We start from the raw sequence: 57,671 nt of genomic DNA on the forward strand, positions 1-57,671 counted from the left end.
ACCCTCATTGCCATACCAGGCTACTTTACGTTTGGTGATGATATGCCTGCCGAAGATAACCGCCTCATCGTTTTTCCATTGAATGGTGTTGAGCAATATATCCAGGTATCTATCGGCTTCTTCGGCAGTCATTACTTTGCCGTAGTAGTTTACCTCGCCATCGGCGGGGAGTAGGTTGATAATGTTTTTTGTGTTAGACAGTTCCATTTTGTTGTTTCCATATTTTGTATTCGGCAGGCATGCAATGGCCGCAGGGGCGATAGCCGGCTGTGATGGCTTCCTGTTCATCGGCAAAGAAAACGCGGTTCTCGGTTTTCATCCGTTTGCCCGACGCGCAGTTTAGCGTGCCGTATATTTTGCCTTTAGCATAGCCCGCCAGTGTGATTTCGCCTTTGGCGATAAGTGCCTGTAATGCCCTAAACCTGGTGAAAGGTTTGTTGCCGAGATTGATGTGTTTGATCATGTGACAGATTAATATCGAACACCTGAATGTCGACCATCGAATTTGCTGATCCTTCGATATTCGACATTCAGTATTCGGTGTTCGATATTCAAACGGCAGTGCGCGCCGCTTCCCAGCCCAGCATGGCGCTTTTACGGGTGCTGCCCCAGTGGTATTGGCCGGTTTCGCCGGTTGAGCGGATCACCCGGTGGCAGGGGATTAAAAAGGCTACCGGGTTATCGCCTACGGCGCTGCCAACGGCGCGGCTGGCATTGGGGTTTTGCAGGTTGCCCGCCAGGCTACCGTAGGTAATCATGCCTCCCATAGGTACTTTTAACAGCGTTTCCCAAACTTTAAGCTGGAAGGGGGTGCCTTTAAGGTGTAGTTTGATATCGCTTAGTTTGCTCCAGTCCTGTGTGAAAATAAAGAGGGCATTTTGCTGTACGGCATCAACCATGTTGGTATAAGTAGCATTGGGGAAGCGTTCATGCAGCAGTGCGAAGGCCTCAACAGGTTCCTCATCGGCGAACGCCATATAGCAAATACCTTTTGCGGTTGAAGCTACCAGCAGGGTGCCAAACGGTGTTTCGGCGAAGCTGTAGTTAATGTGCAGCAATTCGCCGCCATTTTTGTATTCGCCGGGTGTCATGCCTTCAACCTTAATAAAAAGGTCATGCAGGCGGCCGGTGCCTGACAGGCCGGTTTGGTAGGCCGTATCAAACAAGGATGCTTGTTTATCCTTTAATATGTCCTTGGCATGTTCAACGCTCAGGTATTGTAAAAACTGTTTGGGGCTTACGCCGGCCCAATCAGTAAACATGCGCTGAAAATGAAAAGGGCTTAGGTTTACGTGTTCGGCAGCTTCGTCCAGTGTGGGCTGCTGTTTGTGGTTTTGTTTCAGAAAATCAATTGCCCGGGCTATGCGGTTATAATCAATTTGTTGTTGCGTTTCCATTGTTATTTGTATTTGATGATACAAATGTACTTCGGCCTGAAAGGCTATGAAACCCGTTTCTTGCGGAGTTATAAGCGGGGCGATGCGATCGCCGCCCCATGTTAAGCGCTCGTTGCAAACGAGCGCGAGTTTACAAGGTTTCTACCCCTGCACCACATCATCAATAGGTATAGTAAACCAAAAGTTACTACCCGACCCCAGCTCACTATCAACCCCAATTTTACCATTGTGCCTGCTAATGATCTCGGATGTAATATACAATCCCAGGCCCAGGCCCGAAAACTGGTGACCAAAAGCATCAACCCGATAATACCTGTCAAATAAATGGGGCAACTTTTCGGGGTTTATGCCTATGCCAAAATCGCGTACAGATACGGTGGCCGTGCCATCGCCCTGGTAGGCGCTCAGTTCAATGCGTTTGGCCTGCGGCGAATATTTGATGGCATTGCCTATCAGGTTTACCATTACCTGGTAAATACGGCGATAATCGGCAAATACCATCAGTTGTTCATCGCCCATAAAAACAAACTCGTGGCTGCCCTCCATATAGTCGGCGCAGTCTTTTATTAGTTCTATCAGGTCAAACTTGGTAATGTTTAGCGCCAGTTGACCCTGTTGTATCTTGGTGACGTTAAGCAAATCGTCCAATAAATGGATAAGTTTATTGAGGTTATTGTTGGCCTTGGTGACAAAGGATGCTACCTTTTCGGGCACCGGCTCGGTTTTCACCAGTTTCTGCAATATCTGCATCGAACCGCTTAACGAGGTGATAGGCGTTTTGAGCTCATGGCTGGCTACGCTGATAAACTCGTCCTTACGTAACTGTAATTGGTATGATTCGGTCACATCCTGCAAAATGCCGCTAAAGCGTACGGCATTGCCCTCCTCATTAAAAATAGCTTTACCGGTGGCTTCAACTACTTTTTTGTTTCCGTCTTTGTTTTGTATGGTGTAAATGATGTTGTAATTACCATCAGATCCTTTGGTTATGGCTTTTTTTATAGCCTCGATAACTTTGTCGCGGTCCTCGGGTATAATAGAACCAATGGCATCTTCAAGGGCTATTTCCTCCTCGGCCGGTAAACCAAACCATAATTTCAGGCGTTCGTTGCCAATAAATTTGTTGGTGGTAGGGTTTAAATCAAAAGTCCCCAGTTCGGCGGCTTCAATAGCAAATTCCAATTCTTTTTTTGCACCCTTAACGTCATTATAAGCAGTTATCTGGGCGGTGGTTTCGTTGCATATAACTAATACTCCGCCGGGCTTGCCGGTTTCATCGTTAACCTTGCTGTAGCTAAACGTCCAGTAAACATCTTCCAGTTTGCCGTTTCTATATATAGGTATCAGCTGGTCCTCGCTCCAAACAGATTCGCCGCCGGCCATTACCTGGTCTATCAAAGGTTTAATAACCGGCCATATTTCGGGCCAGCAATCAACGCCACGTTGGCCAAGTGCGGTAGGGTGTTTGCCGTTTTGGCCCAGGCTTGGGCGGTAGGCATCATTATAAAATTGTATCAGCTCGGGCCCCCACCATAAAAACATGGGGAAGCGCGAGTTAAGCATAATACTAATAGTAGTTAACAGGCTTTGCGACCATCCATCGGGCGTGCCCAATGTAGTTTTACTCCAATCAAACTCTCGTGTTAGCCGCCCCAACTCGCCGCCACCATCAAAATAGTGTTTATAGGACGAATGAGCGGAAGTATCTGTAATCATTAATCAGGCCGTGTAAATAAGTAGAGAGATAAATATAGTTTTATTAAACTGTTTTGGAGTAAAAAAGTTTGGAAACCCTTCTATGCAATTGATGACCTTTAGTTTTTATGCATTGATTTTCTTAGCTTGCTTCTACAAATCTTATCATCATGAAACAGTTTGTCCTATTAATACTTGCCTTGTTGTGCATAACCAATGCCCACGCACAAAATGATGAGCGCTCCCTTAAATTTATTAGCGAGGTTATTACAGGCCCGGATATTGTTTACAGGGATAGTTTGAATGAAAACTTTGGGGGCCAACTAAACGAGGCTCTTGCATTCCGTAGAGGGCGGCCTTTTTACAAAACCGATCCTGATAGTTTGATATTGATAGATAATACAGGTAACAGAAAGACCGTTGCGACAACCAGCGTTACGAAAGATTTCAGAAGCAAGTTTGATGGTAAGGTAATTCAGAAAATTGCCGATTCGGTTGTGTTATCGGCAACGGAGCTGGCTTACGTTAAAGCCGAGGTGGCCAAAATGAAACGCGAAAAGTGGCAGGCCGGCTTATTGAAAAATTCGACGCCTATAGCTAAAGATTCTTTGGTGGCGATTTTTAAAGACTATAATAAAGGCTGGCCTTACATGCGAGCGAAGGGCTGGGGCAAGGTTTATTCGTTTAGCCGGCCAATATTTTTACGTGGCGGTAGTTACTGCATTTTTTATTATGATTATAGCTGCGGTAGCCTTTGTGGCTTTGGCGAATTGGCTATTTATAAAAACGTTAATGGTAATTGGGCGCACTGGATAAAAATGATTCAGTGGGTAAGTTAATTTTATAAGGTAGATGATGAAGTATTGGTTATTATTGGTTGGCCTTTTAACTGTTGTTGATGTTTCCGCGCAGAACGACAAGCGTTCGGCAGGTTTTATTAGCGAGATTGTTGAAACGCATATTATTTACCAGGACAGCGTGAGCCGTGCTGAAATAAATAAGGAGTACGGCGGTAAGTATCCATATAGAAGAGAGCTGATTGTTTTTAGGGATAGCGCAAGCAAAAATCTTGACCATTTAATGGATAATGCTTTTAAATATAATAAGGCCAGGGTGTTTTATCATCAACGAGAAGATAGTGTACTTTACATTGATAAGAACGAAAAAAAGACACGTATGCAGGCATCTGAAGCATCGCAGTTGCAAAAACAGAATTTTATGAGCAGGGTGAGGCAACTGGCTGCTGATTCGGTAATCTTGTCGGCTGCTGAGCTTGCCTACATCAAGAACGAGATAAAGAAACTAAGCAACCGTAAGTGGAGCACCGGCTTGCTTACTAATGCCAAACTTATTGAAGCGGATACGATAAATAATGTGTTTAAAAATTTGCGTAATGACGGTTGGCGGACTATGTATAAGAAGGGTATAAGTAAGTTTTACACTTTTAGCGTACCAGTATTTTTAAGAAACGAAAGCCTTTGTATTTTTTATTACGATGAGAGCTGCGGCTATACCTGTGGCTATGGTGAGTTGGCTATTTATAAAAAGGTAAACGGCAGGTGGGTAAATTGGGCTAAAATGAGTTCGTGGATAAGTTAGCAGAACTATAATTAAAAAACCTATTTGTAAATCAAAACTTTGTGTGTACCTTTGCCCTCCCACGAAAGGAGGTATTTAGAGATTATGATCATTATCAACGTTAAAGAAGGCGAATCATTAGATAAAGCATTAAAACGCTTCAAGAAGAAATTTGAGAAAACCGGTGTATTGCGCGAACTACGCAGTCGTCAGGCATTCGAGAAAAAATCTGTAGCTCGTCGTCACGAGATCAAACATGCTATTTACAAACAAGGCTTGAACCTGGATACTACTGCTTAATTCTGTAAAAAGAATTTTCAGTATTTCTTGTAAACATATATAAAACTATTTGTACATTCAGTTTGCCGAATGTGCAAGTAGTTTTTATGTTTTTAGAGCGGTTTATACATTATATACAATATGAAAAGCGGTACTCGCCGCATACCGTCTCTGCTTACCGCTCTGATCTGGATCAGTTTTTTAACTACCTCAACAATCCGGATAAACTAACGCCTGCGCCGCAGCCGGAATTTACACATCCCAGCCAAATAACGCATCACCACATACGCAACTGGATGGTTGATATGATGGGAAATGAAATTATTGCCCGTTCGGTAAACCGTAAGGTGGCCACGCTGCGCAAATACTTTAAGTTTATGGTGCAGGAGGGGGTGCTGGAGGTTAACCCATCATCAAAAATAAACACACCTAAAATACCCAAGCACCTGCCCGTAGTAGTTGAAGACGTTAAGCTAACTGATATGCTTGACGGTAAGCTTGACGACAAGGACAAGGGGGAGAAAATATTTACCGATGATTTTAAAGGCACCCGCGATAAATTGGTGATAGAAATGCTTTTTGGCACCGGCATACGCCTGGCCGAACTGATAGGCATTAAAGAAGGCGACCTAAATACGTACGAGGGAACGGTTAAAGTGTTGGGCAAACGTAATAAAGAACGCATACTGCCATTAAATACCGAACTGCGCCTGCTTTTGGCCAGGTATTTGGAGTTAAAGAAAAGTGAAAATTTTAGTAACAATTCATTAACATTGATCGTTACAGATAAAGGGGCAATTGCATATCCGAAACTTATTTATAATATAGTGCAACAATATTTAACCAACATATCAACCCAAAACAAAAAAAGCCCCCATGTACTGCGGCACACATTTGCCACAAGCTTGTTAAACAAGGGGGCGGATCTGAACGCCATTAAGGAACTGCTGGGCCATGCGAATCTGAGCGCTACCCAAATTTATACTCACAACTCAGTTGAACGTCTAAAATCTATTTACAAACTTGCCCATCCAAAGGCATAAAAAGGAGGAACCATGAAAATTACAGTGCAATCAATTCATTTTACTGCAGACAAAGGATTGTTGGAATTTATTCAGAAAAAAGCAGACAAGCTGGACACGTTTCATGACAGTATAATAAGCGGGGAGGTTTATTTAAAATTGGAGAACGTAGAAGACGAAGCCAATAAAATATCCGAAATTAAACTACAGCTACCGGGGACCGTGCTTTTTGCAAAAGAAAAATGCAAAACTTTTGAAGAAGCAACCGACCTTGCCGTTGAAAGCCTGCGTAAACAAATTGGCAAGGCCAAAAAAGTGAAAGAGATTGCAGCACAGAAGGTTAAAAAAGCCGTGTTGGCATCAGAAGAAGAGGAATATTAAAATTGATATAATTAAAAAAAAAGAGGGAAAGATCGACAGGTGAGGAGCCTGTCGATCTTTTTTTGTGAAGATGAGTTCCTGAAAATTGAAATCAAATCGTAGAAGACGTTTTGGAAAACTTTAAAATTCGATTTTTTTTAAATCGTTATTCTTCTTTTCTCGCTGTAAATCAGCCATAAAAAATCTTTAAAAATCGGGCTCGAAAACTCTACTGTTTTTTTTTGAGAAAAAATTTTGCGGGGCACATTTTATTTGTAAATTTGCAATCCCTTTCGGAGAGGTCCTTAACTGGGTTTTTCAATAAGAAAGGGAATGGTTCTTTAAAAAGAAAAATTATTTTTTGTGTTGTAACTGTCGATTTTTTTCGCAGCTTTGCGCCACTAAAAAAAATAAGCCTCCTTAGCTCAGCTGGTAGAGCAACTGACTTGTAATCAGTAGGTCATTGGTTCGATCCCGATAGGAGGCTCTGTTAATTTCGGAAGCGTAATATTTAGCTTCAACTTTGGATATTATTAATCCGAAATCGACAATTGGGGGGATACCAGAGCGGTCAAATGGGACGGACTGTAAATCCGTTGCTTCGGCTACGAAGGTTCGAATCCTTCTCCCCCCACACATTAATGAGTGGATGTGAAATTGAGTGAATGATTGAATGTATTGAAACTTAAAAGTCAAAACATTCCTTAATTCACTCAATCACTCATTAAACAAAAAGCGGAAGTAGCTCAGTTGGTAGAGCGATAGCCTTCCAAGCTATAGGTCGCGAGTTCGAACCTCGTCTTCCGCTCGGTGAGGTTGTTACGATAACCAAACTAAAAAAACATAAGCCGACGTAGCTCAGGGGTAGAGCACTTCCTTGGTAAGGAAGAGGTCATGGGTTCAAATCCCATTGTTGGCTCACTTATTTATTAAGTAATACAGTTTTAAATATAAATTAACCAAACATCATACAATCATGGCAAAAGAAAAATTTGACCGCAGTAAACCGCACTTAAACATCGGTACTATCGGTCACGTTGACCACGGCAAAACAACTTTAACCGCAGCTATCACTAAAGTATTAGCTGACGCTGGTTTATCAGAAGCTCGTTCATTTGATTCAATTGACTCGGCTCCTGAAGAAAAAGAGCGTGGTATTACAATTAACACTGCACACGTTGAGTATTCAACTGCTAACCGTCACTACGCACACGTTGACTGTCCAGGTCACGCGGATTACGTGAAAAACATGGTTACAGGTGCTGCACAAATGGACGGTGCTATCATCGTTGTTGCTGCAACTGACGGCCCAATGCCTCAAACCCGCGAGCACATCTTGTTAGCTCGTCAGGTAGGTGTACCTTCATTGGTTGTGTTCATGAACAAAGTTGACATGGTTGATGATCCGGAATTATTAGAGCTAGTAGAAATGGAGATCCGTGAGCTACTTTCATTCTATGATTTCCCTGGTGATGATATCCCGGTTATCCAAGGTTCTGCTTTGGGTGGCTTAAACGCTGATCCGAAATGGGTTGGTAAAATTATGGAATTGATGGAAGCTGTTGATAGCTACATCCCAATTCCTCCACGTTTGACAGATCTTCCATTCTTGATGCCTGTTGAGGACGTATTCTCGATCACTGGTCGTGGTACTGTAGCAACCGGTCGTATCGAGCGTGGTGTGATCAACTCAGGCGAGCCTGTTGACATCCTGGGTATGGGTGCTGAGAACTTGAAATCAACCGTAACCGGTGTTGAGATGTTCCGCAAGATCCTTGACCGTGGTGAAGCTGGTGACAACGTAGGTTTATTGCTACGTGGTATTGAAAAAACTGATATCCGTCGTGGTATGGTTATTTGCAAACCAGGTTCAGTTAACCCACACACAGACTTCAAAGCAGAAGTTTACGTATTATCAAAAGCAGAAGGTGGCCGTCACACTCCATTCTTCAACAAATATCGTCCGCAATTCTATTTCCGTACAACAGACGTTACAGGTGAAATTACCTTAGCTGAAGGTGTAGAGATGGTTATGCCAGGTGATAACGTTACCATCACTGTAAAATTGATCAACGCTATCGCTATGGAAAAAGGCTTACGTTTCGCTATCCGTGAAGGTGGCAGAACTGTAGGTGCTGGCCAGGTAACTGAAATTTTAGCTTAATTTCAGTTCCTTTAAAGGAAATAAAAACGGTTAATTTTTTTGAAAAGTACCCTGGCCTAAACGCCGGGGTACTTTATCAATATTAGAATGTACCTTCAGCGTAAAAGCTGAAAACAAATACACGGGAATAGTTCAACGGTAGAATAGAGGTCTCCAAAACCTTTGATCAGGGTTCGAATCCTTGTTCCCGTGCATTAATAGCAAACAACTGATAGATGGCTAACGTATCTGAATATATAAAAGAGTCGTACATAGAGTTGACCCAGAAAGTAACCTGGCCAACCTGGAGAGAATTGCAAAGCAGTGCAGTTTTGGTATTAGTAGCAGCGGTTATTATTGCTATGCTGATATTTGGTATGGACCAGATCATCGGTTATGTGCTTAAAAAGTTTTATGATTCACTAGCTTAATTTGTATAGGATGAGTGATCAATTAAAATGGTACGTAGTACGAGCTATCAGCGGTAAAGAAAAAAAGGTAAAGCAATATATCGACGCAGAGATAAGCCGTTTAGGCATTACTCATTTGGTGCCGCAGGTATTAATACCTGTTGAAAAATACTACCAAATGCGCGACGGAAAGAAGATAGCTAAGGAGCGTAACTACTTTCCGGGTTATGTATTGATGGAAGCCCAGCTTGATGGTGAGTTAGAACACATCATTAAAAACGTGAACAGCGTTATTGGTTTTTTGGGTGATAAAGCAGGTAATGCTATCCCGCTTCGCCAGGCCGAAGTTAACCGTATTTTAGGTAAGGTTGACGAGATGAGTGCGCAAGGCGAAACCATGAATGTGCCTTACTATGTTGGCGAAAACGTGAAGGTGATGGACGGACCTTTCAATGGCTTTAGCGGCGTAATTGAAGAGGTTAACGAAGAGAAAAAGAAATTGAAAGTAATGGTAAAGATATTCGGGCGCCGTACGCCGCTTGAGTTGAATTACATGCAAGTAGAAAAAGAGTAGTTAATATGCCGGGTGTTGTTTCACAACGTCCGGATTTTATATAAAAGCATTGGGTGTCACAACCTGATAAAAATGTTACATAGCTTCCACTTTATAACATTGACAATTAAATAACAAAGCAAAATGGCAAAAGAAGTCGGTGCAATGGTTAAGCTGCAAGTGAAGGGCGGTGCTGCAAATCCATCTCCACCTATTGGCCCTGCATTGGGTGCAAAAGGTGTGAACATTATGGAGTTTTGCAAACAGTTCAACGCACGTACCCAGGACAGACCTGGTAAAGTGCTACCTGTGGTTATAACTGTTTACGTTGACAAATCTTTCGATTTTATCATTAAAACGCCTCCTGTTGCAATCCAATTATTGGAAGTATCAGGTTTAAAAAGCGGTTCGGCCGAGCCTAACCGTAAAAAGGTAGCTAACGTATCTTGGGAACAAGTAGAAACGATAGCAAAAGATAAAATGACCGATTTAAACGCGTTTACAGTTGAATCAGCCATGAAAATGGTTGCAGGTACTGCTCGCAGCATGGGGATCACCGTATCAGGTACGGCTCCCTGGAATTAATTAAATTATTACAAATCAGTTTAAGACAGTGGCTAGATTAACAAAAAATCAAAAAGTGGCGCTCTCCAAAATTGAGGCGAATAAATCGTATACTTTAGAAGCTGCGGCATCTTTAGTGAAGGAATTAACCTTAACTAAATTTGACTCATCAGTTGATATTGACGTACGTTTAGGTGTTGATCCGCGTAAAGCCAATCAAATGGTACGTGGTATTGCAACATTGCCTCATGGAACCGGTAAAACTGTACGTGTATTAGTTTTATGTACTCCTGACAAGGAACAAGAAGCTAAAGACGCAGGTGCAGATTTTGTTGGTTTGGACGACTATATTGCCAAGATTGAAGGCGGATGGACTGATGTTGACATTATCATCACAATGCCAAGTGTTATGGCTAAAGTTGGTAGATTAGGCCGTGTGCTTGGTCCGCGTAACTTAATGCCTAACCCTAAATCAGGAACAGTAACTACCGAAGTTGGTAAAGCTGTAACTGATGTAAAAGGCGGTAAGATAGATTTCAAGGTTGACAAAACCGGTATCATCCATACCTCAATAGGAAAAGCATCTTTCACTGCTGATAAAATTTACGAGAACGCACTAGAAGTATTGCAGGTTATCTCTAAATTGAAACCATCATCAGCAAAAGGAACATATTTCAAGAGCATTCATATCTCTTCAACTATGTCTCCGGGGATCACAGTAGAAACAAAATCAGTAGCGGGGATCTAAAATCATGACTAAAGAAGAAAAATACGACCTGGTTGTAGCCCTAACTGAGCAAATTAAAGAGTACGGTAATTTTTATATTACTGATACTTCAGACCTTACGGTTGCAAAAGTAAATGACATTCGTCGTCAATGTTTCGACGCTGATATCAAAATGCAGGTAGCAAAAAACAGCTTGATCAAAAAAGCTATGGAAGCTGCCGGCGGTGATTACGCTCAAATGTTTGACGTTTTAAAAGGTACGTCATCAATTCTTTTCTCAAAATCAGCAACTGCTCCGGCAAAGTTGATCAAAGCGTTAAGAAAAAAAGGTGATAAACCGGTTTTAAAAGCGGCTTACATTGATTCGGCTATCTTCATCGGTGATAACCAGATCGATACATTAACCAAACTGAAATCGAAAGAGCAGTTAATTGGCGAGATCATCGGCTTATTGCAATCACCAGCGAAAAACGTGGTATCTGCTCTACAATCAGGCGGAAGCACAATTGCAGGTTTAGTAAAAACATTACAAGAAAGAGGTTAATTCAAACACCTTAAAGTTTGAACATTAAAAAACAAAGTATTTAAAGTAAAAAATATAATAAAATGGCGGATTTAAAAGCATTTGCTGAACAGTTAGTAAACTTGACAGTAAAAGAAGTAAACGAATTAGCTCAGATCTTAAAAGACGAGTATGGTATTGAGCCTGCTGCTGCAGCTGTTGCAGTTGCTGCTGCTCCTGCTGGTGGCGATGACGCTCCTGCAGCTGCTGCTGAGCAAACTTCATTTGACGTTATCCTGAAAGAAGCAGGTGGCCAGAAGTTAGCTGTTGTTAAATTAGTAAAAGACTTAACTGGCTTAGGCTTGAAAGAAGCTAAAGACCTAGTTGACGGCGCTCCTAAAGAATTAAAAGCTGGTGTTTCTAAAGAAGAAGCTCAGTCTTTGAAAGCTCAATTAGAAGAAGCAGGCGCAGTAGTTGAGGTTAAGTAATTAACCATACCACGCAAAGCATTGGACTCCGACCTATTTTGGTCGGGGTCTATTGCTGTTTATATAGTACCCCCATTTTTGTTTGAAGTTCAGGAAAAACTTTAATCAAACAAGTATACAGTTTATCGATAAACTAAAATTATAAAGCCTTGGCAAACAAAAATAAACAAAGAGTAAACTTCGCAACCAGCAGAAAGGTATTAGATTACCCGGATTTTCTGGATGTGCAGTTACAATCTTTCCAGGAATTTTTCCAACTAGAGACCACTTCAGACAACCGTCATAAAGAAGGCTTGTTCAAAGTGTTCGCCGAGAACTTTCCTATCTCAGATTCAAGAAACATCTTCGTTCTAGAGTTCCTTGATTACTTTATTGATCCGCCACGTTATGATATACGCGAGTGTATTGAGCGCGGGTTAACTTACAGCGTACCGTTAAAGGCAAAACTTCGCTTATCATGTAATGATGCCGAGCACGAAGATTTTGAAACGATTGTACAGGACGTGTACCTGGGTACCATCCCATACATGACACCTAAAGGTACTTTCGTGATCAACGGTGCCGAGCGTGTAATTGTATCGCAGTTACACCGTTCGCCAGGTGTGTTCTTTGGCCAAAGCCGCCACACTAACGGTACAAAATTGTACTCGGCCCGTGTTATACCTTTCAAAGGTTCATGGATTGAGTTTGCTACAGACGTTAACAACGTAATGTATGCTTACATTGACCGTAAAAAGAAATTCCCGGTAACCACCTTACTACGTGCAATCGGTTATGATTCTGATAAGGATATATTAGAGTTGTTCGAGCTTGCTGACGAAGTAAAAGTTAGCAAATCAGGTCTGAAAAAATTCATCGGCCGTAAACTGGCTGCAAGAGTTTTGAAGAAATGGGTTGAAGACTTTGTAGATGAGGATACCGGTGAAGTAGTTTCTATTGACCGTAACGAAATTATCCTGGAGCGTGAAACCGTGCTGGAAGATGATCACATTGACATGATCATTGATGCCGGTGTTAAAACCATCATCCTGAACAAGGAGGATGCTGCTACCAGCGGTGATTACACTATTATATACAATACTTTACAGAAGGATACTTCAAACTCTGAGAAAGAAGCGGTTGAGCACATCTACCGTCAATTACGTAACGCTGAACCACCTGATGAGGAAACTGCTCGTGGTATCATCGATCGTTTGTTCTTCTCAGACAAAAGATATGACCTGGGTGATGTAGGTCGTTACCGCATCAACCGTAAGTTAAAACTGGATACTTCTGAAGAAACCAAAGTTTTAACTAAACAGGATATCATCGCGATAGTAAAATACCTGATCAAATTGATCAACTCAAAAGCTGAGGTGGATGATATTGATCACTTGTCAAACCGTCGTGTGCGTACCGTAGGTGAGCAGTTATATGCTCAGTTTGGTGTTGGTTTAGCACGTATGGCCCGTACCATCCGTGAGCGTATGAACATTCGTGACAACGAGGTGTTCACACCAACCGACCTGATCAACGCGCGTACTTTGTCGTCAGTTATCAACTCGTTCTTCGGTACCAACCAGCTATCACAGTTCATGGACCAAACCAATCCTCTGGCAGAGATCACGCACAAGCGTCGTCTGTCAGCCTTAGGCCCGGGTGGTCTGTCGCGTGAGCGTGCAGGTTTCGAGGTTCGTGACGTTCACTACACCCACTACGGTAGGTTGTGTACCATCGAAACTCCTGAGGGACCGAACATCGGTTTGATCTCATCACTATGCGTACACGCTAAGATCAACAACTTAGGCTTTATCGAAACCCCGTACAAACGTGTAGTTGAAGGTAAAGTACAGGTGCAGGAGCCGGTTATCTACTTATCTGCCGAGGATGAGGATGGTAAAACTATTGGCCAGGCAAACGCTATTTATGATGATAAAGGTGAGTTCGCTACACCAAAAGTAAAAGCTCGTTTCGAGGGTGACTTCCCTATCATTGAGCCTGAAAGACTTGACCTGATGGACATCGCGCCAAACCAGATCACCTCAATCGCGGCTTCATTGATCCCGTTCCTGGAGCATGATGACGCTAACCGTGCCTTGATGGGTTCGAACATGCAACGCCAGGCCGTTCCGCTATTACGTCCTGAGTCGCCAATTGTTGGTACCGGTTTGGAAGGCCGTGTGGCAAAAGACTCACGTACCTTGATCAACGCCGAAGGCGATGGTGTAGTAGAGTACGTTGATGCTAACCAGATAGTAATTAAATACGATCGTGACGAGATGGACCGTTTGGTTTCTTTCGAGGGCGATTCAAAAAGCTATATCTTAACTAAGTTTAAGAAAACCAACCAAAGCACAACCATCAACCTGAAGCCGATTGTTAAAAAAGGCGAACGCGTTGAAAAAGGACAGGTGCTTTGCGAGGGCTACGCAACCCAGGATGGTGAGCTTGCCTTAGGCCGTAACCTTAAAGTGGCATTCATGCCTTGGCAAGGTTATAACTTTGAGGATGCGATCGTAATTTCTGAGCGCGTGGTGTCTCAGGATATATTCACTTCAATACACGTTGAAGAGTTCGAGCTTGAAGTTCGTGATACTAAACGTGGCGAGGAGGAATTGACACCTGATATCCCTAACGTATCTGAAGAAGCTACTAAAGACCTTGACGAAGACGGTATTATCCGTGTAGGTGCCGAGGTTAAAGAAGGCGATATCCTGATCGGTAAGATCACCCCTAAAGGTGAATCAGACCCTTCACCTGAGGAGAAATTATTACGTGCCATATTTGGTGATAAAGCGGGCGACGTTAAAGACGCTTCGTTAAAAACTCCACCATCTATTGCAGGTGTGGTAATTGATACCAAATTATTCTCTCGCGCTAAGAAAACAACCAAAGCCGAAGAAAAAGCACAGATAGACAAGCTTGACGTTAAACATGACAAAGCGACTAAAGATCTGAAGAATACTTTGATCGAGAAGTTGTTTGAGATTGTTAACGGTAAAACATCGCAAGGTGTAAGCAACGTTTACAAAGAGTTGTTGGTACCAAAAGGCGTTAAATTCACTCAGAAAATTTTAGCTGAGCTGAACTACGAAAACATCAACCCAACTAAATGGACCACTGATGATGACAAAAACGACCAGATCAAAATGACGTTGCATAACTACAACATCAAATTGAACGAGGAGTTAGGTGCATACCGTCGTGATAAGTTCGCTATCAGCGTGGGTGATGAGTTGCCATCAGGTATTGTACAAATGGCTAAAGTATACATCGCTAAAAAGCGTAAGCTTAAAGTGGGTGATAAAATGGCGGGCCGCCACGGTAACAAAGGTATTGTTGCACGTATTGTACGTGACGAAGACATGCCTTTCCTTGAGGATGGTACCCCGGTTGATATTGTGTTGAACCCACTGGGTGTACCTTCACGTATGAACCTTGGCCAGATCTACGAAACTGTATTAGGCTGGGCCGGTAAAGAGCTGGGCGTTAAATTTGCTACTCCAATCTTTGATGGTGCAAGCCATGACGAGGTAGAAGAGTGGGTGAAAAAAGCCGGCATTCCTGAATCGGGCCGTACCTACTTATACAATGGCTTAACCGGTGATCGCTTTGATCAGCAAACTACTGTAGGTATCATCTACATGCTGAAACTGGGCCACATGGTTGACGATAAGATGCACGCACGTTCTATCGGACCATACTCATTAATTACACAACAACCATTGGGTGGTAAAGCTCAATTCGGTGGTCAGCGTTTTGGTGAGATGGAGGTGTGGGCACTGGAAGCATTCGGTGCATCAAACATCCTGCAAGAGATATTAACCGTTAAGTCGGATGATGTTGTGGGCCGTGCTAAAACTTACGAGGCTATTGTTAAAGGTGAAAACCTGCCTACACCATCAGTTCCTGAATCATTCAACGTATTGGTTCACGAGTTAAGAGGTTTAGGTTTGGATATCACTTTAGAATAAGTTGTAAAGTTGAAAGGTTGAAATGTTGTAAGGTTAGCCTTAACATTTCAACCTTAAAACCTTCCAACATTTCAACAATTAAAAAACAAAGGAGACTATGTCTTACAAAAAAGATAATAAGATCAAAAGTAACTTTACCACCATTACGGTGAGTTTGGCTTCGCCAGAGGCTATCCTTGAGCGTTCAAGCGGTGAAGTTTTAAAACCAGAAACCATCAACTACAGGACCTACAAGCCTGAGCGTGATGGTTTATTTTGCGAGCGTATTTTCGGTCCGGTAAAGGATTACGAGTGCCATTGCGGTAAATACAAACGTATACGTTACAAAGGTATCGTGTGCGACCGTTGCGGTGTTGAGGTTACCGAGAAAAAAGTACGTCGTGAGCGTATGGGCCACATTAACCTGGTAGTTCCGGTTGCGCATATCTGGTATTTCCGTTCGTTACCAAACAAAATTGGTTACTTACTGGGTTTACCAACCAAGCGTTTAGACCTGATCATTTACTACGAGCGTTACGTGGTTATACAACCGGGTATCAAAGAATCTGACGGTATTAACAAAATGGACTTCCTTACTGAGGAAGAATACCTGGATGTATTAGATACTTTACCAAAAGAGAACCAGTATCTTGATGATAAAGATCCACAAAAATTTGTGGCTAAAATGGGTGCCGAGGCGCTTGAAGAGTTATTGAAACGTATTGATCTTGATCAATTATCATATGACCTTCGTCACCAGGCAGCTACCGAAACTTCACAACAACGTAAAAACGAGGCGTTAAAACGCCTACAGGTTGTTGAGGCTTTCCGTGGTGCTAAAACCCGTATCGAGAATAACCCGGAGTGGATGATCGTTAAGATCGTTCCGGTTATCCCGCCAGAGTTGCGCCCATTGGTACCACTGGAAGGTGGCCGTTTCGCAACTTCGGATTTGAATGACCTTTACCGCCGTGTAATTATCCGTAACAACCGTTTAAAACGTTTGATCGAGATCAAAGCACCTGAGGTAATTTTACGTAACGAGAAACGTATGTTGCAGGAAGCTGTGGATTCGTTATTCGATAACTCACGTAAAGTTAACGCGGTAAAAACTGAAGGTAACCGTGCCTTGAAATCACTTTCAGACATCCTGAAAGGTAAACAAGGTCGTTTCCGTCAAAACTTATTAGGTAAACGTGTGGATTATTCGGCACGTTCGGTAATTGTTGTAGGTCCAAACCTGAAACTGCACGAGTGCGGTTTACCAAAAGACATGGCTGCCGAGCTATTCAAACCATTTATCATTCGTAAAATGATTGAGCGTGGTGTGGTTAAAACGGTAAAATCAGCCAAGAAAATTGTTGACCGTAAAGACCCGCTGGTTTGGGATATTTTAGAGAACGTGTTGAAAGGTCACCCGGTATTATTAAACCGTGCACCTACGCTACACCGTTTGGGTATCCAGGCTTTCCAACCAAAATTGGTAGAGGGTAAAGCTATCCAGTTACACCCGTTAACCTGTACCGCATTTAACGCGGATTTTGACGGTGACCAGATGGCAGTACACGTACCACTTGGTAACGCCGCAATTTTAGAAGCACAAGTGTTGATGCTTGCATCACACAACATATTAAACCCTGCTAACGGTACACCTATTACTGTACCTTCTCAGGACATGGTTTTGGGTCTTTACTATATTACTAAAGGCCGTAAAACTGATGCTACCCGCGTTGTAAAAGGCGAAGGCTTATCTTTCTACTCGGCAGAAGAGGTTATCATTGCTTACAATGAGAAAAAACTAGATCTGCACGCGTTCATTAAAGTTAAGGCTAACGCTAAAGACCGTGATGGCAGCATTGTAAATAAATTGATCGACACTACTGTAGGCCGCGTATTGTTTAACCAACACGTACCTGAAGAAGTAGGTTACATCAACGAACTATTAACCAAAAAATCACTACGTGATATTATAGGTGACGTAGTGAAAAATACCGGTATGGCACGCGCTGCCCAGTTCCTTGACGATATCAAAGAACTAGGATTTAAAATGGCGTTCCAGGGTGGTTTGTCGTTCAACCTGAAAGACATCAACATCCCGGCCGAGAAAGTTACGTTGATCGATACCGCTTCAAAACAAGTAGACGAGGTAATGAACAACTATAACATGGGTTTCATTACCAACAACGAGCGTTACAACCAGATCATCGATATCTGGACCCGTATCAACAATCGCTTAACCGCGAACGTGATGGACATTTTGAGCAACGACAACCAGGGCTTCAACTCAGTTTACATGATGTTGGATTCGGGTGCTCGTGGTTCAAAAGAGCAGATCCGTCAGCTTGCAGGTATGCGTGGTTTGATGGCGAAACCTCAAAAATCAGGCTCAGGTGGTGAGATCATCGAGAACCCGATCCTTTCAAACTTTAAAGAAGGTTTGTCGGTATTGGAGTACTTCATCTCAACCCACGGTGCCCGTAAAGGTTTGGCGGATACGGCCTTGAAAACGGCGGATGCGGGTTACTTAACCCGTCGTTTACATGACGTTGCGCAGGATATGATCGTAGGTGCTGTTGATTGCGGTACTTTAAGAGGTATTTACACCACCGCGTTGAAAGACAACGAGGATATTGTAGAGCCATTATACGATCGTATTTTAGGCCGTACTTCTTTACATGATGTGTTTGACCCTATTACTAACGACCTGTTAGTATCAGCCGGACAAGACATTACTGAAGAAGTTGCTAAGACTATAGAGAATTCACCATTAGAAGGTATTGAGATACGTTCGGTATTAACTTGCGAAAGCAAGCGTGGTGTTTGTGCCCTTTGCTACGGCCGTAACCTGGCCAGCGGTAAACGTGTTCAAAAAGGTGAGGCTGTTGGTGTAATTGCCGCGCAGTCAATCGGTGAGCCGGGTACACAGTTAACACTTCGTACATTCCACGTGGGTGGTACCGCTTCGAACATCGCGGCTGAATCTCAGATCAACGCTAAGTTTGATGGTATTATTGAGTTTGAAAACGTACGTACCGTACAATACAATACCGCCGAGGACGGCACAGTTGACGTAGTATTAGGTCGTTCGGGCGAGTTCCGTATTGTGGAAGAAGGCAGCAATAAAGTTATTGTTACCAACAACATCCCTTACGGTTCATACCTATACGTTAAAGACGGTAGCAAAATTGCTAAAGGCGATCGTATCTGTTCATGGGATCCGTACAATGCGGTTATCATATCAGAGTTTGCAGGTATTGCCCAGTTTGAGGCAGTATTAGAAGGCATCACCTTCCGCGAGGAAAGTGACGAGCAAACCGGTCACCGTGAAAAAGTAATTATCGATACCAGGGATAAAACTAAAAACCCTTCAATTCAGATATCTGACAATAAAGGCAACATCATTAAAGGATACAACATCCCGGTAGGTGCCCACATTGCGGTTGACGAAGGCGAGAAATTACAAACCGGACAGATCATTGCTAAGATCCCTCGTTCTACAGGTAAAACCCGAGATATTACCGGTGGTTTACCACGTGTAACCGAGTTATTCGAGGCACGTAACCCATCAAACCCTGCGGTAGTAACCGAGATTGATGGTGTGGTAACTTTAGGTGGTGTGAAACGTGGTAACCGCGAGATCACTATCGAATCGAAAGACGGACAGGTTAAAAAATACCTAGTACCACTTTCAAAACACATCCTTGTACAGGATAATGACTTTGTGAAAGCCGGTATGCCATTGTCTGACGGTTCAATATCTCCTGCCGATATCCTGGCTATTAAAGGCCCTGCTGCCGTGCAAGAGTACCTGGTTAATGGTATACAAGAGGTTTACCGTTTACAAGGTGTGAAAATTAACGATAAACACTTTGAGGTGATCGTTCACCAGATGATGCAGAAAGTAGCTATCGAAGATGCGGGCGATACCCGTTTCTTAGAGAAAGAAGCTGTTGATAGCTGGGACTTCATGTTAGAGAACGATGATATTTTCGACAAGAAAGTTGTTACCGATCCGGGCGATTCAAATACGTTGAAACCAGGTCAGATCATTTCATTACGTAAATTACGCGACGAAAATTCGGTATTGAAACGTAAAGATTTGAAATTGGTTGAAGTACGTGATGCTATCGCCGCTACTTCAAGCCCGATGTTGCAAGGTATTACCCGTGCATCATTAGGTACCAAATCGTTCATCTCGGCGGCATCGTTCCAGGAAACTACAAAAGTACTGAACGAAGCAGCTATCGCCGGTAAACGCGATAACATGCTAGGCTTGAAAGAGAACGTTATCGTTGGTCACTTAATTCCTTCGGGTACCGGTATGCGCGAGTATGAGAATATCCGCGTAGGTTCACAGGAAGAGTTTGATCGCCTGATGGCTTCAAAAGCTGAAGATGTAGAAGCATAACATTGCTTAAACAAAATAATAGTAACAAAGCCTTCCACAAAACGGAAGGCTTTGTTATTTTTACGCTATGGAAGAACAAAATGCAAACCAACTGAATATAGAACTTTCTGAAGACGTTGCAGAAGGCGTATATTCAAACCTTGCCATTATTACCCATTCAACATCCGAGTTTGTGCTTGATTTTATACGCGTAATGCCTGGCGTACCTAAAGCCAAAGTAAAATCGCGCATAATACTAACCCCCGAGCATGCTAAAAGGCTTTTATCTGCCCTGGAAGACAACATTGAGAAGTATGAATCCGTAAACGGGCGCATTAATATTGATCAAAACCCATCAGGTTTCCCCATGAATTTCGGTGGAACTATGGGACAGGCATAACACATATAGCACCAACAACCGCCATAAGCGATGCTTTACAGATACGCTACCTTTATAAAAGCAATCAACTTATTGATTGATTATACTATGCTTAACCTAAGCATGGTTATAGCTTATTTGATTACCAACCATTCCTATTCGCTGGAAAGTGTTGGTAAAGGGCCTCTGCCGGTGGTACTGGTATTTAACCTGATGTGGTTGTTATCGGCCAATATTACCGGACTGTATCAACACGTATTAACCAAAGACTCGATACGTACGTACCAGGGTTTTGCAAAAACCTACCTGTTATTCGCCGCGCTTATATCTTTCACTATAATAGTAATTATTGGTACAAAAGTATACTTGATTACGCGCGAATACCTGGTTTATTCGTTAGTGATTTTTGGCTTTTTAGTAGCCGCATGGAAACTGGTATTCCTTACTATCAGAAAAAGCAACCGTGATATTTTATCTGATTACCGAAATATTATTATCGTAGGTTCGGGCCGTATTGGTATGGATATTTTCCAGTATTTTGAATTGAACCAGCACACAGGCTATCGCGTACTGGGTTTCTTTGACGATAAAGCCTCACAAATACCCGAAATTGGTTTATACCTGGGCAATATTGATGATTGCATAAAGTATACCCTGGAGAACGATGTTGATGAAATATTTTGCGCTCTGCCTATATCACAAAGCGCAAAAATCGAGCACCTGATGCAGGAAGCCGATAAATACCTGATCAGATTTAAGATTATCCCCGACTATTACATCAACAACAAGCGTACCATGTCGGTACAAAACATTGGCCACATCCCGGTAATATCTGTCCGCCAGGAACCTTTGGAGAGCGTGTTGAATCGCTTTATCAAACGCGCGTTTGATGTGGTGTTTTCGCTGTTTGTTATCATATTTATATTAAGCTGGCTATACCCGATCTTAGCATTGATCATAAAAATTCAATCGCCGGGGCCGGTGCTGTTTAAACAAATGCGTTCCGGTAAAGACAATGAGCCATTTAACTGCTACAAGTTTAGAAGCATGACGGTTAACTCAGATTCGGACAGCAAACAAGCCACCAAAGGCGATGCCCGGATAACCAAGATAGGGGCTATTATGCGCCGTACCAGTTTGGATGAGCTGCCACAGTTTTTTAACGTACTGATAGGCAACATGAGTGTTGTAGGCCCAAGGCCACACATGATAAGCCATACCACCCAGTACTCGCAATTGATAGACCAGTTTATGGTACGCCATTTTTTGAAACCCGGTATAACCGGCTGGGCACAAACAAATGGGTTGCGTGGTGAAACCAAAACTACCGATGCGATGTTAGGCAGGGTAGAAGCTGATGTTTGGTACCTGGAAAATTGGTCGTTTTTGCTGGATCTTAAAATTATATTTTTAACGGTATGGAATGCCGTTAGAGGTGAAGAAAATGCCTTTTAAATATTATATTGACAATTATTACTTGAAAACCAACTTATAGTACATCAAAATGAAAAAAGTAGCACTCATAACAGGTATCACAGGGCAAGACGGTGCCTACCTGGCAGAATTATTACTATCAAAAGGATATGAGGTACATGGCGTAAAACGTCGTAGCTCATCTTTTAATACTGACAGGATAGACCACCTGTACCAGGACCCGCACGATACCAACAAGAACCTGATACTTCATTTTGGTGACCTGAGCGATAGCACCAACCTTATCCGTATCATACAACAGGTACAACCTGATGAGATCTATAACCTGGGCGCTATGTCGCACGTAAAGGTAAGCTTTGATACGCCGGAGTACACTGCTAATGCCGACGGTATTGGTACCCTGCGTATATTAGAGGCTATCCGTATTTTAGGTTTGGTTAAAAAAACAAAAATATACCAGGCTTCAACATCAGAGTTATATGGTTTGGTGCAAGCTGTTCCACAGTCAGAAACTACGCCTTTTTACCCACGCTCACCTTACGCGGTAGCTAAATTATATGCTTACTGGATCACGGTTAACTACCGCGAAGCTTACGGTATTTACGCTTGTAACGGTATTTTATTTAACCACGAAAGCCCACTGCGTGGCGAAACCTTCGTAACACGTAAAATTACCCGCGCGGTTGCTAAAATTGCTTTAGGCTTACAGGATAAACTTTACCTGGGTAACCTTGACGCGCAACGCGACTGGGGGCATGCTAAAGACTATGTAGAGGCAATGTACCTGATATTACAGCAGGAAGTGGCTGAAGACTTTGTAATTGCTACCGGTGTTACTACCCGCGTTCGCGAGTTTGTTCGTTTAGCGTTCGCCGAAGTTGGTATTGAGGTTGAGTTTAAAGGCGAAGGCGCTGCCGAAAAAGGTTATGTTGTAAAATGTAATAACGAGAAATTCCAGGTAGCTGCCGGCACGGAGGTTGTTGCTGTTGATGAGAAATACTTCAGACCAACTGAGGTTGACCTGTTAATTGGCGACCCTACAAAATGTAACGAAAAATTAGGCTGGAAACCTAAATATGACCTTGCAGGCCTGGTAGCCGAAATGGTAGCAAACGATGTTAACCTGTTTGAGAAAGATACCTTGCTGAAAAGATCAGGTTACACCATCAAAAATCAATTTGAATAATAGTATAATGGATAAAAATGCCAAAGTATATATAGCAGGCCACCGCGGTATGGTCGGCTCTGCTATTTATAGAAAATTGCAGCGCGAAGGTTTTACCAACCTGATTGTACGTACCTCAAAAGAACTTGATCTGCGTAGCCAACAACAGGTTGAAGATTTTTTCGCTGCGGAAAAACCCGACTATGTGTTTTTAGCCGCTGCCAAAGTTGGCGGTATCATAGCTAACAATACCTATCGCGCTGATTTTTTATATGAGAATTTGCAGATACAAAACAACGTTATCCATTCATCATATTTAAATAACGTTACCAAGCTGATGTTTTTAGGCTCAAGCTGTATCTACCCCAAAATGGCTCCGCAGCCGTTAAAGGAAGATTACTTGCTAACCGGTCCGCTTGAAGAAACTAACGAGCCTTACGCCATTGCAAAAATTGCCGGCATTAAAATGTGCGATGCTTACCGTGCACAATATGGTTGCAATTACATATCTGTAATGCCGACCAATTTGTATGGTTATAATGATAACTATCACCCGCAAAACTCGCATGTATTACCGGCTTTGATCAGGCGCTTTCATGAAGCAAAAGAACAAGGCGCCGAAAGTGTGACCATATGGGGTACAGGTTCGCCAAAGCGCGAGTTTTTATTTGCTGATGACCTTGCCGAAGCCTGCTACTATTTAATGCAGAACTTTGACCAGGAAGGTTTGGTAAACATTGGTACCGGCGAAGATCTGGCTATAAAAGACCTGGCTTTGCTGGTAAAAGATATAGTAGGCTTTAAAGGGGCTATTGATTTTGATACCAGCAAACCCGATGGCACACCACGTAAACTGATGGACGTTGGCAAACTGCACAGCCAGGGTTGGAAACACACCGTAAACCTGCCCGAAGGTATTAAGCTGGCTTATGATGACTTTTTAAGCCATAAAGCTGTAGAGCGCTAAAACAATTTTTAAATAATAATGTATTATGAGGGCCTTTAACCGCGTGTTAAAGGCCTTTGTTTTGTTATTAGGGTGAAAATTAATTAATCATGTGTCTGCATAAAAATAATATCTTTGCCACAGTCTATCGTATTCAATATTGGTAAAAATATAATATTACAACCCTGTCGCGTTTATAGCTATATTTGCGATAATACTAGGTATGAATAAACATAAACTTCTAATAATATATGTGTTGGTGCTGTTATGCTTTGTAGCATTTGTACCATCACAGGCCCAAACGGTACCACAAAACCTATCTACTGTAAATGCCGATGAGTTGTCTGAAGCCCAGATACGCGAGCTGATGCAGCAGGGCGCAGCGCAAGGATACACAGATGCACAGATAGTGCAAATGGCGCAGGCTAAGGGAATGCCGGCTTTACAGGCACAGCGCTTACAGGTACGAATAGCGGACTTACGCAAAAAGGAGTCGGCATCAAATAATAGTACCGGTGATGGTTTTCAGCCGCGCCGCGCAGCCGGACAAGATACTACCAAGGCCGTTGCACAAACCTCCGCCGATTTGTTTGGTACTGTACAAACACGCATATTTGGAGCAAGCCTGTTCAGAAACGCAACCGCCAATACCTTTGAACCTAATTTAAAAGTAGCAACGCCTGTAAATTATATCGTGGGCCCGGATGATCAGATATTGGTTAACATTTACGGTAATTCGGTAGCTAACTGGAAGCTTGACGTATCGGCTGATGGTAATATCAATATTCCGGGTGTTGGCATATTACATGTATCAGGCAGTACTATTGAACAGGCCACCGCGGCTATTAAAAGAAGATTGATCGCCAACCGTTACGCCATTGGCAACGGTACCTCTGTTGATGTTACTTTAGGCAATATCCGCAGTATAAAAGTTAGTATACAGGGCGAGGCCGTTAAACCCGGCACATACACTATTTCATCATTTTCAACAGTATTTAATGCATTGTACTCTGCCGGTGGGCCTAATGACATAGGCTCGTTCCGTACTATCGAGGTAATACGCAACAACCGTATTGTGCGCCGCCTGGATTTGTACGACATATTGACAAAGGGCAATCAGAAAGATAATATCGCCCTGCAGGATCAGGACATTATCCGTATACCAACATACCGTATCAGGGTTGACATGCGCGGCGAGGTGAAAATACCGGCGTTGTTTGAGGTATTACCCGGCGAGACGCTGCAAGACATTATTAACTTTGGTGGCGGATTTACTGATCAGGCTTACACCGCCCGCATCAAAGTAATACAGGTTAGCGATCAGCAATTGAAGCTAACCGATGTGTATGAATCAGACTTTAAGAATTACACTCCGCTTCGCGGCGATAAGTATGTAGTAAACCGCATACTGGATCGTTTTGAAAATCGTGTTACCATTAATGGCGCGGTATTCCATCCCGGCGATTTTGAGCTACAAAAAGGTTTAACCGTATCACAGCTGATAAAAAACGCAGGTGGTTTAAAGGAAGACGCTTTTACAGGCAGAGGAAGCATTATCAGGCTAAATGCTGATAATACCACCCAACAACTATCATTTAATATACAGGATGCACTAAACAAGCCTTCTGCTGATGTAGCCTTGCAACGGGAAGACATCGTTACCATAACCTCTATATTTGACCTGAGAGACAATTATAATGTGGTTATAAAAGGTGAGGTTCGTAGTCCGGGTACATTTGCTTACGCGGATAGCATGAAAGTTGCCGATCTTATTGTTAATGCAGGCGGTTTTACAGAAGGTGCCAGCACCAAACGAATAGAGGTATCAAGACGGGTTTATGACAGCGATCCTAAGGTGAAGAACACCATTATAGCCCAGGTATTTAATATTGATATAACCGATTTAAAGGAAGATGGACTGGGCTTTGTATTAAAACCGTTTGATATTGTATCCATATACGGCCTGCCGGGTTACGAAACACAAAAGGTTATTAAGGTTGAAGGTGAGGTTATTTACCCCGGATATTATACCATCCAGAAAAAGAATGAAAAAATATCTGATGTTATACAGCGTGCCGGTGGCTTAACGCAATCTGCGGATGTTAACGGTGCCAGTTTGCGCAGGGATAATGATGCTATACTTGGCGTAGATAAGGCCAAGATAGACACAGTTGCTTTAAACAAAGAACGCAATGATCGATTAAAACAATTTCAACGTACATACACTGCTAAAGATCGCGACTCTGTTAACGCAAATACCGATGCGGAGCAATATCGCAACAACTATGTAGGTATTAACCTTGAAAAAATATTATCAAAACCTGGTCATAATGATGATCTGATTTTAGAGAATGGCGATGTTATCCGCGTGCCTAAGCAACAACAACTGGTTAAGGTTAACGGCGAAGTATTGTATCCAAGCGCAGTTATTTATATCGGCGGCAAAACATTAAAAAGTTATGTGTTAAATGCCGGTGGATACTCGGCCCGTGCCTTAAAACGCGGAGCCTATGTAGTTTACCCTAATGGTACCGTAAAGGGAACAAGTAAGTTTTTGTTTTTTAATATTTATCCTAAAGTGAGGCCGGGCAGTGAGATATATATTCCTAAAAAGGCCCCTAGCAATGGTAATACGGGCCAGTTAATACTGGGATATACTACCGGATTGGCATCATTGGGAGCTATAATTTTAGGGATTTTAAGTTTAAATAAATAGCAATGGCGCAGGCTACAAGCGAACGCACCGATCCTGTTTCGGACGAAATTTCATTACATGAAATAATTTCGAAAATTCGAAAGCTAAAAAGTTATCTGTTATCTAAGTGGCTATTTATTTTAATTGCCGGCATAATAGGTTCGGGTTTAGGCTTCGTTTACGCCTTAAAAAAAAAGACATTATACTATGCAGAACTAAGTTTTGCAGTTGAAGATAGTAAAGGCGGTGGCATCAGTTCGGCTATGGGCCTGGCCAGTCAGTTTGGTATAGACCTGGGCGGCGGAAGTAGCGGGGCTTTTTCGGGCGGCAATTTAATTGAGTTGATCAAATCGCGCTATATTGTAGAAAGCGCATTGCTAAAGCCGGCAATCATAAACGGCAAGCAACAAACCCTCGCGTCTCTTTACATCGATTTTAATGATTTTCGTGAGGGGTGGAAGAGTAATCCCTCATTAAAAAATATACAGTTTTTGCCCGGTGCCGATCGTTCTAAATTTACTTTACAACAGGATAGTGTTTTAGGTATATTTTATAAGGTCATAACTAAAAGTAGCTTATCAGTTGATAAGGTTGATCAAAAATTAAGTATAATAACAATCAAAGTAAACACGGAAAACGAGCTTTTTTCGAAGTTATTTGTAGAGGCGCTAACCAAAACGGTGTCTGATTTTTATATAGAAACAAAAACAAAAAAATCTACAAATAGCGTAAACGTGCTGCAACATCAAACCGATTCGGTAAGGCGGGAGTTAAATGCAGCGCTTACAGGTGTAGCTTCTTCTATAGACGTTAACCCCAACCCCAACCCGGCCTTACAAATACTAAAAGTACCGTCGCAACGCAGGCAGGTTGATGTGCAGGCAAACCAGGCCATATTAAGCCAGTTGGTTACCAATTTAGAAATAGCAAGGATGTCGTTGTTGCAGGAAACACCTTTGGTTCAAATTATCGATACCCCGATTTTGCCGTTGGAGAAAGTTAGGGTAAGTAAGGTTATTGCTACGGTAGTAGGTGGCGCGTTGCTGGCATTTGTGGCTATTATTTTCTTGATGGTACAGTTATTATATAGAAAACTGGTATCAAGCCAAAATGTATAATATACAACAATAGGTACAGGCCATTTTGGCTTGATACACAAGCGCACAAACCTAATAGCAATGCAGATTGTGACATAATTTATGCACATGTACTAATGGAAAACATACAAATGGTTGACTTGAAAAGTCAATACCTGAAAATCAAACCGGAAATTGACGAGGCTTTAATAAACGCGGTAGAAGGCGTTGCTTATATTAATGGCCCGCAGGTTAAAAAATTTGCCGAAAGCTTACGAAGTTTTAATAATGTTGAGGCGGCTATAACCTGCGCCAATGGTACTGACGCTTTACAAATAGCCATGATGGGCCTGGGTTTTAAGCCCGGAGACGAAGTTATAGTGCCTGCCTTTACTTACATTGCAACTGTTGAAGTTATTGCGCTGCTGGGCCTTATCCCTAGGTTTATAGACGTACGGGAGGATACGTTTGAACTTGACTATACCCAGTTAGAAGAGCTGATCTCTGACAAAACAGTGGGTATAATCCCGGTGCATTTATTTGGCCAGTGCTCAAACATGGAGCCGATACTAGAGATAGCGAAAAAGCACAAGCTTGCAGTTATTGAGGATACCGCCCAGGCAATGGGAGCACAGTATATTTTTAAAGACGGTTCAAAAGCATTTGCCGGTACGGTTGGAGATATAGGAACAACATCTTTTTTCCCGTCAAAAAATTTAGGCTGTTTTGGTGATGGCGGCGCTTTGCTAACACAGAATAAGGAGTTAGGAGAAAAGGTACACATTATAGCTAACCACGGCCAACGTAAAAAATATTACCACGAAGTTGTTGGGGTAAACTCCAGGCTGGATACCGTTCAGGCGGCCGTTTTAGATGTAAAAATTAAGTATTTAAATAACTATAGCGAAGCGCGCCAACAGGTAGCTAAAAAATACACCGGGGCTTTAGCATCAATTACAGACCTGGTACTTCCGGTTGAAGCGCCTTATTCAACGCACGTATATAATCAATATACCTGCCGCGTTAAAGCCGGAAAACGTGATGCATTAAAGCAATACCTGCAAGATAAAGGTATACCTACGATGATATATTACCCGGTGCCTGTACATTTGCAGGATGCCTACTTAACCTATGGGTATAAAGCCGGTGATTTCCCGGTTGCCGAGCGTTTGTGTAAAGAAGTGATATCGTTGCCAATTCATACAGAGATGAAAGAAGAGGTACAAGAATATATAATTGAGAATATTATTAACTTTTTTAAATAATGGAAAACAAGTATTTCATTCACGAAACGGCTGTAGTAGATGAAGGCGCTATTGTGGGCGAAGGGGTTAAAATATGGCATTTTTCGCACATCATGTCAAATTGCGAAATTGGCGACAAGTGTAATATAGGTCAAAACGTAGTGATCTCGCCAGGAGTAAAACTTGGCAAAAATGTAAAAATACAAAACAACGTATCTATATATGAAGGGGTTACCTGTGACGACGACGTTTTTTTAGGCCCGTCAATGGTGTTTACCAACGTAACAAACCCACGAAGCGCTATTAACAGGCGCGGTCAGTATTTAAAAACACATGTAAGCAAAGGCGCGTCTATTGGCGCCAACGCAACCATCGTATGCGGACATGACATAGGCCAATACGCACTTATTGGTGCAGGTGCGGTTGTTACAAAAAACGTAGCACCATACGCATTAATGGTAGGTAATCCCGCCAGGCAATTAGGCTGGGTTGGCGAATATGGACACAGGTTAAAATTTGACGCTAACGGCTTGGCTGTATGTGAAGAGAGCGCGCAGGAATATCAATTAGAAAATGGTGTTGTAACCAGAGTGAAATAAAAAATGGCAACAGATAAAAAAATAAAATTTGCAGTAGTAGGTTGTGGTCATATCGGTAAACGCCACGCCGAGATGATCGATCGTAATGAAGAGTCGGAGCTTGTTGCTTTAATTGATGTGCAGGACCCCTCAAAGCTAGGCATTGATAAGTATGATGTGCCGTTTTTTAGCAATGTGGATGATTTCCTGGCTTCGGATATTGAGGTTGATGTGGTAAGCATAGCTTCTCCAAACGGTTTCCATGCCGAGCAATCTTTAAAATGCCTGGAGGCAAAAAAGCACATCGTAGTTGAAAAGCCGATGGCTTTAACTAAAAACGATGCAGAGAAAGTAATATTTAAAGCTTTGCACGTACACAAACAGTTGTTTGCTGTAATGCAGAACAGGTATTCGCCTCCATCGGTTTGGGTCAAGGAACTGATTGAATCAGGAAAGCTGGGCAAAGTATTTATGGTTCAGTTAAACTGCTATTGGAACAGGGATAACAGGTATTACAAGCCCGAAAGCTGGCACGGAAAAAAAGACCTGGACGGCGGCACGCTTTTCACTCAATTTTCGCACTTTATAGATATTATGTACTGGCTGTTTGGCGATATTGAAAACATACAAGCCAAGTTTAACGATTTTACCCATAAAGACCTTACCGACTTTGAAGACAGTGGTTTTGTAAGCTTCGATTTTGTAAACGGAGGAATGGGGTCGCTAAATTACTCAACAGCTATTTGGAACCAAAACCTGGAAAGCTCCATGACCATTATTGCCGAAAATGGCAGTGTAAAAATTGGTGGCCAGTATATGAATGAGGTTGAATACTGCCACATAAAAGATTACACCATGCCTGAACTTGCCCCTACAAACCCCGGTAACGATTACGGTGCTTACAAAGGTTCGGCAGCTAACCACCATTATGTTATCGAAAACGTGGTTGATGTACTAAAAGGAAGAGACAGAATATCAACAAATGCCCTTGAAGGTTTAAAAGTTGTGGATATTATTGAGAGAATATATCTATTAAAATAATAGATAATAAATGAGTGTGTTATCAAAGTTTAATGCAAATAACAAAAGTCTATCTCTTGTCATAGTTAGTATTGTCACACAAATTTTCCCGATAATAGCTTCGCCGGTTTTCTCGAGGCTATATACTCCTACACAATTTGGTGAGTTTTCAATATTATTAAGCTATGCTAATATTTGTATAATATTTTTTTCGGGTAAATACGAACTGGCTTTACTGTTACCTAAAAACCAAATTGACGTAAAAAGGTTATTCCATTTATGCTCATTGTTGATTTTTTCGAACTGTATTTTAATACTGGGCGGAACAGCGATCGCAAAAATTGCGAGCGTATTTTTACATTTTAGTTTTGATAACGTATTTTTTTTAGTTCCGGTTTTTGCCTTGCAGCTATCGATACTTCAAATAATAACCTATTTGTTTTTGTATTTAAATTTTTTCAGGGAGCTGTCTACCAATCGCTTCTTAAAATCAATTATTACAATACTTACCACCTTGGCCATTGGTTTTTTGTGGAAGGGCTTAAACGGGTTGATAATTGCAGCATTTATCGGGCAAACGGCGTTTATTATTTATAGCTTAATAATATTAGAGGCCAAAAGCTTAAAGTTTGCTAAGATATTCCATATCAGGCGAGTTAAAATGATCTGGCCTCTTGCTAAAGAGTATTCAAAATTTCCCCGGTACTCGTTACCGGCAGATCTGATTAATGCTTTGGTAAGCCAGGCGCCAATTTTTATACTGTCGGCTTATTTTAGCAAGGCAAGCGTGGGGTATTACGGTTTTTTGTTAACGGTTATTCAGCTCCCGCTTTCCATCGTTTCCAGCGCGGTATTAGATGTGTTTAAGGAAAGTTCGACAAGGGAGTTTAAAGAACATAATAATTGCCGTAAATCATACAGTAAAACATTTTTACTGCTGTTTGTAATAGCCATTGTGCCGGCAGCTGTAGTGGCAATTTGGGGCGGTAGTATCTTTGGGTTTATTTTTGGCGAGGAATGGGTAATTTCCGGCCAGTATGCCCAGATACTGATCTACATGTTCTTTATCAAATTTTTGTCGAGCCCGTTAAGCTATACTTTTGTATTAGCGGGTAAACAAAAGTTAGACTTTTACCTGCACATAGCCATATTAGTATGTTTAGGTGCCTCGTTTTTATACGCTACCTATTACCAGTTATCAATCAACTATTTTTTAACATTAATAGCAGCAGTTTTTTCATTTGTCTATTTAGTGTATCTAATCAAGTCATACCAATTCGCAAAGGGATATGCTTAAAAATATAATTAAGAAACTTTATTGGATGGTATTAAACTCCAATCCGGTAACCAGGGTGGTTTACGAAACGCGTTTAACCCAAACGCCGGTATCATTATCGCAAATATTGCGTTATAAAGTTCTTAAGCTGGGCCGTGGTGTTTACTGGCCGGTGCACCCATCCAGCAAGGTTGCAGCCTACAGAAATATAGAAATAGGTATAGAAACATCGCCTGGCTTAATGCCAGGATGCTACGTACAAGGCAACGGAAAGGTATTTATTGGCGATTATACGCAAATTGGCCCGGGGGTAGGCATTATCAGCTCAAACCATGATATTTACGATAATAGGATAGGTGATAGCACATCAAAAGTTGAAATTGGTGCTTACTGTTGGTTAGGCATGCATTCTGTAATACTTCCGAACGTTACGCTGGGCGAATATACCATTGTTGGGGCCGGTAGCATTGTTACCAAGTCATTCCCGCAGGGATATTGCGTTATTGGCGGCAATCCGGCTAAGGTGATCAAAAACCTCGACCCCGAAAAATGCGTTAAACATACCAGCGAGCATAAGTACAATGGATTTATTAAAAATTCAAATTTTTCAAAATTCAAAAACAAGCATTTAGCATGATAACGATAATAGATTATGGGCTGGGTAATTTAGGATCTATCAAAAATATGCTTAAAAAGATAGGTGTTCAGTCAGAAATTACCGATGATCCGGTAAGGATACAAGAGGCTGAAAAACTGATATTGCCCGGCGTTGGGGCTTTTGATGACGGGATGCTTAATCTTAAAGAGAAAAACTTATTGCCGGTATTAAACCAAAAAGTTTTGGTTGATAAAGTACCTGTATTGGGCATTTGTTTAGGCATGCAGTTGATGACAGAAGGTAGCGAGGAAGGAAATTTACCGGGATTGGGTTGGATAGAAGGATCGGCCAAAAAGTTTCCTGTTAATTACAATGAGGTAAAATTGCGGATTCCGCATATGGGCTGGAATGTAATTAAGCCAACTGCGGTAGCTCAAAACAATATATTCAGATCAGATTTTGGCGAAATCAGGTTTTACTTTGTTCACTCATATTACGTTGTTGTTAACAACAAAGATTATGTAGCCGCATACAGCAGCTATGGGCCGGATTTTGTTTCGGCGTTTAAAAAAGATAATATAATGGGTATGCAGTTTCACCCCGAAAAAAGTCATAAATTTGGAATGGAAGTGCTGCGAAATTTTGTGAATATCAATGCTGAAAAATAGAATAATACCTGTATTACTCTTACAGGATTTAGGGCTTGTTAAAACAAAGCAATTCAAAAATCCAACCTACATAGGAGACCCTATTAACGCCGTCAAAATTTTTAATTTAAAAGAGGTTGACGAGTTAATATTTCTGGATATAATGGCCTCAAAACACAATGTTGAGCCCAATTACGAACTAATTTCTGATATCGCATCTGAAGCATTTATGCCATTTGGTTATGGCGGCGGTATAAAAACAATAGATCAGATCAGGAAGTTATTAAGGATAGGCGTAGAGAAAATTATTATAAATACATCGTTAAGTAATAAAGCCTTTATTAAAGAGGCAACAAACCTTTTTGGTACCAGCACAATTGTCGCATCGGTTGATGTATCGCATGGCGGCATTTACTCGCACACAACCCGGTCGGTAATTAACACCCAGGTGCTTGATTATGTAAGGGAAGTTGAAGCTTTAGGCGTAGGCGAAATAATGATAAACTCAGTTGATAGGGACGGCATGTATTCAGGATATGACCTGCCGTTGCTAAAAAGCATTGCAGATATGGTGCAGATACCTGTTATAGGCTGCGGCGGGGCACGAAACCTTGATGATATCAAATCATTAATTGATAATACCGGTTGTACTGCTGCAGCTGCCGGAAGCATGTTTGTTTTTTACGGGAGACATAAAGCGGTATTGATAACTTATCCGGACGAGTCAGAATTAAATGAAGTATGAATAAAAGCGAGGTAGAAAGACCCTATCAAATATGTACCAGGACAATAATGGATACCAGTGATCCGGATATTGTTTTTGATAAAGATGGTGTTTGTAATCACGTACAGTTATATGAAGATGCATGTAAGCATTTATTAATACCTAAACACCAGCAAAAAGAGGCTACAGACCTGTTAGTATCGCAAATTAAAGAAGCGGGAAAAGATCAGCTTTATGATTGTATCATAGGCCTAAGTGGTGGTGTTGATAGCTCATATGTTGCTTACCTGGTTAAAGACCTTGGCTTACGACCATTGGCCGTGCATTTAGATAACGGATGGAACTCTGAACTGGCGGTGAAAAATATAGAACAGATCGTAAAAAAGCTGGATATCGACCTGTATACCTACGTTATAAATTGGCAGGAATTTAAGGAGTTGCAGTTGGCTTTTTTAAAAGCATCGGTAGTTGATATTGAGATGCTTACCGATAATGCGATAGGGGTGATCATTAATAAGCTTGCTAAAAAGTTTAAAATTAAATATTACCTGGTAGGTACCAACGTTACGTCGGAAGGTATTATGCCTAAAAGCTGGCTTTACAATATCAAGTACGATACGTTAAACATTAAAGCCATCTACAAAAAATTTGGTAACGGGAAGAAAATAAGCTCATTCCCGATGTTTAAGTTTATTCCGTTTATTATCTACAGATACATATCAGGAAGCCGTAGATTTTCGAAGTTTGGTTTTTTGGCTAAAATTAAAGCGATCTCTTTACTTAATTATATTGACTATGATAAAGAAAGTGCCGCCGACTTTTTGGTTGATAAAATAGGATATACTAAATACGCCGGAAAGCACTACGAATCAAATTTCACCAAATTTTACCAGGCCTATATTTTACCTACCAAGTTTGGTATAGATAAACGACGCGCTTTTTATTCGTGTTTAATTTTATCGGGCCAGTTAACCAGGGAAGAGGCACTGGAGAGTATCAAAAAGCCATTGTATGATAAAGTATCTTTAGAAGAAGATATCGAATATATCTGCAAAAAATTTGGCTTAACGCGTAAAGAGTTTGATGCGATAATGAACAGCAAACCCAAGTCGCACTATGATTATCCGTCATATGATGGGCTTCACCATAAAATTATGAGTTTTTTCAGATGAAGATCGCTTTCGTAACCAATGACATAAGTTACTATGGAGCTTCGCGAAGTTTAAAAACATTGCTGGAAGCTTTACGAGAGCAACATCCGGATGTGGAGATACATGTAATTGTTCCGCGCAGAATAAAGGGCAAAAACAATTTTGCGCATTTAAGCGACTGGTTTGGCGTTTCGGAAAAGTTTATCTACGAGTTTAATTTACCCTTTTATAATAACTACAAGGGCAAAGGAAATTCGATATTTCAACATTGGTATAACTACAGGTGGAAGCTAACCAGTCATAAACTTCGCAGGTTTCTTTCAGAGAAGAAATTTGATGCAGTTCACTTAAACTCCTTAACGCTTATTGATGTTGCCGAGAACAACATTAATTCTGTTTTACACGTCCGGGAAATACTGGACAACGTTAATGATGTAGATTTTATCCAGCCCCGGTTAGATAAGCTCAAAAAAATGATCTTTATTGACCAGGCAACATATGCGGCATTTTTAACCTATAAGTTGCCAAAGCAATACCTGGTCCTTAATAATCCGTTTTCAATGCTGGGGGTAAAACAAGCGCGCAACAACGAAACAAGCGTAACGCTGAAAAACGCAGTTAACAATAAAATATGCGTTGCGTTAATAGGTAAAATTCATGCCGAAAAAGGTACTGATTTTATTATCGACGCCATTGCAGGCAATAAAATTGAAAACCTGGTACTGGTAATTGTTGGTACCGGCGAAAGTAGCTATGTAAATAATGTGAAAAGCCGGGCTGATAAAAACATCATATTTTTAGATGAAATTGCCGATGTGGAAAGTATTTATGCGGTGGCGGATTATGTGATAAGAGGTGAGGCCTACCCTTGCATCGGGCGTACAACTTTTGAGGCGTTGTTTTCGGGTCTGGGAGTTATTTTACCCGGCGATGCAACCTATTATGAAAATACGCTTAACGAGTACGAGCAGTTTAAAAACGATATATGCTGCTACGCACCAAGAGATGTTGCCAGCTTAACAGCCGTTTTAAGTAATTTAAAGAAACGGGATTTTGAAAACAGAACTTTGTTAAGTAACGCAGCCACCTATGCCAAACAATTTATTGATTTTTTGAAGGATGATAGCAACTAAAGTAATACACAAAATTTTATCTGTTGTAAAAAAAATTACAATCAATCCTTCAGGAAAAAAAACGGCTCTCATCAGTTATGTTTTAATCCCTACGGCTCCGTTTGATTTTAAGTTTTTCTTTAACGTATCTCATAACAGGTACTTAAAAGTTTATTTGATGTGCAAGATTCTGAAGAAGCTTGGATACCGGATACAACTTTATGATTACCTGGACCTGAACATTGACTATACCCGGCACTACGATATTTTTATTGGCCACAATAAAACCTTTCACACTATCGCAAAAAAAATAAATGCCGACTGTAAGAAAATATTGTTGACCACGGGTTGCAGCCCTTTGTATGATAACAACGCGCTGGCCGAACGCGAAAAAGACCTGCAAAAAAGAAAAAATACTACCGATAGCTTTCATGTACCATTTACAAACATGGACTGGGTGAATAATAACTTTGCTGTGGCCGATTATGTATTTATGATAGGCAGCGACGCGACACGCGAAAGTTGGCCGGCTATTGACAGGGAAAGGGTTTTCTTTTACAACAACGTAACCAACATCACCTTTAAAACACAGCATGCCCGCAAAAACAACTTCCTGTATCTATCAAGTACCGGGCAATTGCGCCGTGGGTTGGACCTGGTTATAGAGGCTTTTAAAAACAGAAGCGAAAAGGTATACATATGCGGCCCGTACGATGAGTATAGCTTTTTGAAGCACTACAAAACAGAGCTTGAAGAAAACAAGAACATTATACTGGTAGGATATATTGATCAAACATCGAAAGATTTTATGACAATAACCCAGGATTGTTCTTTTGGTATCCTGCCTTCGGTTTCCGAAGGCCAATCGGGCTCGGTATTAACCATGCTGTCAAATGGCCTGATACCGGTTATAACACGTCAAAACGGTTTTGACAATATCGATAGGTATGGAATCGAAATCAGATCAGCAACTGTTGAAGAGGTTAAACTGGCTGCTGATAAAGCTGTAAATTTGAACGACCTGGAAGTGAAAACCAGGCGCGAAAATATGTTACTTGAACAACCCAAATTTACTTCGACATATTTTGAAAATAATTTTCACAAATTTATAACCAAAGTAAATGCCTGATGCCTTTTTGCTCAATAATAATAGCTACTTATAATTCTGAAAAGACCTTAAAAAGGGCTATAGATAGTATTGTAGGTCAGGATTTTAGAGATTTTGAGATTGTTATTATTGATGGGGGCAGCAGTGATGGTACCCTAGGTATTGTACAATCATACGACCAGAACAACTTTGGGTACATTGTTTCAGAACCCGATAAAGGAATTTATGATGCCTGGAACAAAGGGGTTGTCAATGCAAAAGGGCAATGGGTGGCATTTTTAGGATCTGATGATTATTATAATCCGGGTGCGCTAGCGTCATATTATCAAAAAATACGCAGCTTTGATCATGAATTGGATTACATATCGTCAAAGGTGAATTTGATCAATGAAACCGGTACAACTGTAAGAACTATTGGAAAGCCCTGGAACTGGGCTCAATTTAAAACGTATATGTGTGTAGCCCATGTCGGGTCTTTTCATCATAAAAATTTGTATACAAATGCCGGCTTGTATGATACCAGGTTTAAAATGACCGGCGACTATGATTTTTTGCTGAGATTTAAAGACACATTGAATACCGCTTTTATTGATTCGGCAATGGCAAGTATGCAAATAGGCGGTGCCAGTACCCAGGTTCTCTCATTAAAGGAAGCTTTCATCGCTAAAACTCATTCTGCAAATATCTCTTTAACAAAAGCTTTGGTTGACTATTGTATAGCGTACGCAAAATTTTATATTAGAAAAATTGTGTATGAAAGTTAATAGGTATTTATACTACAGCACTTTAATCGCAATTTTCACCGAGGCGTTTTTAACCAGGTTTATTATAGACCTGAAACTGTTTTACGCAATAATTGGCATAAACTTTTTTATGTTACTTATTGTTAACAGAATAAAGATATCAACCAATCTTTTGCTTATATATTGTTACCTGGTAGTAGCGGGCATTATAAGCATTGTACTGGGCAGTAACCAGGTGACTAATTTACTGGCCCAACTCTCCGGAATTTTCTTTGTCTCGCTTTATTTCTATAACTTCTTTTCGTTGTTTGCTTACAAGATCGACGATATTTTTAGAGACTATACTTATTTAGCCTTTTACATTGCCGTAATAGGTTTTATTCCGTTTGCTACATATATTTTAATAGGGAAGCCTCAAGGGTTTCATAGTATATTAAACGAGCCGGCGCATTACTCAACCATTATGTTGCCGGCGTTTTACTATAGCTTTAAAAACTCAATGTTTAAGCGCTATGTAAGCTATACTATTTTATTAACTCTGCTATTAAGTGGCTCCAGCTTAGGCTTAATGGGGGTAGGTGTAGCCGTCTTATTAATGCCCGAAAGAATTAAGGTAACCAGGCTTATCTTCCCGCTTTTTATGGTAATAATTTTACTGGTGGGGCTTTATAAGGTTTATCCTAACTTTAAACTGCGTGTGGACGATACGGCTAAGGCGTTAACCAAAGCCGATCTAAGCGGAGTTAATTTAAGCACTTATTCGTTTGTGTCCAACTTATTTGTAACCTATCAAAGTTTAAGTCATAATCCACTGCTGGGCTCCGGATTGGGTTCTCACGTATTATCGCATGATAAATATCTGGCATCTATCCCGGGGGTTGAGGAATTTGAAAGCGATATGAATTTAAATTCAAAAGATGCTAACTCTCTTTTTTTAAGAGTCTTATCAGATTTGGGATTAATTGGGATTATTGGTGTATTTTGGTTTATTAAAAAGAATTATATTAAAGCAAGTCCGAAGCAACACTTTGTTTTTATATCACGGGCCATATTGACTTATTTTTTTTGCAAGCTGTTTAGAGAAGGCCATTACTTCTCGCCAGAGATGTACTTTTTTGTTTTTAGCTATTACTTTACCTATAAATATAAAGCTGTGATATCAAATAAATTAAAATATGATTGCTAACAGATTACACTATTTAGATAGTACAAGAGGCATTGCTGCACTGATAGTAGTATTTTCTCATTTTGTAGGCGCTTTCGATTTGCCGAAAGGAATCGCTTTTTTAGATCAAACAATTTTTCATGCCATTTGGAATGGAAAAGGCGCGGTTTCCTACTTTTTTGTATTAAGTGGCTTTGTGCTATCGTTTACCTATTTTAAGCATACAGCTAAATATGAAAGTTTAAAGTACAGGGATTTTATACTTAAAAGGATATTGCGCATTTACCCGGTTTTTTTAGTGACACTTTTAATTAGTTGGGTTTGCATTAATTACATATTTGCTTACAACACTATACAAGTATTACCCGAAGCAACAGAGTGGATCAAATTATTTTGGCAGGGCAAATGTTCTGTTATGTCGCTTATAAAGCAATCAATACTGGTTGTGAGGCTGCCGCAGGAGCCTGAACTCAGATTGATCAACCAGGACTGGACCTTAACAATAGAACTGATCATTTCGTTGATGATACCTTTCTTCATTGCAATTGCCAAGCGAAATCAATATTGGTTAATTGCATTTGTGTTGATATTGTTAAGGCTTCATGTCTTAGAATGGGTGCTGGAGTTTACGCTAGGCGTACTGGTTGCTGCTAATCTTGATCTGCTGAGAAGCTGGTATGGCAAGATGAATATGGTTTTAAGATCCCTTTTATTTTTACTGGCCATAGTTTTGTTTGCCAACCAATACATCGTGGTAACTCCCGAAAGCATATCGGGTATGTTACTCAAAATATCTGTGGGGCTTTTATTGGTAATTTTTCTATGTTCTGCACGGCTGCAACGGTTTTTGGAGTTTAGGGCAATGGTCTTTCTGGGCGAAATTTCTTATTGTTTATACCTATCGCACTTCATTATTATACTCATCATATCTCCACTACTGTTTAATGTTTTAAGGCAAAATAATATTACCGATGATTTTTCAACCCGGTTTATAACCTTAATAATTACAGTGGGTGTTTCTGTAGTATTATCGTGGCTGTTACACGTGTTAATTGAGAAACCGGTTATCCAAATCAGTAAAAAAATATTCAGCAGGGGTTAAGGAGTTAATGAAGAAGAATATAGTAATTAGCGGGGCAAACCTGTTTAGCGGTGGTACGCTTTCTATTATGAAAGATTGCTTATCGTATGCCGACGAGGTGCTGTCAGCTAACTTTAACGTAATTGCCCTGGTTAATGATCTGGAGAATTTCAAAAGTTATAAAAACATTGAATTTATAGAGATCAGGAAGATGAGGGAAAGCTATTTCCATCGCTTGTATTATGAGTATTGGGATTACAAAAAGCTATCAAAGCAGCTTGACCCTTATTTATGGTTTTCTGTAAATGATATGTCTTCAAATATAGTAGCAACAAAACGTGTTGTTTATTGCCATAACCCGGCACCATTCAAGCGCTTTGTGTTTAGCGACCTTGTTTACCAGGCTCCCGTATTTTTTTTTAAGTTATTTTATAAGTTTTTATACCGGATCAACATTCATAAAAACGATTACGTTATTGTTCAACAAAGTTGGTTACGAAACGCGTTTTCGCGGATGTTTAAAATACCCAAAAGCAAAATTATAGTAGCAACACCAAATATTCAGATAATTAAAACAAAAGCCCAGCCTGGTGTTATTACACAAAAAAATTGCGTTACTTTTTGCTACCCAACGCTGCCCCGGCCATTTAAAAATATCGAAGTAATTTGTGAAGCAGCTAAATTACTGGTAGCCGGCGGCGAAAAGCAGTTTAAAATTGTAGTAACAATTAGCGGGAATGAAAACGGTTATGCTGCAAAGATCTATAATAAGTATAACGAAGTTTCGCAGATAGATTTTGTTGGTTTGCTAACGCGCGATCAGGTGTTTTCGCTGTACGAACAGGCGGATGGCCTTATCTTTCCGTCGGTATTAGAAACATGGGGCTTGCCTATAACTGAGTTTAAAACGTATGAAAAGGCTATTATTCTGGCCGATCTTGAATACGCGCATGAAACTTTAGGCAACTATGAAAAAGCTTTGTTTTTTGATCCGGCAAATGCCGGGCAGCTGGCCGAAAGGATGTTAAGCATTATAAAGGGTAACCCGGAGTTCGTTGCACATGAAGCGCTGCCTATACAGCAACCTACAACAAATAGCTGGGACCAACTTTTTAATTTTTTATTGAAGTAAATGAACATATCAGGTTCCATAGTTTTATATAACAGCAACAGGGAAGTTTTATTAAAATCGATAAAAAGTTTTTTATCAACTGAAGAGGATGTAGTATTGTTTTTGATAGACAACTCGCCACAGGATGATTTGAAAGATGTGGTAAACAATGAAAAGGTTGTTTACATACACAATCCCTCAAATCCCGGTTTTGGCGCTGCCCATAATATTGCGATAAGTAAAGCGATAGCCGCAGGTTCAAAATGTCACTTTATAATCAACCCCGATGTGCATTTTGAAGGGAATGTTATAGGCCCGATGGTTGATTACATGCTTAGCAATCCCGGTATTGGCATGCTTATGCCCGAAATACTTAACATAGACGGCACCAAGCAAAATTTACCAAAGTTGTTGCCCAGCCCCCTTAGCGTGTTGTTAAGAAAGTTAAAGAGGCCCCAGAAATTTATGGATAACTACGAATTGCGATTTGTCCCTCAAAACGTAATTTATAAAGCGCCTATTTTATCCGGGTGTTTTACCCTACTAAATTTAAAAGCAATAAAAGAATTAGGGGCTTACGACGATAGTTTTTTTATGTATTTTGAAGACTGGGACCTTTCAAGAAGGATCGCTGCGAAGTACGACACGGTTTATTTTCCTAAAGTTTCTGTTTATCATGAGTACGAAAGTGGGGCTAATAAAAACTTTAAGCTGTTTAAAACCTTTATTAGGTCGGCCATTGTTTATTTCAATAAATGGGGATGGTTTATTGATAAAGATCGTGGTAGAATAAATAAAGAAACGCTTGCCCAATTTTAATAAATGAGCATTTTAATAACCGGTTCAACAGGCTTTGTTGGTAAAAACTTATTGCCCTATCTAAGTAATGAATTTAACTGTGTCCCACTTGATCGCGCTGCACTGCAATCGCCAAGCCCGGATAAATTGGCAAATGCCGCTGCTGTCATCCATTTGGCCGGTAAGGCGCATGATCTGAAAAAAACTTCAGAGCCTGACGAGTATTACCAGGTTAATTTCGAACTTACACGTAAGCTCTATGATGCCTTTCTGCGATCGGATGCCAATACCTTTATTTTCGTTAGTTCGGTAAAGGCTGCCGCAGATACGGTTGCCGATAGCGAATTGACCGAAGATGTTACGCCCAATCCGCAAACGCATTATGGTAAGTCAAAGCTAATGGCCGAGCAGTATATACAAGCTCAACATCTGCCGGCAGGCAAAAAATACTATATACTTAGGCCCTGCATGATACATGGGCCGGGTAATAAGGGTAACTTAAACCTGTTGTTCCAGTTTGTAAAAAAAGGCATTCCATACCCGTTGGCGGCATTTAACAATAAACGCTCATTTTTAAGCGTCCAAAATTTGTGCTTTGTTATCGGGCAGCTACTGCAGCGTAGCGACATCCCGGCAGGTGTATATAACGTTGCCGATGATGACGCCCTGTCCACAACCGAAGTAGTATCTATTTTGGCGTCTTCATTAGATGTTAAGCCCAAGCTATGGCAAATATCTCCCGTATTTATAAAGCTACTAGCACGTTTGGGCGATGTGTTGCATTTGCCGCTTAGCACCGAGCGTTTAACCAAACTTACCGAAAACTATGTGGTAAGTAACCACAAGATAAAAAGCGCCTTCCACTCACAACTGCCGCTATCAACGGTTAAAGGATTAGAAATTACCGCTAATTCATTTAATAAACGTTAAATTCGCAGCAATTTCATCAAAATTTCTATGAGTTTTCTCCTCGTCCTGATTTTTAGCAGTATACTTTTTGTATTGGAACTGGTATATTTTAAAATAGCGGACAAGTTCAATATTATTGATAAGCCAAATCATCGCAGCTCACATACCAGGGTAACTATCAGGGGCGGTGGTATTATTTTCGCTATTTCTTTATTGTTGGGCGGTTTTTACCTGGGGCTTGAATATAGTTATTTTATAATAGGCCTGTTATTAATTAGCTTCATTAGTTTTGTTGATGATATTAAGCCAGTTAGCAGCCAATTGCGCATCACCATACACTTAATTGCAGTCGCCTTACTGTTTTATCAATTAGGCATGTACTCGCAGCCGGTACTGTTGATATTGCTGGGATTGTTTTTCGTTATCGGCTCCATTAATGCCATTAACTTTATGGATGGCATAAACGGTATTACAGGTAGCTACGGTTTGGTAACCCTGTTTACCTTGTTTTATATAAACCGCAATGTGGTTGTTTTTACTGTAGAGAATTACCTGGTATTTCCTATTATGGCATTGGTTGTTTTTAACTTCTTTAATTTTCGTACCAAAGCAAAATGCTTTGCCGGCGATGTTGGTAGCGTAAGCATAGCCTTTATTATTTTGTTTTTCCTGTTACAACTCATTATAAAAACCAACAATATAGGCTACATACTTTTGCTGCTGATGTACGGGCTTGACACGGCAATTACGCTGATGTTAAGAATGTACCGTAAAGAGAAAGTATTAGAAGCGCACCGCAGTCATTTTTATCAATACCTGGTAAACGAGCGGGGGCTATCGCACCTTTTTGTAGCCTCGCTTTATGCGGTTTTACAAATTGCTATCAATGTGTTGTTAATAGTGGTGCTACCTGCATCAACCCTAAGCAGCATAATGGTGTTAGTGGCAGGGGTGTTTATATATATTGTTGTAAGGCTTGCCATGGAGGGTCCCAAAAGTCTTTTTAACAGGCAAACAACTCAACAATAATAGCTTTAAAAGCTATTATATGTAATATGTTGCCTATTTTTGAGCGGATCATCTACCTGCAAAATGATTTATCTGAATGAAAAACATATTACGATTACTTACAGCTATTTGCATAATACTTACAGCTTGTAAAGATCAGGTACCAAGCGAAGCATCTGTTTATAGCAATGATTTTGAAAATGCCAATCTAACAAATATCAGCAACGGCGTTATTAATGTCTATAATGGCTCGGCTGTACTAGGGCCGTATAATAATGGTGGCTTTATTTTAAAGCTTAACAATCTGCCCAAGCACAGTTTGCTTACCGTTAGTTTTGACCTGTATATTCATGATAACTGGCGTGGACAATTGCAGCCTGATGGTCCCGATATTTGGCAATTGTTGGTCGATAATGCGCCTTATATAAACACCACGTTTTCAAATTTGGCCTGCGTGCCGGGCAACATTTGTCCACCCCAATCTTACCCTGCTAATTATCCAAATAGTAACAATAACCCGCGCGCCGGTGCATTCAGGGTTGATTTGCCGGGAGTGTGCAGTCAGGCGAATGTTGTGGGTGGTACAACGCAATACCAGATAACCAAAACCATTAAACATGCAGATGCAACATTGCTTTTGCAGTGCCTTGACCAATTAAATCAAACCAATCATACCGATCCAAAATGCGATAAAAGCTGGTCGGTTGATAACATCATTATCAAAGCAGTTGCTTTATGAGAGTCCTGAAGATCATAACAATAAGTTTATTAACAGTTGTTGCTGTATTTGATAGCCGGGCTCAAACACTACCTGTAGGCACAGCCGCTTTGGAGGATTATTACCGGCGCTTACAATTGAGTGGCGCCGCGGATAGCAATGTTTCTTTCACGGTACGCCCCATCACGCCTGGCCGCATTAACCCGGGGCAAAGTGCTTTTTACCTGGATAGCACCAAATACGACAACGTTAATGCCGAAAATATATGGCATAGCAGCAATGGCAAATTGATAGTAAGCGCCCTGCCCTTAAGTTTACAACTACAGGTTAACAGCCACCACCCGTATGGCTGGAATGACGGTGCCATGATACCCGCGAAAGGCCTGCAGGCAGTAGCCAGGCTTGGCTTTACTGCACAATATGGTATATTATCTATACAGTTGATGCCTGAGTTTGTAAATGCAGGTAACACCGGGTTTGAGACTTTTGATAGCAGGCATTATGACGTAATAGTAGCGCGCTATTACGATACCTACAATAACATTGACCTGCCGGTACGTTTTGGCACCAAAGCATATCTCAGAGCGCATTGGGGGCAAAGCAGCGTACGCTTAAATTACAAAGGGCTATCAGCAGGTGTTTCTACCGAAAACCTGTGGTGGGGGCCGGGTATGCGCAACTCATTATTAATGAGTAATAACGCGCCTGGTTTTGCTCATTTCAGTTTAAATACTTTACGCCCGCTTAAAACGCCTATAGGATCATTTGAGGGGCAAATAATAGGGGGCAGGCTTACCAATTCGGGTTTTTCGCCGCTTGTGCCTGATAGGGATTATTTTGGCACCAGCCTATATGTACCTAAGCCCGATAACTGGCGATACCTTACCGGCATGGTATTAACCTGGCACCCTAAGTGGGTACCCGGCTTGTTTTTAGGTATGGCACAAACAAAGCAAGCTTATGGTAAAGATCTAAATGGTATAAAAGATTACCTTCCTTTCTTTTCGCCCATAAAATCGGTAACAGCGCCCGACAATACTATCAACACGCGAGATCATTTAAACTCAATGTTTATGCGTTGGTTATGGCCGGAGGAGAAAGCCGAAATTTATTTTGAATTCGGGCATTACAACTATGAAGGTACTTTTACACAGGCTATCTTATCGCCGGACGATTCGCGAGCCTATACCTTTGGATTGCGCAAGCTATTGCCGTTTAAAAAAGGTAGCAATGAAAATATATTGATAGGGGTGGAGGTTACGCAAATGCAGCAAACATCGGCCGAAAAAATAATGCGTGGCGAGCAATGGTATGTTAGCAAAGGCATACGCCAGGGCTACACACACCAGGGCGAGGTATTAGGGGCCGGAATTGGCCCGGGGGCCAACCTGCAGTCGGTAGAGGTAAGTTGGGTTAAGGGTTTGAAAAGGTTGGGCCTGCAGCTAGAGCGTTATGTGCATAATAACGACCTGTATTTTTATAGCTATTATGACAGTAACGATCCGCGCCGTCACTGGGTTGACCTAAGCGCGGCCTTTAGCGGTGAATGGGACTACAAAAACTTTATTTTTAACGCGAAGGTGCAAGCCGTGCATTCTATAAACTACCAATGGTATTTAAGGCAAAACCCGGGCGATTATTACTGGGTGAATGGCGCAAACGCTTTTAACCTGCAAATACAAACCGGTGTTACTTACAGATTTTAATGACTGAGCTAATGAGAAGATCATATTTTGTTTTTATAGTAAGTGCTCTTTCATGTGTTTTAGGCTACACTAAAGCTAATGCACAAGCTGTACCAGTAGGTACCCCGGTTTTGGATGACTACTACCGACGGATGCAGTTGTTGGGAAAAGTTGATTCAACAATATCATTTACCAGCAGGCCTTTATTTAATGAAGCTTTAAAGCGCGATAATATATTTGATCCCGATAGTACACTAAAAAACGACGGCTGGATAAGCGCCAGGCCAACCCGGTTTGCAAACGGTAAGGGTTTATTCCAGGTATTGCCGGTTACTATACAGCAGCAGTTTAATTCAAACCATCCTTACGGGTGGAATGATGGCCCGATGATACCTGCTAAAGGTTATCAAACTATGGTTAGCGCGGGTTTTTATTTTAAATGGGGACCTTTATCCATACAGTTCAGGCCCGAGTATGTGTATGCCAATAACGGAAATTTTAACGGCTACGCATCCGGCCATAACGATGAGGACCTGGTTTCGTACGCCGATTATCTAGGCAATATGATAGACTGGCCCGAGCGTTTTGGAAATGGCACTTACAGCCAAGTGTTTTTAGGGCAAACCAGCATTAATTTAACTTTTGGTGCTATTGGCGCATCTTTGTCTAATGAAAATGTTTGGTGGGGCCCCGGCATACACAATTCATTAATTTTGAGTAATAATGCACCAGGCTTTAAGCACGTTAGTTTGCATACTGTTAGGCCGATAAAAACAATTTTAGGCCAGTTTGAAGGACAGGTTATTGGTGGCAGATTGATATCATCGGGGTTTTCGCCTTTACTAACTACCGAAACGTCAACTGGTACAAATTTATATAGGCAAAAGCCCGGCGACTGGCGCTATTTTACAGGTATCAATATAAACTATCATCCTAAATGGATACCGGGATTAACCTTGGGTTTAACCCGAACATTTAACGCGTATCATTATGCGGTGAAAGGCTTTAGTGGTTATGTGCCGTTTTTTGTTCCCTATTCTAAACAAACTGTAGGCATGAATGGTGATCCCTTTGACAGGGATCAGTACACATCGTTTTACTCGCGTTGGCTGTTTAACAAAGCACAGGCCGAGGTATATTTTGAATATGGCTTAAATGATAACTCCTATAACTTGCGTGACTTTATAGGTTCGCCGGATCATTCGCGTGCTTATATTTTTGGTATGCGTAAAATGCTGCCTTTAAGATCACGCAACAATGAGCATTTGTTGTTAGGTGTCGAGATCACCCAGCTCGCACAATCGCCGGATAGGCTAACACGTGAAGCGGCATCCTGGTACATACATAATGGTGTTTTTGACGGCCAGACAAACCAGGGACAGGTATTAGGTGCCGGTACAGGCCCAGGCGGTAACTTGCAGAATTTTAATATCAGCTGGATATCCGGCCTTAAAAAATTGGGCTTTAGCTTTGAACGATATGAGCACAATGTTGATTTTTCAAGATTTGCTTTCCCTGATATTGACGGCAATAGCCGTAAGTGGGTTGACATTGCGCTTGGCCTGCATGGCGAGTGGAACTACAAAAACCTACTTTTCAACGCCAAGTTACAGCACATCAAATCGTTAAACTACCAGTGGATATTGAAAGACTACACGGCTGGCAACTATTATATACCTAACAACACCACCTACAATTTCCATGGCGAGTTAGGGGTATCGTTTAGATTTTAGCAGTCTCGGGTTTGCGCGTCATCAGCAGATAGAAAGCAGCGAATAATAACATTACAATAATACCTCCGGGGATAGCGAAGTAATACTTTAAAGTGTTCTTTTTTAAAGGCAATTCAGGCTCATCAACAATTTGTACAGTTGGGGTCTCCTGTGCCAGGATGGTTTTGCTGGCTTCCAGGTTTTTAACTGTTTCAGAAAATATGCTGCTTAGTAATACTTTGTCACGCTCTTTTACCTCGATATTGGCGTTAGCCGATGTGTAAGCGGGGTTAAGATCAATAATGTTTTGATTGGCTGATGATGCCGAATAGGTTTTACGGTTTAACAGAGTTGCTATACTATCGGCCCGGTGTTGCAGGCGCTCAACATTGTTTCTTAACTTTTTCGTTTTTGTAGTGATATAAAAATCGGTCGACTGTTTGATCATTCGCTCACAAAACAGCAGCGAAAGCTTTTCATCTTTCATAGTGGTGTTCATTTCAAAAAAGTCGAGTTTTTTATCAGCCTTGGCAATGCCAAAATCCCCATCAAGCACCTCGATGATCATTTCGTGAATCAAGCTGTCCTGCAGACGGCTAGTTTTCAAGCCATTAAGAGGGAAACGTATCACTTTGCCATCTGGGCTATACTTTAACCATTTTTTGCTCAGTTTGGTAACCTCTGCATATTTATCAGCTAAAGTTTGGGTGCTATCATAAGCAGTTAGCAGGGTAGCTTTTATCAGTTTGCGGCTTTTTACCAGTTCCTGCACGTTATCACCTGCTAATACACCACTGCTATTACTTAAAGCGCCAATGTTTACACCAAACTGCCCTGCAAGGCTTGATAGCCCACCAGCACCGTTCGCTGATTTTGAATCGTCGACAACAAAAGTTAAGCGGGCGGTGTAAGTTGGTTTTTTATACCATGCTAAAAAAGCGCCTATCAAAGCGCCGATAATTATAGCTATAGCCAATTGCTTTTTAAAACGCAATACATAATTTAAATCTGCAAGGCGATCATTAACCAGCTTTTTAAAAGAAAATTCTTGTTCGAAGGGATAAGGTAAATTTTCCTGGCTCATTTTATTTCCTGGCTAAAACAATTACAACACTTACCAATGCAGTTAATGCGGTTGCAATACCGCTTATGTCTGCAAAGCCCAATTTAAACCTTGATTCGGGGGATTTTTCGGGAACAATGATCTTGCTGCCCGGTTTAACGCTAGGGTAGCTTTTAAAGAACAACACATGTTTAACCGGCTGGTTCAAACCATCAGGATATTGAATGTAAGCTCCATTTATACGGGCATTTTCTTTAGTACCACCTGCCGCGTTTATATAATATTTAAAGTTACGGCCTTTATAGCTTATATACTGCGGGTTGTTAACCGCGCCCGATACCTCGACATACGATATTACACGAGGCACGTAAATACTATCGCCCGGTAATAAAATGGCGTTTTTGTTAATCGCCGTGTTGTTGGCTTGTTTGGTTAGGTCGACATTAACGCGTACGCCTTGCCTGTAAACCTGCACATTCTCTAATGAACCGTAAGGGGTTAAACCACCGGCTCTGCTCAAAAACTCAGAAGCTGTTTCGTCGCGTTTCTGTACGGCATAATCTCCAGGGAAAACCACTTCGCCTTTAACACTTACATTGCCCAGCCCGCGGTAGTTAACCAGGCGAGGTACGTTAACAATATCCATAGGCTCAAGCTCCACATCGGCTGCGTTGGTTTTGGTCATGTCAACTACAAAGGTGGTAACCAGTTGTGTAGCTACGCTGTCTGATTCATTTTTGATAATGCGCGATACTTCTACGTGATGATCGGCTGCCTCATCGTTAAAACCGCCGGCTGTAGCAATAACGTCTGCCAGTTTAAGGCCCTTGCGGAAAGGTATAATGCTGGGCCTGCGCACATAACCCTGAACAGTTACCTTTTGGTTAGGTATAAATGCTTCGCGGGTAAATATGGTAACCGAGTCATCTCGCATCAGCGGAATATCGGTTCGGCCACTAACAATTTCTGATGGCACAAATGTCAAGGAGGTTTTCTCCAGGTTAGGCAGCGTACGGCTGATGACGCCGCGCTCCAAATAAGCTTCGGGTTTTAGGCCCTGTGCGTTTTTCAGCAACTGGCTTAACGATAAACCAGCGGTCAACTCGTAAACGCCCGGCTGGTATACTGAACCGTCTAATATGATCTTGTTGGTGTAACGGTTGGTTACCGAGCCAATAACTACGGCATCGCCATTGCGGGGTACATAGTTGCCAAACAGGTTGGCCGGTACATCTTTAACTTCGCGTTGCAGTTCGTTGATCTGGTCTATTTTGGCAATGCCTTTGTAGGCAACATCGGTAAAGCCCCCGGCGTAGCCGATCAGGTCAGCCAACGTTTCGCTGTCTTTCAACTCAAATATGGCGGGGCGTTTAACCTGTCCGCTAATGCTTACGCGTTTAGTGTATACGGGTACCCGTATAATATCCTGGTCTTCTAAACGCACGTTACCTTCCAGCAACCCTTTTTGCAGGTAAGGATAAAAGTCTACCGTTTTATAAACCTTATTGTTTCTGATCAACTGCACATTACGCAAGGAACCATTCGCATTTGGTCCGCCAGAAAAATATAAGGCATTGCCAATGCTGGCTAATGACGACAGTGTAAAGCCGCCCGGTTTTTTAACCTCGCCAATAATATTGATCTTAATACGGCGGGTGTTGCCCAGGTTTAGCGTTAATTGCGTTTGTCCGCTGCGCAGGGCCGGGTACACTTTGGTCATTTTTGAGCGCACCAAGCTGGTGGTTTGCTCAATGGTGAAGCCATTTGCGTATACAATACCTGCATAAGGTATCTGCAGGTTGCCATCGGGAGTTACCGTTGTGCGCACCGTAGTTTCGTTCATGCCGGTTAATAATACTATTACTTCATCGCCCGGGCCCAGTACATAACTTTTTGGCGTAGCAACCGAAAAATTGGGTTCAAACTTAACATCGGTTTGGTTAAAAAACTCCGAACCATAAATATCCAGTTTGGGTGCCTGTACCACAGGTTTGTTATTAGGAAGCGGCTGCGGTATACCTACCGAATCATCTTTAAAACGTGTTTGGTCTATTTTTTTTGGAGTAGATGCAGCGGGTTTGGCAGCTTTAGCTTTACTGTTTAATCCTAAAAGGGTAACACGATCTTTAAGTGCCATCAACTCTGCTTCGGGCATTTGTTGCTGCTTTAAAAAGGCATAAATTTCAGGCTCGGATAAACCGCGGGCCGACGCTTTTTGCCATAAGGTTATGATCTGCTCGTCTGATAATTGATCAACTTTAACAGTTTTAATTTTATCTAACGACAATTCCTGTGCTGATGCCTGTTTGGCAACGCTTACTACGATAAAAAACAGGATAAATAACAGGTATTTAATGCGCATGAAATAGATTGATGTAAAACTTATTGCTACAAATATAAAATATATATCGATGTGAAGGCTAACCTACAATAGCTACATTAAACAGGGAATGCCATAATTTGTTGCAGATAAATAGCTTTTACCTAAAGCTGGGGAAATAGCGACTGTAGGCCCCGGTAGTGTTTCTCGCTATTTATAAGGTTGGTAATGTGTTTGTGGGCACTGTCGCCAAGCTGTTTTATTATAGCTTCATCGGCATACAAACGTTTAATTGCATCAGCCAGTTGTATAGCATTACCTGCCTCAAATAATATCCCGGTTTCTTCACTGATCACCATTTCGGGTATGGCCCCTATGGCCGAACCAATAACCGGTTTACCCAGCGCCATGGCCTCAACCACGGTAAAGCCCAACACCTCGTACCACTCTGATGCGCAAACCAAAAACTCAGCCTGGTTTATAATTTGCAGTGTTTGCTGCTGGTTTTGTTTTCCTAGAAAGCTGACGTTGTGTAGCCCGTGATTTTCTTTAAAAGCTAATAGTTCGGCTTCCTGGGTGCCGGTACCTATTACTTTCAGTTCTACGTCGGGGCACTGTCGCATAGCTTCTAACACCGTATGCGGGCCCTTTATTTTTTCTAGCCTGCCTACAAAAACTATGTATTTTTCGTTGTTTTCCTTCGGTATGCTTTTGGCAGCTTCAATTTCGGCATAATCATAGCCGTGGTAAAGCTGCACCAGCTTCTCCTTAAAAAAATTGAATTGTTTAAATTTCTCATACAAAAACACCGAAGGACACAAATAGTAATCTACATACTCATAGTAGTTTAAATACTTGTGTACATAGTTCTCTAAAGCTGCAACAGTGCTGGCTAAAACCGAACCTTTTTTACATCGGTGCGTAATACAGTTATGAAAGGCGCCGCCAAAACAACGTTCGCATACCTGGCCATGGCTTATAAAAGTGCTTTCGGGGCAAATAGGCGTGTACTCGTGCAGCGTCCAGATAATGGGGATGTTTTTTTGTTTAATGATCTTTAAAATGGTAGGTGTTATATAATGATGGATAACATTAATATGCACCAGGTCTATTTGCACATCATTCAGCAATCTCTCCAGGTTTTGTTGCGCCTCAAGCGAGTAAATGCTTTTGGCAACCACTTTTATGCCCGCGCTAATGCTGCGTTTGTTTACCTTTTTATAATCAATATGCTCAATAAAGTAATTGGAGTAGGGGCTTGGGTAATTTCGGTCATCCTTCATCGAAAAAGGAATTACCCTATGCCCGTGTTGTTGGTACAGGTTAACTACATTTTCCACATATGTCCAATCGCCACCGCTTGGATACCAGGTCCAGTTTACAACAAGAATATTCATTTACGTGGCTGTTATATATGGTATTAACTAATAATATTATGCCTAATAATGGCTCAGTTAAAACAAAAGTCAAAGATGCTTGTATTTACTCGTATTACTCACATATTAAATTAAAAAATAGTAAAATATTAAACGTAGCAATATGCCCTTAACGGTATAATAATGATAACTTTTGGGGCCGAAAATTGTTAAACTATTTTAATTAATATGCGTTTTTTGAAAAAAATATACTGGTAGTACCCTAAAAAAGGTTAATTTTGGAGTGGTAGATTTGGCTAACTATGAAAAACCATCTTGTCGCTATCAAAGCCTCTACTAAGGTTGCCATAACGGCTTGAACATTTATATGAAGAAAAAGATTTACATTGCTGGTGCAGGTGGAATGCTTGGGGAAGCTTTTTACCGCATATTTAAAGACGAATACGAAATTAAGTGTACAGATAAAGATGTAAATGAAAAATGGCTTAGCTTTTTAGATTTTCGCGATTTTGAAAAATATAAAAGAGAAGTTGAGGCATTTAACCCCGATTATTTATTTCATTTAGGCGCACACACCGACCTGGAGTATTGCGAACTTAACCTTGACGATACCTATCTTACCAATACTACCGCTGTAGAAAACGCTGTTTTTATTGCCAATAATTTAAATATACCGTTACTGTATATAAGCACTGCCGGTATTTTTGACGGTACTAAAGATTTTTATGACGATTGGGATGAGCCAAACCCGCTTGGTCATTACGCACGTTCAAAATACATGGGCGAACGCTACGTACGCGAAAATGCCAACCGCTTTATTATTTGCCGCGCAGGCTGGATGATGGGTGGCGGCCCCTATAAAGACAAAAAATTCATCAACAAACTGATCAAGCAACTGGCCAATGGCAAGCGCGATCTGCATATTGTTAATGATAAAGATGGTACCCCAACCTTTACGGTAGACTTTGCCAAAAACGTGAAGCTATTATTCCAGAAAGAGTATTGGGGTCTATATAACATGGTTTGCAATGGCGAGACAAGCCGTTTGGAAGTAGCCGAAGAATTGGTTAATATTTTAGGCCTTCAGGACGAAGTTACTTTCCATGAAGTATCATCAAGCTATTTTAAAGACACCTATTTTGCGCCACGACCTCCGTCTGAGCGATTGATCAATAAAAAATTGGAACTACGTAACATGAACATTATGCAGGACTGGAGAATATCCCTGCGTGAGTATGTTACCGATTACTACACCGATTATTTAAAAGAAAAATCGATCACCATAAAAGAGACCGCTATAGTTTAAAAACTACTTTAAAACATGCGTATTGCTGCTTTCGGCTTTCGGTCATTACCGCCTGCAAAAGGCGCTGCCGGGGCTGATAAATTTGCGTTGGAGCTTTTTCCGCGCCTGGCCGCCAGGGGACACCAAGTAACCGCCTACAACCGTAGCTACCCCGATGTGTTTACCGATATCAGTGAGTATAAAGGTGTTCAGATCAAATCCATAAAAACTACCAGTAAAAAAGGCTTTGATACGCTTTGGCATTCGTTCAGGTGCACGCTTGATATCATCGTTAATAATACTGCCGACATTGTCCACATACAAAATGGTGGTAACAGTATCTGGGCGCTTCCCTTACGCTTATTTGGTAAAAAGGTATTTATTAGCCAGGATGGCGTTGATTGGAAGCGCGATAAATGGCCATGGTATGGTAAGCTGTTTTTAAAACTATCATCTTTTATAACCGCGCACATCCCTAACGAGGTTATTTTTGATAACATAATAGCCAAACGCCTATTTGAGGATAAATTTAAAAAGCCTTATAAATTCATTCCCTTTGGCAGCGAGGTTGAGCCTGGCGATGGTACCTCAACTATCTTACAAAAGCTTAATCTTGAAAAAGGAGATTACTACCTGTTTGTAGGGCGCTTTATTCCTGATAAAGGTTTGCATTACCTCATCCCGGCTTTTAATAAAGCTAATACCGTTAAAAAGCTGGTTATGGTTGGTGGTTCGCCCAACCCATCGCCTTACGAGCAACAACTTATGAATATGGCTAACGATAGGGTGCAGTTCCCCGGTTATATTTATGGTGATGATACCAATACGCTGATCAAAAACGCGTATTGCTATATCCAGCCTTCGGATGTGGAAGGCTTGTCGCCGATGGTTCTTACGGTTATGGGATTAGATGTGCCGTTGATTGTAAGCGATATTGAAGAGAACCAGTACGCTGTGCAGGATACAGCCCGTATGTTTAAGAAAGCCAATATAGAGTCGCTTACCGAACAAATAAATTACTGTGAGGCGAACTATCCCGAAATGCTTGCATTGGCTCAGCGGGCCCAGAAACGCGCCTTAAGCGTATTTAATTGGGAGATGGTTGCTGATGAACACGTACGTGTTTTCGGCGAAGCTTAGTTAGGCTTCACCCGCTTAAATACATCCACTATCTGACTTGCTGTAGCTTCCCACGAAAAATCATGTAAACGTTTTTGGCCTTTGGCTATCATGTCTTTTCGCAAATCTGCGTTGTTCAACACGGTATTGATCTTAGCAGCTATATCATTAACACTATAAGGATCAAAAGTTAACACCGCGTCGGCGCCAACTTCGGGCAGGCAAGTGTTGTTTGACACGATGGTAGGCAGGTTATGCTCGAAGGCTTCCAGAACAGGTAAGCCAAAACCTTCGTTTAAAGAAGGGAATACATATATCAGCGCGTGCTCATATAACTGGCCCACTTCCGGATCGGTTAGGTAGCCGGTTATAATTACGTCGTTTTGAAGGTTGTGTTGGGCAATGGTCTCCAGGATCAGGTCGTGATCGTTGTCAAACTTATTGGTAACGAGTGATCCGGCCAGCACCAGTTTCAAATCAGGATGTGCGCCTGATTGCTTTACCTGCACAAATGCTTGCACCAATGCCACCAGGTTTTTGCGCTTAAACATGGAACCTACATGTAAGATATACATGCCGGCGGCTATCGGGAATTTATCGAAAACAGACGCGGTTGCTTTGGCTTGTTCGGCATTGAAGTTTACGCGCTTTGGCCCGTCATGTACTACGATAAGCCGCTCTGGCGGGATATTCATAAAATGCGAGATCTGCTTTTTGCCGTACGATGTAGCCGTTATGATCAAAGGCGAACGGCGGGCCCCCGGCGTAGTGGTATTTTTATAAAGCCACAACCAGGCCTTGCCATAATGCTCAGGCGATTCAAAACAAAAAGCATCATGTATAGAAGGTACGGTTATATAACCCAGGTGTATGTAGGGTACGCAGTTATCTACACAAAAAACAATATCGCAGTTTTTGCCCCAGGCCTTAAGCGGTAGCACCAGTTGTTTCCAAAGCTGGTAACGGGCGTGCTCCACCCATTTTAAAATTTTAACATTGCCGCTATATACAGGGATATTGGTATCTAAAAAGTGAAACTGCAGGTCGGCAGTGTTCATGTTTTTAAATTCGCGGCAAAGTTCTTCCAGGTAAGTTTTAATGCCTGTTTTGGCTTTCCGCAGGTCGCGTATATCAACACCAATAGTCAAGGGTTTTTTCATAAGGATAAAATCGGCACAAATTTATGATCTGCGCCCGCAATTCTCAAATACAATACGTAGTGTAATTGTTTTGCCTGTTAATTTTTTTTGCTGTAGTTGCGCTCTTCCTCGTCCATCAATATATCAAGCACATCAAAAAACGATTTGTTGTACTCCCAGTTTAGTTGGGTTTTGGCTTTGGTGTTATCGCCAAACATATCTTTAATATCAGTAGGGCGAAATAGCGACGGATCTTCCACCAGTTTATCTTCACTTACGCCAAAGTGCTTGAACACATAGGTGATAATATCGCGCAGGTAAACAGATTTGCCCGAGCATATCAGGTAATCGTCAGCCTTATCGTGCTGTAATGATAGCCACATGGCGCGCACATAGTCCGGGGCGTAGCCAAAATCACGTTTAACGTCAATATTACCTACAGCAAGCACATCGGCATTTTTATTTTTTATGTCGAGGGATGTTTTGATCACCTTTTTTACAAAGAAGTTGGTGCTGCGCAGATATGATTCGTGGTTGAACAAAACACCGTTAACGCAATGCACGCCGTACGATTCGCGGTAGTTTATGCCCATCCAGTAACCTGTAGCTTTTGATATGGCATAAGGACTAAGCGGATGCATAGGAGTGGATTCGGCCACGGGTAAATTAGTAACCAAACCATACATCTCGCTACTTGATGCCTGGTAAATTTTGGTGCCCAATTGCAGCAGGCGCACACTCTCCAGTACGTTTAGTACCGATTGCGAATTATAATTGATGGTACCGATAGGCTGCTCGAACGAAACACTTACCGAGCTTTGCGCTGCCAGGTTGTAAAACTCGTCGGGTTTATATTTTAACAATAGTTTGATGATGCTGGAAAAATCGAGCAGATCGCACTCTTCCATAATGATCTCGTCGCCTATGCCTAGATATTTAAAGCTTGAGCCTTTAATATTGTTGTAGCTGCGTGTAAGGCCGATTACTTTGTAGCCTTGTTCGATAAGCAGTTTTGATAGATAGGCGCCATCCTGCCCGGTTATGCCTGTTATAAATGCGGTTTTGCTCATAAAGCCCGGTTATTCAATTTCGTATTTATTTATGCTGATGCCTTCCCGGCTTTTAATAATTTTTGCGGGGATACCTGCAACAACAGAATTTGGCGGCACTGGTTTGTTTACCACGCTGCCAGCCGCTACCACACAACCATCGCCAAGGGTTACGCCAGCCAATATGGTACAGCCTGCGC

The 57,671-nt window shown here is 41.4% G+C and carries 52 protein-coding genes and 5 tRNA genes (2 of these 57 only partly in view); 47 read left to right on the plus strand and 10 right to left on the minus strand.

Annotated features, from left to right (window positions below; genetic code table 11):
* The 4 genes from AC59JT_RS02160 to AC59JT_RS02175 all read right to left on the minus strand — a co-directional run.
* Positions 1-207, minus strand: partial view of an alpha-ketoglutarate-dependent dioxygenase AlkB family protein gene (locus AC59JT_RS02160; RefSeq protein WP_497395670.1) — the start only. 393 nt of this gene lie to the left of the window's left edge; the window shows 207 of its 600 coding nt (coding positions 1-207); the start codon lies at positions 205-207; the stop codon falls past the left edge of the window.
* On the minus strand, positions 194-463 hold the full coding sequence (locus AC59JT_RS02165; RefSeq protein WP_497395672.1) for an Ada metal-binding domain-containing protein: 270 nt from the start codon (positions 461-463) through the stop codon (positions 194-196). Before AC59JT_RS02165 ends, AC59JT_RS02160 begins: the two co-directional genes overlap by 14 nt.
* An 88-nt stretch (positions 464-551) precedes the next feature.
* A complete protein-coding gene (locus tag AC59JT_RS02170) occupies positions 552-1,397 on the minus strand; it encodes a methylated-DNA--[protein]-cysteine S-methyltransferase (protein WP_497395674.1) in 846 nt (281 codons plus the stop codon).
* A 141-nt stretch (positions 1,398-1,538) separates the two neighbouring features.
* Positions 1,539-3,113, minus strand: a complete 1,575-nt coding sequence (locus AC59JT_RS02175) for a PAS domain-containing sensor histidine kinase (RefSeq protein ID WP_497395676.1) — start codon at positions 3,111-3,113, stop codon at positions 1,539-1,541.
* Positions 3,114-3,262: 149 nt separating this feature from the next.
* Here AC59JT_RS02175 and AC59JT_RS02180 point away from each other — a divergent pair, with 149 nt between their 5' ends.
* From AC59JT_RS02180 to AC59JT_RS02400, 45 genes are all read left to right on the plus strand, one after another.
* Positions 3,263-3,931 (plus strand): hypothetical protein, encoded by a 669-nt coding sequence (locus AC59JT_RS02180; RefSeq protein WP_497395678.1) that lies wholly within the window; start codon positions 3,263-3,265, stop codon positions 3,929-3,931.
* Between the two features lie 13 nt (positions 3,932-3,944).
* On the plus strand, positions 3,945-4,691 hold the full coding sequence (locus tag AC59JT_RS02185; protein WP_497395680.1) for a hypothetical protein: 747 nt from the start codon (positions 3,945-3,947) through the stop codon (positions 4,689-4,691).
* A gap of 84 nt (positions 4,692-4,775) precedes the next feature.
* Positions 4,776-4,970, plus strand: a complete 195-nt coding sequence (gene rpsU / locus AC59JT_RS02190; protein ID WP_497395682.1) for a 30S ribosomal protein S21 — start codon at positions 4,776-4,778, stop codon at positions 4,968-4,970.
* Positions 4,971-5,041: 71 nt separating this feature from the next.
* Complete coding sequence (locus AC59JT_RS02195) at positions 5,042-5,992, plus strand: tyrosine-type recombinase/integrase (protein ID WP_497395684.1); 951 nt, start codon at positions 5,042-5,044, stop codon at positions 5,990-5,992.
* Positions 5,993-6,004: 12 nt separating this feature from the next.
* Positions 6,005-6,352, plus strand: a complete 348-nt coding sequence (locus tag AC59JT_RS02200; RefSeq protein ID WP_497395686.1) for an HPF/RaiA family ribosome-associated protein — start codon at positions 6,005-6,007, stop codon at positions 6,350-6,352.
* A gap of 393 nt (positions 6,353-6,745) precedes the next feature.
* A tRNA-Thr gene (locus AC59JT_RS02205) sits at positions 6,746-6,818 on the plus strand.
* Positions 6,819-6,884: 66 nt separating this feature from the next.
* A tRNA-Tyr gene (locus AC59JT_RS02210) sits at positions 6,885-6,965 on the plus strand.
* A gap of 101 nt (positions 6,966-7,066) precedes the next feature.
* Positions 7,067-7,139 (plus strand) — tRNA-Gly (locus AC59JT_RS02215).
* Between the two features lie 39 nt (positions 7,140-7,178).
* Positions 7,179-7,250, plus strand: a tRNA-Thr gene (locus AC59JT_RS02220).
* A gap of 57 nt (positions 7,251-7,307) precedes the next feature.
* The gene (tuf, locus tag AC59JT_RS02225; protein WP_497395688.1) at positions 7,308-8,495 is read left to right on the plus strand and encodes an elongation factor Tu; all 1,188 of its coding nucleotides are present in this window, start codon (positions 7,308-7,310) and stop codon (positions 8,493-8,495) included.
* Positions 8,496-8,616: 121 nt separating this feature from the next.
* A tRNA-Trp gene (locus AC59JT_RS02230) sits at positions 8,617-8,687 on the plus strand.
* Between the two features lie 23 nt (positions 8,688-8,710).
* Positions 8,711-8,905, plus strand: coding sequence for a preprotein translocase subunit SecE (gene secE / locus AC59JT_RS02235; RefSeq protein WP_497395690.1), 195 nt, complete (start codon positions 8,711-8,713; stop codon positions 8,903-8,905).
* 10 nt (positions 8,906-8,915) lie between these two features.
* Complete coding sequence (gene nusG / locus AC59JT_RS02240; protein WP_497395692.1) at positions 8,916-9,458, plus strand: transcription termination/antitermination protein NusG; 543 nt, start codon at positions 8,916-8,918, stop codon at positions 9,456-9,458.
* A 123-nt stretch (positions 9,459-9,581) separates the two neighbouring features.
* Positions 9,582-10,022, plus strand: a complete 441-nt coding sequence (gene rplK, locus AC59JT_RS02245) for a 50S ribosomal protein L11 (RefSeq protein WP_497395694.1) — start codon at positions 9,582-9,584, stop codon at positions 10,020-10,022.
* 28 nt (positions 10,023-10,050) lie between these two features.
* Positions 10,051-10,749, plus strand: a complete 699-nt coding sequence (rplA, locus tag AC59JT_RS02250; RefSeq protein ID WP_497395696.1) for a 50S ribosomal protein L1 — start codon at positions 10,051-10,053, stop codon at positions 10,747-10,749.
* Between the two features lie 4 nt (positions 10,750-10,753).
* Positions 10,754-11,272 (plus strand): 50S ribosomal protein L10, encoded by a 519-nt coding sequence (rplJ, locus tag AC59JT_RS02255; protein WP_497395697.1) that lies wholly within the window; start codon positions 10,754-10,756, stop codon positions 11,270-11,272.
* Positions 11,273-11,334: 62 nt separating this feature from the next.
* The gene (gene rplL, locus AC59JT_RS02260; RefSeq protein ID WP_497395699.1) at positions 11,335-11,718 is read left to right on the plus strand and encodes a 50S ribosomal protein L7/L12; all 384 of its coding nucleotides are present in this window, start codon (positions 11,335-11,337) and stop codon (positions 11,716-11,718) included.
* 149 nt (positions 11,719-11,867) lie between these two features.
* The gene (gene rpoB / locus AC59JT_RS02265) at positions 11,868-15,671 is read left to right on the plus strand and encodes a DNA-directed RNA polymerase subunit beta (RefSeq protein WP_497395701.1); all 3,804 of its coding nucleotides are present in this window, start codon (positions 11,868-11,870) and stop codon (positions 15,669-15,671) included.
* Positions 15,672-15,768: 97 nt separating this feature from the next.
* Positions 15,769-20,058, plus strand: coding sequence for a DNA-directed RNA polymerase subunit beta' (rpoC, locus tag AC59JT_RS02270; RefSeq protein ID WP_497395703.1), 4,290 nt, complete (start codon positions 15,769-15,771; stop codon positions 20,056-20,058).
* A 67-nt stretch (positions 20,059-20,125) separates the two neighbouring features.
* Positions 20,126-20,437, plus strand: coding sequence for a DUF3467 domain-containing protein (locus AC59JT_RS02275; protein ID WP_497395705.1), 312 nt, complete (start codon positions 20,126-20,128; stop codon positions 20,435-20,437).
* Positions 20,438-20,467: 30 nt separating this feature from the next.
* A complete protein-coding gene (locus AC59JT_RS02280; RefSeq protein WP_497395707.1) occupies positions 20,468-21,871 on the plus strand; it encodes an undecaprenyl-phosphate glucose phosphotransferase in 1,404 nt (467 codons plus the stop codon).
* Positions 21,872-21,920: 49 nt separating this feature from the next.
* Positions 21,921-23,036, plus strand: a complete 1,116-nt coding sequence (gene gmd, locus AC59JT_RS02285; RefSeq protein ID WP_497395709.1) for a GDP-mannose 4,6-dehydratase — start codon at positions 21,921-21,923, stop codon at positions 23,034-23,036.
* Between the two features lie 7 nt (positions 23,037-23,043).
* Positions 23,044-23,982: a GDP-L-fucose synthase gene (gene fcl / locus AC59JT_RS02290; RefSeq protein ID WP_497395711.1), complete on the plus strand. Its 939-nt coding sequence runs from the start codon at positions 23,044-23,046 to the stop codon at positions 23,980-23,982.
* A gap of 202 nt (positions 23,983-24,184) precedes the next feature.
* Complete coding sequence (locus AC59JT_RS02295; protein WP_497395713.1) at positions 24,185-26,677, plus strand: SLBB domain-containing protein; 2,493 nt, start codon at positions 24,185-24,187, stop codon at positions 26,675-26,677.
* 2 nt (positions 26,678-26,679) lie between these two features.
* Complete coding sequence (locus tag AC59JT_RS02300) at positions 26,680-27,774, plus strand: lipopolysaccharide biosynthesis protein (protein WP_497395715.1); 1,095 nt, start codon at positions 26,680-26,682, stop codon at positions 27,772-27,774.
* Positions 27,775-27,869: 95 nt separating this feature from the next.
* The gene (locus tag AC59JT_RS02305) at positions 27,870-28,997 is read left to right on the plus strand and encodes a DegT/DnrJ/EryC1/StrS family aminotransferase (RefSeq protein WP_497395717.1); all 1,128 of its coding nucleotides are present in this window, start codon (positions 27,870-27,872) and stop codon (positions 28,995-28,997) included.
* A complete protein-coding gene (locus AC59JT_RS02310) occupies positions 28,997-29,575 on the plus strand; it encodes an acyltransferase (protein ID WP_497395719.1) in 579 nt (192 codons plus the stop codon). The genes AC59JT_RS02305 and AC59JT_RS02310 overlap by 1 nt, the downstream gene beginning before the upstream one ends.
* Before the next feature lie 3 nt (positions 29,576-29,578).
* On the plus strand, positions 29,579-30,595 hold the full coding sequence (locus tag AC59JT_RS02315) for a Gfo/Idh/MocA family protein (RefSeq protein WP_497395721.1): 1,017 nt from the start codon (positions 29,579-29,581) through the stop codon (positions 30,593-30,595).
* Between the two features lie 10 nt (positions 30,596-30,605).
* The gene (locus tag AC59JT_RS02320; RefSeq protein ID WP_497395723.1) at positions 30,606-31,871 is read left to right on the plus strand and encodes a lipopolysaccharide biosynthesis protein; all 1,266 of its coding nucleotides are present in this window, start codon (positions 30,606-30,608) and stop codon (positions 31,869-31,871) included.
* Positions 31,864-32,487, plus strand: coding sequence for an acyltransferase (locus AC59JT_RS02325; protein ID WP_497395725.1), 624 nt, complete (start codon positions 31,864-31,866; stop codon positions 32,485-32,487). The genes AC59JT_RS02320 and AC59JT_RS02325 overlap by 8 nt, the downstream gene beginning before the upstream one ends.
* Positions 32,484-33,116, plus strand: coding sequence for an imidazole glycerol phosphate synthase subunit HisH (gene hisH, locus AC59JT_RS02330; protein WP_497395727.1), 633 nt, complete (start codon positions 32,484-32,486; stop codon positions 33,114-33,116). Before AC59JT_RS02325 ends, hisH begins: the two co-directional genes overlap by 4 nt.
* The gene (locus AC59JT_RS02335) at positions 33,103-33,840 is read left to right on the plus strand and encodes an AglZ/HisF2 family acetamidino modification protein (RefSeq protein ID WP_497395729.1); all 738 of its coding nucleotides are present in this window, start codon (positions 33,103-33,105) and stop codon (positions 33,838-33,840) included. Before hisH ends, AC59JT_RS02335 begins: the two co-directional genes overlap by 14 nt.
* On the plus strand, positions 33,837-34,991 hold the full coding sequence (locus tag AC59JT_RS02340) for an N-acetyl sugar amidotransferase (protein WP_497395731.1): 1,155 nt from the start codon (positions 33,837-33,839) through the stop codon (positions 34,989-34,991). Before AC59JT_RS02335 ends, AC59JT_RS02340 begins: the two co-directional genes overlap by 4 nt.
* On the plus strand, positions 34,988-36,103 hold the full coding sequence (locus tag AC59JT_RS02345) for a glycosyltransferase (RefSeq protein ID WP_497395733.1): 1,116 nt from the start codon (positions 34,988-34,990) through the stop codon (positions 36,101-36,103). Before AC59JT_RS02340 ends, AC59JT_RS02345 begins: the two co-directional genes overlap by 4 nt.
* 157 nt (positions 36,104-36,260) lie before the next feature.
* A complete protein-coding gene (locus AC59JT_RS02350; protein ID WP_497395735.1) occupies positions 36,261-37,211 on the plus strand; it encodes a glycosyltransferase in 951 nt (316 codons plus the stop codon).
* Positions 37,211-37,954: a glycosyltransferase family 2 protein gene (locus tag AC59JT_RS02355; RefSeq protein WP_497395737.1), complete on the plus strand. Its 744-nt coding sequence runs from the start codon at positions 37,211-37,213 to the stop codon at positions 37,952-37,954. The genes AC59JT_RS02350 and AC59JT_RS02355 overlap by 1 nt, the downstream gene beginning before the upstream one ends.
* A 151-nt stretch (positions 37,955-38,105) precedes the next feature.
* Entirely contained in the window at positions 38,106-39,119 is a 1,014-nt protein-coding gene (locus AC59JT_RS02360; protein WP_497395739.1) for a hypothetical protein, read from the plus strand.
* Positions 39,109-40,200: an acyltransferase family protein gene (locus tag AC59JT_RS02365; RefSeq protein ID WP_497395741.1), complete on the plus strand. Its 1,092-nt coding sequence runs from the start codon at positions 39,109-39,111 to the stop codon at positions 40,198-40,200. The genes AC59JT_RS02360 and AC59JT_RS02365 overlap by 11 nt, the downstream gene beginning before the upstream one ends.
* Positions 40,201-40,207: 7 nt before the next feature.
* On the plus strand, positions 40,208-41,311 hold the full coding sequence (locus AC59JT_RS02370) for a glycosyltransferase (protein WP_497395743.1): 1,104 nt from the start codon (positions 40,208-40,210) through the stop codon (positions 41,309-41,311).
* Entirely contained in the window at positions 41,312-42,109 is a 798-nt protein-coding gene (locus AC59JT_RS02375; RefSeq protein WP_497395745.1) for a glycosyltransferase, read from the plus strand. It begins immediately after the preceding gene.
* Positions 42,110-42,112: 3 nt separating this feature from the next.
* Positions 42,113-43,018, plus strand: coding sequence for an NAD-dependent epimerase/dehydratase family protein (locus AC59JT_RS02380; RefSeq protein ID WP_497395747.1), 906 nt, complete (start codon positions 42,113-42,115; stop codon positions 43,016-43,018).
* A 27-nt stretch (positions 43,019-43,045) separates the two neighbouring features.
* A complete protein-coding gene (locus AC59JT_RS02385; protein WP_497395749.1) occupies positions 43,046-44,026 on the plus strand; it encodes an MraY family glycosyltransferase in 981 nt (326 codons plus the stop codon).
* 76 nt (positions 44,027-44,102) lie between these two features.
* A complete protein-coding gene (locus AC59JT_RS02390) occupies positions 44,103-44,744 on the plus strand; it encodes a hypothetical protein (RefSeq protein WP_497395751.1) in 642 nt (213 codons plus the stop codon).
* Positions 44,741-46,429 carry a capsule assembly Wzi family protein gene (locus AC59JT_RS02395; RefSeq protein WP_497395753.1) on the plus strand — a complete coding sequence of 563 codons (1,689 nt, stop codon included), beginning with the start codon at positions 44,741-44,743 and terminating at the stop codon, positions 46,427-46,429. The genes AC59JT_RS02390 and AC59JT_RS02395 overlap by 4 nt, the downstream gene beginning before the upstream one ends.
* 11 nt (positions 46,430-46,440) lie before the next feature.
* A complete protein-coding gene (locus tag AC59JT_RS02400; protein WP_497395755.1) occupies positions 46,441-48,141 on the plus strand; it encodes a capsule assembly Wzi family protein in 1,701 nt (566 codons plus the stop codon).
* Here the strand turns inward: AC59JT_RS02400 and AC59JT_RS02405 are convergent.
* The 3 genes from AC59JT_RS02405 to AC59JT_RS02415 all read right to left on the minus strand — a co-directional run bounded on the left by AC59JT_RS02405 (position 48,131) and on the right by AC59JT_RS02415 (position 52,900).
* A complete protein-coding gene (locus tag AC59JT_RS02405; RefSeq protein WP_497395757.1) occupies positions 48,131-49,204 on the minus strand; it encodes a hypothetical protein in 1,074 nt (357 codons plus the stop codon). The genes AC59JT_RS02400 and AC59JT_RS02405 overlap by 11 nt on opposite strands.
* Position 49,205: 1 nt before the next feature.
* The gene (locus AC59JT_RS02410) at positions 49,206-51,545 is read right to left on the minus strand and encodes an SLBB domain-containing protein (RefSeq protein WP_497395759.1); all 2,340 of its coding nucleotides are present in this window, start codon (positions 51,543-51,545) and stop codon (positions 49,206-49,208) included.
* 122 nt (positions 51,546-51,667) lie between these two features.
* A complete protein-coding gene (locus AC59JT_RS02415) occupies positions 51,668-52,900 on the minus strand; it encodes a glycosyltransferase family 4 protein (RefSeq protein WP_497395761.1) in 1,233 nt (410 codons plus the stop codon).
* Between the two features lie 346 nt (positions 52,901-53,246).
* Between AC59JT_RS02415 and AC59JT_RS02420 the strand changes: the two genes are divergently transcribed.
* Together AC59JT_RS02420 and AC59JT_RS02425 are read left to right on the plus strand one after the other, a co-directional pair.
* Positions 53,247-54,185 carry an SDR family oxidoreductase gene (locus tag AC59JT_RS02420; protein ID WP_497395763.1) on the plus strand — a complete coding sequence of 313 codons (939 nt, stop codon included), beginning with the start codon at positions 53,247-53,249 and terminating at the stop codon, positions 54,183-54,185.
* A gap of 15 nt (positions 54,186-54,200) precedes the next feature.
* Complete coding sequence (locus AC59JT_RS02425; RefSeq protein WP_497395765.1) at positions 54,201-55,304, plus strand: glycosyltransferase; 1,104 nt, start codon at positions 54,201-54,203, stop codon at positions 55,302-55,304.
* On the opposite strand, the gene AC59JT_RS02430 is transcribed toward AC59JT_RS02425, so the two are convergent.
* The 3 genes from AC59JT_RS02430 to AC59JT_RS02440 form a co-directional block, all read right to left on the minus strand.
* Positions 55,301-56,443: a glycosyltransferase family 4 protein gene (locus tag AC59JT_RS02430; RefSeq protein ID WP_497395767.1), complete on the minus strand. Its 1,143-nt coding sequence runs from the start codon at positions 56,441-56,443 to the stop codon at positions 55,301-55,303. The genes AC59JT_RS02425 and AC59JT_RS02430 overlap by 4 nt on opposite strands.
* Before the next feature lie 77 nt (positions 56,444-56,520).
* Positions 56,521-57,492: a GDP-mannose 4,6-dehydratase gene (locus AC59JT_RS02435; protein ID WP_497395769.1), complete on the minus strand. Its 972-nt coding sequence runs from the start codon at positions 57,490-57,492 to the stop codon at positions 56,521-56,523.
* A 9-nt stretch (positions 57,493-57,501) separates the two neighbouring features.
* On the minus strand, positions 57,502-57,671 hold the final stretch of the coding sequence (locus AC59JT_RS02440; protein WP_497395771.1) for an acyltransferase. 550 nt of this gene lie beyond the right edge of the window; 170 of the gene's 720 nt are visible here — the last part of the coding sequence; the start codon falls outside the window, past its right edge; it ends in the stop codon at positions 57,502-57,504.

The organism is Mucilaginibacter sp. A3364 (genome assembly GCF_059690715.1).

Coding starts and splice junctions, on each gene's coding strand:
- AC59JT_RS02165 (WP_497395672.1), bottom strand. CDS start 463: ATGATCAAACACATCAATCTCGGCAACAAACCTTTCACCAGGTTTAGG.
- AC59JT_RS02170 (WP_497395674.1), bottom strand. CDS start 1,397: ATGGAAACGCAACAACAAATTGATTATAACCGCATAGCCCGGGCAATT.
- AC59JT_RS02175 (WP_497395676.1), bottom strand. CDS start 3,113: ATGATTACAGATACTTCCGCTCATTCGTCCTATAAACACTATTTTGAT.
- AC59JT_RS02180 (WP_497395678.1), top strand. CDS start 3,263: ATGAAACAGTTTGTCCTATTAATACTTGCCTTGTTGTGCATAACCAAT.
- AC59JT_RS02185 (WP_497395680.1), top strand. CDS start 3,945: ATGATGAAGTATTGGTTATTATTGGTTGGCCTTTTAACTGTTGTTGAT.
- rpsU (WP_497395682.1), top strand. CDS start 4,776: ATGATCATTATCAACGTTAAAGAAGGCGAATCATTAGATAAAGCATTA.
- AC59JT_RS02200 (WP_497395686.1), top strand. CDS start 6,005: ATGAAAATTACAGTGCAATCAATTCATTTTACTGCAGACAAAGGATTG.
- tuf (WP_497395688.1), top strand. CDS start 7,308: ATGGCAAAAGAAAAATTTGACCGCAGTAAACCGCACTTAAACATCGGT.
- secE (WP_497395690.1), top strand. CDS start 8,711: ATGGCTAACGTATCTGAATATATAAAAGAGTCGTACATAGAGTTGACC.
- nusG (WP_497395692.1), top strand. CDS start 8,916: ATGAGTGATCAATTAAAATGGTACGTAGTACGAGCTATCAGCGGTAAA.
- rplK (WP_497395694.1), top strand. CDS start 9,582: ATGGCAAAAGAAGTCGGTGCAATGGTTAAGCTGCAAGTGAAGGGCGGT.
- rplJ (WP_497395697.1), top strand. CDS start 10,754: ATGACTAAAGAAGAAAAATACGACCTGGTTGTAGCCCTAACTGAGCAA.
- rplL (WP_497395699.1), top strand. CDS start 11,335: ATGGCGGATTTAAAAGCATTTGCTGAACAGTTAGTAAACTTGACAGTA.
- rpoC (WP_497395703.1), top strand. CDS start 15,769: ATGTCTTACAAAAAAGATAATAAGATCAAAAGTAACTTTACCACCATT.
- AC59JT_RS02275 (WP_497395705.1), top strand. CDS start 20,126: ATGGAAGAACAAAATGCAAACCAACTGAATATAGAACTTTCTGAAGAC.
- AC59JT_RS02280 (WP_497395707.1), top strand. CDS start 20,468: ATGCTTTACAGATACGCTACCTTTATAAAAGCAATCAACTTATTGATT.
- gmd (WP_497395709.1), top strand. CDS start 21,921: ATGAAAAAAGTAGCACTCATAACAGGTATCACAGGGCAAGACGGTGCC.
- fcl (WP_497395711.1), top strand. CDS start 23,044: ATGGATAAAAATGCCAAAGTATATATAGCAGGCCACCGCGGTATGGTC.
- AC59JT_RS02295 (WP_497395713.1), top strand. CDS start 24,185: ATGAATAAACATAAACTTCTAATAATATATGTGTTGGTGCTGTTATGC.
- AC59JT_RS02300 (WP_497395715.1), top strand. CDS start 26,680: ATGGCGCAGGCTACAAGCGAACGCACCGATCCTGTTTCGGACGAAATT.
- AC59JT_RS02305 (WP_497395717.1), top strand. CDS start 27,870: ATGGAAAACATACAAATGGTTGACTTGAAAAGTCAATACCTGAAAATC.
- AC59JT_RS02310 (WP_497395719.1), top strand. CDS start 28,997: ATGGAAAACAAGTATTTCATTCACGAAACGGCTGTAGTAGATGAAGGC.
- AC59JT_RS02315 (WP_497395721.1), top strand. CDS start 29,579: ATGGCAACAGATAAAAAAATAAAATTTGCAGTAGTAGGTTGTGGTCAT.
- AC59JT_RS02320 (WP_497395723.1), top strand. CDS start 30,606: ATGAGTGTGTTATCAAAGTTTAATGCAAATAACAAAAGTCTATCTCTT.
- AC59JT_RS02325 (WP_497395725.1), top strand. CDS start 31,864: ATGCTTAAAAATATAATTAAGAAACTTTATTGGATGGTATTAAACTCC.
- hisH (WP_497395727.1), top strand. CDS start 32,484: ATGATAACGATAATAGATTATGGGCTGGGTAATTTAGGATCTATCAAA.
- AC59JT_RS02335 (WP_497395729.1), top strand. CDS start 33,103: ATGCTGAAAAATAGAATAATACCTGTATTACTCTTACAGGATTTAGGG.
- AC59JT_RS02340 (WP_497395731.1), top strand. CDS start 33,837: ATGAATAAAAGCGAGGTAGAAAGACCCTATCAAATATGTACCAGGACA.
- AC59JT_RS02345 (WP_497395733.1), top strand. CDS start 34,988: ATGAAGATCGCTTTCGTAACCAATGACATAAGTTACTATGGAGCTTCG.
- AC59JT_RS02350 (WP_497395735.1), top strand. CDS start 36,261: ATGTGCAAGATTCTGAAGAAGCTTGGATACCGGATACAACTTTATGAT.
- AC59JT_RS02355 (WP_497395737.1), top strand. CDS start 37,211: ATGCCTTTTTGCTCAATAATAATAGCTACTTATAATTCTGAAAAGACC.
- AC59JT_RS02365 (WP_497395741.1), top strand. CDS start 39,109: ATGATTGCTAACAGATTACACTATTTAGATAGTACAAGAGGCATTGCT.
- AC59JT_RS02370 (WP_497395743.1), top strand. CDS start 40,208: ATGAAGAAGAATATAGTAATTAGCGGGGCAAACCTGTTTAGCGGTGGT.
- AC59JT_RS02375 (WP_497395745.1), top strand. CDS start 41,312: ATGAACATATCAGGTTCCATAGTTTTATATAACAGCAACAGGGAAGTT.
- AC59JT_RS02380 (WP_497395747.1), top strand. CDS start 42,113: ATGAGCATTTTAATAACCGGTTCAACAGGCTTTGTTGGTAAAAACTTA.
- AC59JT_RS02385 (WP_497395749.1), top strand. CDS start 43,046: ATGAGTTTTCTCCTCGTCCTGATTTTTAGCAGTATACTTTTTGTATTG.
- AC59JT_RS02390 (WP_497395751.1), top strand. CDS start 44,103: ATGAAAAACATATTACGATTACTTACAGCTATTTGCATAATACTTACA.
- AC59JT_RS02395 (WP_497395753.1), top strand. CDS start 44,741: ATGAGAGTCCTGAAGATCATAACAATAAGTTTATTAACAGTTGTTGCT.
- AC59JT_RS02400 (WP_497395755.1), top strand. CDS start 46,441: ATGAGAAGATCATATTTTGTTTTTATAGTAAGTGCTCTTTCATGTGTT.
- AC59JT_RS02405 (WP_497395757.1), bottom strand. CDS start 49,204: ATGAGCCAGGAAAATTTACCTTATCCCTTCGAACAAGAATTTTCTTTT.
- AC59JT_RS02410 (WP_497395759.1), bottom strand. CDS start 51,545: ATGCGCATTAAATACCTGTTATTTATCCTGTTTTTTATCGTAGTAAGC.
- AC59JT_RS02415 (WP_497395761.1), bottom strand. CDS start 52,900: ATGAATATTCTTGTTGTAAACTGGACCTGGTATCCAAGCGGTGGCGAT.
- AC59JT_RS02420 (WP_497395763.1), top strand. CDS start 53,247: ATGAAGAAAAAGATTTACATTGCTGGTGCAGGTGGAATGCTTGGGGAA.
- AC59JT_RS02425 (WP_497395765.1), top strand. CDS start 54,201: ATGCGTATTGCTGCTTTCGGCTTTCGGTCATTACCGCCTGCAAAAGGC.
- AC59JT_RS02430 (WP_497395767.1), bottom strand. CDS start 56,443: ATGAAAAAACCCTTGACTATTGGTGTTGATATACGCGACCTGCGGAAA.
- AC59JT_RS02435 (WP_497395769.1), bottom strand. CDS start 57,492: ATGAGCAAAACCGCATTTATAACAGGCATAACCGGGCAGGATGGCGCC.